General features: G+C 40.9%; 35 protein-coding genes. 13 read left to right on the top strand and 22 right to left on the bottom strand.

Translation table 11 applies throughout. The annotated features are described in order from the left end of the window. Positions 1-29: 29 nt before the first annotated feature. The 5 genes from VB654_RS15830 to VB654_RS15810 all read right to left on the bottom strand — a co-directional run bounded on the left by VB654_RS15830 (position 30) and on the right by VB654_RS15810 (position 4,580). Positions 30-1,226 (bottom strand): FtsW/RodA/SpoVE family cell cycle protein, encoded by a 1,197-nt coding sequence (locus tag VB654_RS15830; protein ID WP_323214732.1) that lies wholly within the window; start codon positions 1,224-1,226, stop codon positions 30-32. 25 nt (positions 1,227-1,251) lie between these two features. Then, positions 1,252-2,250, bottom strand: a complete 999-nt coding sequence (locus tag VB654_RS15825) for a glycosyltransferase (RefSeq protein WP_323214731.1) — start codon at positions 2,248-2,250, stop codon at positions 1,252-1,254. Between the two features lie 138 nt (positions 2,251-2,388). Next, positions 2,389-2,997, bottom strand: coding sequence for an FHA domain-containing protein (locus VB654_RS15820; RefSeq protein ID WP_323214730.1), 609 nt, complete (start codon positions 2,995-2,997; stop codon positions 2,389-2,391). A 3-nt stretch (positions 2,998-3,000) separates the two neighbouring features. Next, positions 3,001-3,672 carry a hypothetical protein gene (locus VB654_RS15815; protein WP_323214729.1) on the bottom strand — a complete coding sequence of 224 codons (672 nt, stop codon included), beginning with the start codon at positions 3,670-3,672 and terminating at the stop codon, positions 3,001-3,003. Next, the gene (locus VB654_RS15810) at positions 3,669-4,580 is read right to left on the bottom strand and encodes a hypothetical protein (RefSeq protein WP_323214728.1); all 912 of its coding nucleotides are present in this window, start codon (positions 4,578-4,580) and stop codon (positions 3,669-3,671) included. Before VB654_RS15810 ends, VB654_RS15815 begins: the two co-directional genes overlap by 4 nt. A 141-nt stretch (positions 4,581-4,721) precedes the next feature. On the opposite strand from VB654_RS15810, the gene VB654_RS15805 reads away from it, so the two are divergent. Next, positions 4,722-5,933, top strand: coding sequence for a glycosyltransferase family 4 protein (locus VB654_RS15805; protein WP_323214727.1), 1,212 nt, complete (start codon positions 4,722-4,724; stop codon positions 5,931-5,933). On the opposite strand, the gene VB654_RS15800 is transcribed toward VB654_RS15805, so the two are convergent. The 8 genes from VB654_RS15800 to nrdJ all read right to left on the bottom strand — a co-directional run bounded on the left by VB654_RS15800 (position 5,894) and on the right by nrdJ (position 18,102). Next, the gene (locus tag VB654_RS15800) at positions 5,894-7,054 is read right to left on the bottom strand and encodes a glycosyltransferase (RefSeq protein ID WP_323214726.1); all 1,161 of its coding nucleotides are present in this window, start codon (positions 7,052-7,054) and stop codon (positions 5,894-5,896) included. The two genes, VB654_RS15805 and VB654_RS15800, sit on opposite strands and share 40 nt — an antisense overlap. Then, positions 7,051-7,254: an ATP-binding protein gene (locus VB654_RS15795; RefSeq protein ID WP_323214725.1), complete on the bottom strand. Its 204-nt coding sequence runs from the start codon at positions 7,252-7,254 to the stop codon at positions 7,051-7,053. The genes VB654_RS15800 and VB654_RS15795 overlap by 4 nt, the downstream gene beginning before the upstream one ends. Before the next feature lie 336 nt (positions 7,255-7,590). Continuing rightward, positions 7,591-7,797 carry a phycobilisome linker polypeptide gene (locus VB654_RS15790; protein WP_323197260.1) on the bottom strand — a complete coding sequence of 69 codons (207 nt, stop codon included), beginning with the start codon at positions 7,795-7,797 and terminating at the stop codon, positions 7,591-7,593. 228 nt (positions 7,798-8,025) lie between these two features. Further along, positions 8,026-8,511 (bottom strand): allophycocyanin subunit beta, encoded by a 486-nt coding sequence (gene apcB, locus VB654_RS15785; RefSeq protein ID WP_193999007.1) that lies wholly within the window; start codon positions 8,509-8,511, stop codon positions 8,026-8,028. Between the two features lie 69 nt (positions 8,512-8,580). Next, a complete protein-coding gene (gene apcA, locus VB654_RS15780; RefSeq protein ID WP_323214724.1) occupies positions 8,581-9,066 on the bottom strand; it encodes an allophycocyanin subunit alpha in 486 nt (161 codons plus the stop codon). Positions 9,067-9,437: 371 nt separating this feature from the next. After that, positions 9,438-12,848 (bottom strand): phycobilisome rod-core linker polypeptide, encoded by a 3,411-nt coding sequence (locus VB654_RS15775; RefSeq protein ID WP_323214723.1) that lies wholly within the window; start codon positions 12,846-12,848, stop codon positions 9,438-9,440. Positions 12,849-13,368: 520 nt separating this feature from the next. Then, a complete protein-coding gene (locus tag VB654_RS15770) occupies positions 13,369-13,587 on the bottom strand; it encodes a hypothetical protein (RefSeq protein WP_323214722.1) in 219 nt (72 codons plus the stop codon). A gap of 138 nt (positions 13,588-13,725) precedes the next feature. Then, the gene (gene nrdJ, locus VB654_RS15765) at positions 13,726-18,102 is read right to left on the bottom strand and encodes a ribonucleoside-triphosphate reductase, adenosylcobalamin-dependent (protein ID WP_323214721.1); all 4,377 of its coding nucleotides are present in this window, start codon (positions 18,100-18,102) and stop codon (positions 13,726-13,728) included. A gap of 803 nt (positions 18,103-18,905) precedes the next feature. Here nrdJ and VB654_RS15760 point away from each other — a divergent pair. Next, complete coding sequence (locus VB654_RS15760) at positions 18,906-20,816, top strand: PAS domain S-box protein (RefSeq protein WP_323214720.1); 1,911 nt, start codon at positions 18,906-18,908, stop codon at positions 20,814-20,816. Positions 20,817-20,826: 10 nt separating this feature from the next. After that, positions 20,827-22,314 (top strand): ATP-binding protein, encoded by a 1,488-nt coding sequence (locus VB654_RS15755; protein ID WP_323214719.1) that lies wholly within the window; start codon positions 20,827-20,829, stop codon positions 22,312-22,314. Positions 22,315-22,427: 113 nt separating this feature from the next. On the opposite strand, the gene VB654_RS15750 is transcribed toward VB654_RS15755, so the two are convergent. From VB654_RS15750 to VB654_RS15735, 4 genes are all read right to left on the bottom strand, one after another. Then, a complete protein-coding gene (locus VB654_RS15750) occupies positions 22,428-24,929 on the bottom strand; it encodes a DUF3769 domain-containing protein (RefSeq protein ID WP_323214718.1) in 2,502 nt (833 codons plus the stop codon). A gap of 163 nt (positions 24,930-25,092) precedes the next feature. Beyond that, a complete protein-coding gene (locus VB654_RS15745; protein ID WP_280652617.1) occupies positions 25,093-25,209 on the bottom strand; it encodes a photosystem II reaction center protein I in 117 nt (38 codons plus the stop codon). 398 nt (positions 25,210-25,607) lie between these two features. Next, a complete protein-coding gene (locus VB654_RS15740; RefSeq protein ID WP_323214717.1) occupies positions 25,608-26,297 on the bottom strand; it encodes an acyltransferase in 690 nt (229 codons plus the stop codon). A gap of 642 nt (positions 26,298-26,939) precedes the next feature. Beyond that, positions 26,940-27,068 carry a hypothetical protein gene (locus VB654_RS15735; protein WP_017804434.1) on the bottom strand — a complete coding sequence of 43 codons (129 nt, stop codon included), beginning with the start codon at positions 27,066-27,068 and terminating at the stop codon, positions 26,940-26,942. A gap of 1,311 nt (positions 27,069-28,379) precedes the next feature. Here VB654_RS15735 and glgP point away from each other — a divergent pair. Then, the gene (gene glgP, locus VB654_RS15730) at positions 28,380-30,944 is read left to right on the top strand and encodes an alpha-glucan family phosphorylase (RefSeq protein ID WP_323214716.1); all 2,565 of its coding nucleotides are present in this window, start codon (positions 28,380-28,382) and stop codon (positions 30,942-30,944) included. Between the two features lie 65 nt (positions 30,945-31,009). Here glgP and VB654_RS15725 read toward each other — a convergent pair whose 3' ends face one another. Both VB654_RS15725 and VB654_RS15720 read right to left on the bottom strand, forming a co-directional pair. Next, the gene (locus tag VB654_RS15725; protein WP_323214715.1) at positions 31,010-31,762 is read right to left on the bottom strand and encodes a DUF429 domain-containing protein; all 753 of its coding nucleotides are present in this window, start codon (positions 31,760-31,762) and stop codon (positions 31,010-31,012) included. Between the two features lie 108 nt (positions 31,763-31,870). Next, on the bottom strand, positions 31,871-33,439 hold the full coding sequence (locus VB654_RS15720; protein WP_323214714.1) for a B12-binding domain-containing radical SAM protein: 1,569 nt from the start codon (positions 33,437-33,439) through the stop codon (positions 31,871-31,873). A 239-nt stretch (positions 33,440-33,678) separates the two neighbouring features. Here VB654_RS15720 and VB654_RS15715 point away from each other — a divergent pair, with 239 nt between their 5' ends. After that, positions 33,679-33,927, top strand: coding sequence for a helix-turn-helix domain-containing protein (locus tag VB654_RS15715; RefSeq protein ID WP_271918831.1), 249 nt, complete (start codon positions 33,679-33,681; stop codon positions 33,925-33,927). A 446-nt stretch (positions 33,928-34,373) separates the two neighbouring features. Further along, positions 34,374-34,652, top strand: coding sequence for a hypothetical protein (locus tag VB654_RS15710; protein WP_323214713.1), 279 nt, complete (start codon positions 34,374-34,376; stop codon positions 34,650-34,652). Here the strand turns inward: VB654_RS15710 and VB654_RS15705 are convergent. Then, a complete protein-coding gene (locus VB654_RS15705) occupies positions 34,633-35,814 on the bottom strand; it encodes a DNA cytosine methyltransferase (protein ID WP_323214712.1) in 1,182 nt (393 codons plus the stop codon). The two genes, VB654_RS15710 and VB654_RS15705, sit on opposite strands and share 20 nt — an antisense overlap. 246 nt (positions 35,815-36,060) lie before the next feature. Between VB654_RS15705 and trpS the strand changes: the two genes are divergently transcribed. From trpS to VB654_RS15685, 4 genes are all read left to right on the top strand, one after another. Continuing rightward, complete coding sequence (trpS, locus tag VB654_RS15700) at positions 36,061-37,071, top strand: tryptophan--tRNA ligase (RefSeq protein ID WP_323214711.1); 1,011 nt, start codon at positions 36,061-36,063, stop codon at positions 37,069-37,071. A 59-nt stretch (positions 37,072-37,130) separates the two neighbouring features. After that, the gene (locus VB654_RS15695; RefSeq protein WP_323214710.1) at positions 37,131-38,054 is read left to right on the top strand and encodes a methylenetetrahydrofolate reductase; all 924 of its coding nucleotides are present in this window, start codon (positions 37,131-37,133) and stop codon (positions 38,052-38,054) included. Positions 38,055-38,377: 323 nt separating this feature from the next. Further along, positions 38,378-40,006: a peptide chain release factor 3 gene (gene prfC, locus VB654_RS15690; protein WP_323214709.1), complete on the top strand. Its 1,629-nt coding sequence runs from the start codon at positions 38,378-38,380 to the stop codon at positions 40,004-40,006. Between the two features lie 205 nt (positions 40,007-40,211). Then, positions 40,212-42,494 (top strand): M48 family metallopeptidase, encoded by a 2,283-nt coding sequence (locus VB654_RS15685; protein WP_323214735.1) that lies wholly within the window; start codon positions 40,212-40,214, stop codon positions 42,492-42,494. Here the strand turns inward: VB654_RS15685 and VB654_RS15680 are convergent. Continuing rightward, positions 42,484-42,810 carry a hypothetical protein gene (locus VB654_RS15680; protein WP_323214708.1) on the bottom strand — a complete coding sequence of 109 codons (327 nt, stop codon included), beginning with the start codon at positions 42,808-42,810 and terminating at the stop codon, positions 42,484-42,486. The two genes, VB654_RS15685 and VB654_RS15680, sit on opposite strands and share 11 nt — an antisense overlap. A 562-nt stretch (positions 42,811-43,372) precedes the next feature. On the opposite strand from VB654_RS15680, the gene VB654_RS15675 reads away from it, so the two are divergent. Both VB654_RS15675 and VB654_RS15670 read left to right on the top strand, forming a co-directional pair. Then, a complete protein-coding gene (locus VB654_RS15675) occupies positions 43,373-43,867 on the top strand; it encodes an RNA-binding protein (protein WP_323214707.1) in 495 nt (164 codons plus the stop codon). A 631-nt stretch (positions 43,868-44,498) separates the two neighbouring features. Next, positions 44,499-46,226 (top strand): NFACT family protein, encoded by a 1,728-nt coding sequence (locus VB654_RS15670; RefSeq protein ID WP_323214706.1) that lies wholly within the window; start codon positions 44,499-44,501, stop codon positions 46,224-46,226. 426 nt (positions 46,227-46,652) lie between these two features. Here the strand turns inward: VB654_RS15670 and VB654_RS15665 are convergent, their stop codons facing one another. Then, positions 46,653-48,227 carry an iron uptake porin gene (locus VB654_RS15665; RefSeq protein ID WP_323214705.1) on the bottom strand — a complete coding sequence of 525 codons (1,575 nt, stop codon included), beginning with the start codon at positions 48,225-48,227 and terminating at the stop codon, positions 46,653-46,655. A gap of 353 nt (positions 48,228-48,580) precedes the next feature. Here VB654_RS15665 and VB654_RS15660 point away from each other — a divergent pair, with 353 nt between their 5' ends. Beyond that, positions 48,581-49,564, top strand: a complete 984-nt coding sequence (locus VB654_RS15660; RefSeq protein ID WP_323214734.1) for a metal ABC transporter solute-binding protein, Zn/Mn family — start codon at positions 48,581-48,583, stop codon at positions 49,562-49,564. Positions 49,565-49,652: the final 88 nt, after the last annotated feature.

Genomic DNA, 49,652 nt, shown 5'->3' with positions numbered 1-49,652 from the left:
TATAATTATGGGATTGCGAATTTAGATTTTTACTTTCTCTGTAAATTCCGGTGCTGACGCAAGTTCTGAGACTGAGGTTTTCTCAATGGGACTACCTCCGCTTCACTACTCTCGCGGGCTACCCGAATCAGCAAAGCTATACTCACTAGGCTGGAAATCATGGAATTACCACCATAGCTAAACATGGGTAGGGGTAAACCTGTGGTGGGTAATGCACCTGTGGACACGGCAATATGTAACAATGATTGTCCGATAATCACGGTTGTAATACCGATGGCTACTAGTCGATTGACTATATTCTTAGCCTTTAATGCCACGATGAATCCCATAGTGGTGAATAAACCTAAGATTGCCAACATAACAATACTGCCAACAAAGCCAAATTCTTCGGCGAATACAGCAAAAATAAAATCGGTGTCCTGAATTGGTAAATAAAACAGCTTTTGTTGAGAAAGCCCAAACCCAACCCCCCAAGTTTGACCAGAACCAACTGCTAACAAACTTTGTATTAGTTGGTAGCCATCACCTCTAGGGTCAGCCCAAGGATTGAGGAATGACATGACCCGCCTGCGCTGATACTCTTTGAGGGTAATACTAATTAATGCTAACATTAGCCCCCCAAACGCTGTTCCGCCTAAGTATTTGTAAGGTAATCCAGCTGCTAAGGCAATTAACCAAATAGTCATTCCGCAGAGTGCGGCTGTACTTAAGTTAGGTTGTGCCAAAATTCCTAAAATTACTAAACAAAAAACACCTAACCAAGTTAAGCGAATTGGCCAACTCAACCTTTCCCACTGTCCAAACAGTCGCGCACTTTGCAGCACCAAAAAGGGTTTAATTAATTCTGAAGGTTGTAGGGGAATGGGGCCAATGGCTATCCAACGGGCTGCATCGAAAGCCTTTCTACCCAATCCTGGTATCAATGTTGCGAAGATTAACAGCAAAAACAGTGCTATAAACCAATGAGTCTTGCCCAAAATTTTCCGTAAGGGAAGATTCACAATCATGTTGAAGCCAATGAGGGCGAAGAAGACCCAAACAATTTGGCGCTTAAAGTAGTACAGTCCATCTCCTTGTCGGGCTTCAGCTACAGGATATGATGCTGAAAACAGCATAATTAAGCCGACAAATAGCCAAATTAATGTTAACCAGCGCAGTAACCGTGCCTCTAAGGCCCAGGTGGAGACGGAATCATCAAGAAATGGAATCAGGTGGCGTAGATTCACGATTTAGTACAGTAAAACTCATAACTCACAACTTATAACTCATAATTTGATACATTGCTTGCACAGCACCATTAACATAAGCTGGCGCAGACTGGTTTTTTGCTGTTTTTACTGGGTTTAGCAATATTCTCACAGTAGCGATTGCTTGTTCAATATTCTGGATATAATAACTTTGACTAGCTCTTTTTGCTTGACGGTCGTACAATCGCTTGAGTGGTAATGCTACTAAAGGTACACCCACGGCGGCACATTCATAAACTGTGTTGTATCCCCCCCCACCGATGACTATATCAGCTGCTGCTAGGCATTCTATACCTGGATGGTGAGATATCCACAAGTTTTCAGGACAATTATTAGGACAATTAGCGGCTAAAATTCTGACAGCACATTCAGGAAATTCTTGATGGAGTCGCAGTGTGATTTGAGTAAAGATATCTAATTCTGATGCTTGACCTGCTGCACACACTAGGATGATTTTCACAGGTTTATCTACTTTTAGAATACGCGATGTTCGCGTGGCGTTTCTCTCTGGTAATTCTTCAGCATTACGAATCAACCAAGGTGCTGTATGCTGAACACCAGGCAAATCTGCTAAACCTAAATCTGTACCTTCTCCCGGTATAATCACCATGTTAAAATTTGCCGTTACAAAATCCCGTAAATTTTTAGCAATAATATATTTAGGGTTAATATCTCGATGAATTAAGATTCGTGGTATAGAGTGTAATTGAGGTAGAATATTTGCCAATTCACCACCCAAACCTCTGGGAAAGGTATCAACAATTAAGCAGTCATAATCAATATTGAGTAAAATTTCTTGGACTTTTAGACAAGTTGCCGAAAATCCAGCATCATCAGGAATCCAATGTACTAAACAACCTTCATGACTGATTTTCTGTGCATAAGGACTATTAGTAATAATTCTGACTTTTCTCTGTTTTGCAGCAATTCTACCCAAAGACAAAGCACGAGTTAAATGTCCCCAACCGCCACCAAGGGCGTAAATTAACCAAGTTTTATGCAATAGTGAAAAGTAATTAATTTTAAAAAGTTCTTAATTCAAACTCAGCACTCAGCACTCAGCACTCAGCACTTTCCCCACTCAGCACTCAGCACTCAGCACTCAGCACTCAGCACTTTCCCCACTCAGCACTTTCCCCACTCAACTAGCACCCATATCATATTCAAAATTACCATCACTTTCACGTTCTAAACTAATAGCATCAGCTTCTGTAAAGTTGACATTACCAGTAGAGGGGTCATAGAAATAGCCATCACGGTTATCATAATAGTTATCACCCCAGTAACCGGAGCGATAATTGCCATAACCGGAATAAAAAGCATAGTCTTCTTCATAGGACTGGTAACAGTAGGGACAGTCTGTTTGATCAGTGCGATCGCACCTTCGTTTAAACAGAAATCCTACCATGCGATCGCATAGGTTTGTTGCTGTCAAGTTTACCACAATTTCGCAGTTACCAACTTGCAAGCGATCGCCATCTTTTAAACTACCATTACTCTTGTGCAAACTATTAATTTTCATTCCCATATTTGAATCTTGGGAAATCGCAATTAACCGTTGATTTTCCTCAGTAATTAAAACATGATAACCTGCAACTAAATCATCTGCAATCACCACTCTAGAAACTAATTTATCATTAATTTCTGCTGGCATTTCTTCAAAGTTCTTGCCAATAGCCACTGGAGTAGTGAATAATGGTTCTCGGCGTTCTTCTGTATTAGGATCTATCCAACTCAATTGAATCTGCAACTTTTACTGCCCTCCTGTTGAATTTACAGCATAAGCTAAGGCCGCTTGTTGTTCACGAGTGAGAACATCCAAACCAAAACAAGCGAATGCAATGGGTGAAATCTCTGATTTTGTCGAAAAAACTGTGGTTGCTGATGTATCTCTCAAAGAAGTTTTACCATCTCGAATCCTGATATGGTAAATTAGGCTTTGGTTTGGTTGATTAATCTCCCAGCCTTGATTTTGCATCTTAATTTGATAAATTGCTTTATTAGCAGCATCCTCTAAAGTATAGTGTCCATCATTCTGGCGTTTAAGAATATACAACACTTGACTTTCTTCTGAATTTTCTAGCTTCCACTGACCTTTTTCCCTGATGACATAACCCAAAACTTGTTCTAAAGGGTTTTTAATTTTCAGTTTTCCTGGGGTATTTTCTCTGATTCTAGCTAATTCCTGGTCATTTTCATCAACTAATTTTATGCCATTAGTTTGCTGTTTTAAAGAAAATAATTCCCTGCCAAACTCTGTTTTAAATTTAATTTTTCCAATCTGATTATCAACATTAGTTGCTGTAACTGCTTCTGGCGGAGTATTCTGTTGCTCAGTTGTATTTGTTGTTGGGTTGCTACTACAGCTTAAAAGAGCAGTAATTAGAAATCCTAAAGCTAAAAATCTCACAATTTTATTATTCATACAGCTTCCTTGGAAAGCATTTTTGCTAAATTCAGAACTTGATAAAGACTTAAAAACATTGCTACAATTGTTTGATATATTTTTTCTTGATTTTCTGCAAACTGTGGGTCAATCCTCACAGTAAAATTTATAGTTCTATCTGTAATTTTCAACCCTCTCACAGCAGCTAATTGAGGAATTTTTATCGCCTCTCTAACATCATTTTGCAAGACTTTCACGGCTCCATAGCGGCGTTGAGGATATGTTAAAATCAGATTAATCTCTAACCCTCCTGATTTAATTTTAGATTTGTATTTACTTTTACCACTGCTGCTACGTTTCCAACCATATTGTTTTTTAGATAAACCAGTAATAGTTAACACAAAACGCGTTTTATCTAAAAAGCGTCCTTTAATGTTTAACCATTGATTTTCATAGATATCTATCTTCCATCCACTCTTGTAGGGATGCTCTATAGTATTTGTTTTATGCTCATTTGTCTCATTTTTCTTAAAAGACAATTTTAGATAAATTAAATTTGTCTCATCTAAATCTCTAGCCAGCATTTCCATGAGTCGAAGTATGAGATTATATCGATAATTAATTAAATTTAATCTCCCGAATTTAGACATCATGAATAACGTATAAATCCAAGCTATGATTAAACCAATTAAACCCAGATTGATTAAAAACGCTACTATACCTAAAAACCCAGATACTGCGGCAGCACCAGATAAACTAAAGCTAATAACCCCTAAAATTGCTGCCCCTACAAAATAATAAATGGCTTGTTTGCCAAATTTATTTTTCTTGATTTCCGCAAGTTGCGAAAGTGCTGCTATATCATCTAAATCCGTTTTAATACTATCCAAAATTGCTGTATCTTCATAGATTAAACTTTGGCGTAGCTTTTGTAATTCAATAGGCATTTGAATCTGTACTCCATTAATTTATTTTATTAAGTTTATTTAAATTATTTTTCAACTCCAAGTAGATGAGATATACAAGTATAAATCGCTGCTAGTATAACAAAGTAAAAAATGCAGTGTCAATCAGGTATATAAATGTTTATGAATAAACAACAGATAGCCTATATATCCTTTGATATTGTCCCAGCACCAAAGGGCGCAGCTATCCATATTGCCGCTTTTTCTCAGGCTTTAGCAGCAGCTTTTGGCGATATCGCATTAGTCACAGTTTCTCCTACCGCAGAAGCAATAGATAATGAGCAAATATTCTTACAAGTGCAGCAAACAATGTTACCTGCTGTTGGTAGGAATTTAATTTCTAGAGTTTTATATTTTCAAAATAATCTCCGGGTTTGGTTACAAAATCGCCAATTTACAGCCATTCATATTCGTTCAATTTATGAAGGATTTGTGATAGCATTTAATAAAAAGCAATATTGTGAGAAGTTAATTTTTGAAGTCAACGGTTTACCTTCCATAGAACTAAAATATCGTTATCCTGGAGTAGCTGAAGATAGAGAACTACTACACAAATTACACACCCAAGAACAAATTTGTTTAACAGTAGCCGACTTAATTATCACACTCAGCCATGTGACTGCTGCTTATTTGCAAAATCGGGATATACCAGCTAATAAAATTAAAGTGATTCCCAACGGTGTAGATTTCGATGTGTTTACCTATCATCATTCTGGTGGTATTTTACCAGCCACAATTAAGCGCCCAGCAGTTATCCAAATCATTTATTTTGGGACACTTGCACCCTGGCAAGGTGTGAATTTAGCCATAGAAGCTTTAGAATTAGTAAATAAAGATGTTCCTGCTGATTTAACAATAATTGGACAAGCCAGAGAGAATCAAATCAAAAAGTTAAAGCAGCTGGCGTTAAAGTTAGGAATGGCAGATAAGTTAACTATTTTAGAACCCACATCACAAACACAGCTAATTGAACATATCCACGCTGCTGATATTATTTTGGCACCATTAATGCCCAGCGATCGCAACTTAGTTCAAGGTTGTTGTCCCCTAAAGATTTTAGAAGGTATGGCCACGGGAGTCCCTATAATTGCTAGTGATTTGCCTGTAGTCCGTGAACTAGGCGAAAACAAAGTACATTTTTTATTAGTCAAACCAGGTTCAGCCAAAGCCATTAAAGATGCCGTTTTGCAGTTACACAATGACCCGAAATTAGCTACCAACCTGGCTAAAAATGCCCGCCAGCGCATTGAAGAGAAGTATAGTTGGAAACTTGCCGGTGCAACCTTAACCACTGCTTATACCCAATTGGGCATCAAACGATTAAGTAAAATTTGAAGTTGTTGTTGCTCTTGAGCGATAGAATATTCATTGAGAATGCGATCGCTTGCTGCTTGAACAATACCATTTTTCTGTTCTATCGGCATAGTTAAACATTCCAACACCGCCTCACCTAATTTATGTAACTGAGAACGAGGCAACATAAAACCATTTTCACCATGTAAAATCACCTCTGGAATTCCACCCGCATCACTAGCAATACAGCAACAACCACAAGCCATCGCTTCTAGTAGCGCATTTGGCATTCCCTCCCACAGCGAAGGCTGGAGATAAACATCGCACAACCGGAGATATTGCGCCACTAACTCAGAATTAGATAAATGTCCCGTAACGATAATTCGCTGGGCATTTTCTGGCTGTTGAGTTTTATAAACTTGTAGTATAGATTCCTGAGAAGCCCTTACCTCACCGATAATTAACAAACAAGCCGGACGCTGACTGCGAACTGTTGTCAAAGCATTTAACAAAAATTGCTGGCCTTTCTTTTCCCGCAACTCCCCACAAAAACCTAAAACAACCTCATCAGGTGCAATTCCTAACTTCTCCCGCGTAATTTCGCCTGATTTTAATAAAGAAAATATATTTGTATCCACCGCATTTTTCAGCACCAACACATCATCCCGTCCACTCAGTAACTGTATTTTGCGAGACATATCAGCACTGACAGCCGTAATCACCTTAGCCTGTTTTAGCGTCCATTGCAGACGAGCAAAATCACCAGGCGGAAACATTTCTCTGTCAATATCATTACCACGGGCGCTAACGGTACTGGGTATATTTTTTAGTCCGGCAAACCAAGTAGCCAAAAAACCACTGGGAAAAAGATAATGACCCCAGATAGCATCATACCCACGAGTTTGCTGCAACCAGTCCAAGACATTCAACGTATGAGGCATCGTCATATCCCAATGACGGTATAAGCCTATACGATAAATTCGATACTTAGCCTCTACCATTTCCGGTGGTAAAACTTCCCCAGGTTGTAAATAACGACTCCAAGTAACAACATCAACTTCTATACTCAATTGGCAAAGCGTAGTTACAAGGCGCGTAGCACTACTAGCCAAACCTCCTAAATCTGGTGCAAACCGTTCTGTAATCAATAAAAGACGCTTCATTCAACTTTTGGTTTGAAATTAATCTGATTTGATGGGCTATTCATCGATATAGGAATTTCAATCAAAAACTCAGTTCCCTGTCCTGGTTCTGAAATACAACTCAGATTGCCACCGTGTTTTTCTACTATAATTTCATAGCTAATTGATAACCCTAATCCTGTGCCTTTACCCATTATCTCCAAGGTAAAGTGTACTTCCATCAAACCTTAATTTTAAAGACTCTTTACAACAGGAAGACCAGGAAACCATAAAAATAACTACTAGTATTCAATACTACACCAATGCAATTGCATCAATATTTATACTAGTCATATTTAGTTGAGTTGATGAGCTAAGTATATTAGCTAAATATATATACTTATGGGTAACTTTAGATCACTTTTATGCCACGATTCAATGCAGGATTTTTGCTAGACTATACTTAAGGATGCAGCTTTGTAAAGATATTTGACTAGTGAACTGTAAAATTCCCAACAAAAAAGAGGTCTACCTCGACCTCTTGACAACTCCCTAGAATGATGTTCGTTATATATTAATTACATCAACCCAGCATTAGTACCTTGTTTACCAGTTGCTAGTTCTACTTTCACAATTTTGCCACCCATTTTTTGAATACGTTGCTGTTCACGGAACCAGTTTTCGTAAGGAACTAGCTTGGTAAAGTAAGTATTTTGCAACTCTCTTTGAGTACGAATGCGAGATTGGCTGGGGACACAAGCAGTAACTTTAAACAAACGAGCCATATCTTAAATCTCCTACGGTGATTGTGAAAAGTTTTTTATTACAAAAAAAAATGGGAGTGTATATTCTATGCAAATATTTAAATTAGTCACTCCAAGTCTGGAAGTCAACTATCAATACTAGACCGCTAACACTCATTGACGATATAAGCAATAGAACGTTCTAACACTCACAGTTGATTTCCAGACCGCAATCAAGTCGCACCTAATGTATTAAGTGCCAACTAACTCTTAGCTTAAGCCAGAGGAGATATAGTCTAAGTAAACGCCCATTTCTTTACCAGCGTCGGGACCGACTAAGCTAGCGGTTACTTCTTTGATAGCTTGGATAGCTTGTACAGTAGCACCTACGGGAACACCCAAGGAGTTGTAGGTTTCTTTCAAGCCATTCAATACGCGCTCGTCTAGGATCGAAGGATCACCAGCTAACATAGCGTAGGTCGAGTAACGTAGGTAGTAGTCCAAATCGCGGATGCAAGCAGCATAGCGACGGGTGGTGTACATATTTCCACCGGGACGAGTGATATCAGAGTATAACAAAGACTTAGCTACTGCTTCTTTAACGATCGCAGCTGCATTAGCACTGATGGCTGTAGCAGCGCGTACACGTAGTTCACCAGTTACAAAGTAGCCTTTGAGCTTTTCTAGAGCCGCAGTATCCAAGTATTTACCTTGAACGTCTGAAGCGTTAATGACAGAGGTAATTGCGTCTTGCATGTCGTTATTTCCTTATTTCCAACCTTTTTGCAATACTTATGTTTCAGCAGAAGTAAAAAGAGCTTCAGCTTACTGCATCGCACCGACTAGGTAATCGAAGTAAGCGCCAGCTTCACCAGAGTCTTCAGCAGACAACAAGGTAGCAGCAACATTCTTCATCGCGTTAACGCCACCAGCCACAGCGTCAATAGGAGTGCCGAGGGACTTGTACATTTCGCGCACACCCACAACACCGATTTCTTCGATGGGGGTAACATCACCGGAAACAATTCCGTAGGTGACGAGGCGGAGGTAGTAGTCTAGGTCACGCAGACAAGTAGCGGTCATTTCTTGTCCGTAAGCGTTTCCACCAGGAGAAACAACATCAGGGCGCTTTTGGAACAACTGATCACCAGCTTGCTTAACAATGCGCTCGCGGTTTTCGGTCAAAATTTGAGCGATGCGGAGGCGACGTTCACCACCGGCAACAAAACTTTTGATCCGATCCAGTTCGCCAGGGCTAAGATAGCGGGCTTCTGCATCAGCATTCACGATGGACTTCGTGACGATACTCATTAATGGATTCCTCCAGTACTAATGAAACCAGAATTTGAAAAAACTGGCGAGACTTTAAATTGGTTGAGCAGTAGCTTTCTGTTCTCGCTGCTTTAGAGAAAACAATTAAACAATTGCCATAGCTATCGCATGACGAGTATGAGAGAAAATTCAACTGCCTTCCGCAAAACATTTTCCGGCATTCTGTTGAGCATTTATGACTCTTCTTAATACTTTGTAATATTAATTTTCAGATTTAACAGCCATTTTTTGCCGGAAAGCGTTATTACACAAGGGGAGCAGGGAGCAGGGGGAAGAGGCAGGGGGGAAATTTTTCGAGTCCCCAGTTTCCAATCTCCAGTCCCCAGTCCCTAATCCCTAACTTCTAACTCCTAGCGATCGCTTGGGCGACCTGTCAGTACAGCAGGTGACAAACTAGACCAAGATTGCTTCACTAAGTCAGCAGCAGCTTGGACGCTACCGAGGTAGTTCCCAGCTGGTAGTGATGGGTAGCGAGGATAAGGTACGACATCTTCACCAAAGAAGCGGGCATACTCTTGACTATCCACAATTGCCTCTACAGCAGCCCTTAAACCGCTATCAGCCAGCAACTTGTTATATTGGCGGATTTCGCCTTGTGTGGCTGGTGCGCGTCCCAATATGTGACGGAATAGGAATTCAATCACCTTGGTGTTGGGATAAGGTGTATAGAAGCGTTTGCGGTAGATTTCGGAACTAGCCAACTCTCTAACAAACTCCCGGACAGAAATTTCCCCGTTCCGCAGTTTGCTATCTAAGTTAGAACGGCGGAAGTCTTGGGGAACTTGACCGCTAAATATATCCAAAATTTGGCAGTAAGCAGCATTAATGACCTGTTGCTTCTCTGCTTGATTTGTATTCATAGTCATGCGGTGAATCCGTGCTGGTTTGCGGCGGCTAGTACCTACACCCACTTCCACAGATTGACCACGACCATCATTGAAAGAACGACCCAACTCAATGAACAACGGCTTGGTTTTGTCCATAGCTTTGGCTTGGGCTGCCAAATCTGCGATCGCCTTCGCTAAAATAGGCATATTCGCTGAGTTCATGCGGGGCTTCACAGTCTCAAAGCTCGGCACAACCACATCTTTATTTTGCTTCGTCAGTTGGTTGTAAAGCTTTTGCGTATTGGGGAAGTTAGCCGCCGGCAGAGTGGGGAAGCGACGATAAGGAACTGTATCTTCACCGAAAGCTTGGCTATATTCCGCACTTTCCACCATCTCAGTAATAAAGGCACGAATCCCTTGAGTAGCTAAAATCTGGTTGTACTTACGGATTTCAGCTTGGTCTATCGGCGCACGTCCCAAGAAATGCTTTGTTCCCAACTCAATCACCTTGGTGTTGGGATAGGGTGTGTAGAACTCTTTCAAGTAGAGATTCGAGTAACCCAAACCAGCAATAAATTCCTTCACACTGATTTCGCCGTTACCCAGCTTGCTTTCTAAAGCTGAAAACTCATTCTTGATGATGTAAGGTGCAACATCACGCTCAAAAATCTGACGATAAGCAGCGCTAATTAAAGTATTGACAGCAACTTTATTGCTAGTATTTGCTATTAGCTTAAAGACTTTGCTTTGTTCGCGCTTCTTGGTAACACCTTGATTAATGCGGAATTGGATATCAGGTTCGGTGCGGTTTTCTGTGACTGTACCCAGTTCCACAAAGCGAGGTGTTTCGACTTTTTCAACCTTCCCAGTTCCGACATCTTCACGAATACTACCAACGCGCAACTGACGCAAGGACACACCAGCCGGAGTCAAATACCGTTCGTAAGGTACTGTATCCTCACCAAATGCCTCGCTATACTCTGGGGTATCAAGAATGGCATCAACCACAGCGTAGAAACCTTTCTTCGCCGCAATATCAAAATACTTGTTGTTTTCTTGACGACCGTAGGTAGGACGACCCAACAAGCGGCGGTGCATATACTCGATTGATTTACAAACATACAGCGATGTCCAGTACAGCTTGCGGAATAAATCCGACTTCGCCAAAATGCGGACAAACTCGCGGACAGTAATTTCGCCGTTTTCTAGCTTAATTTCTGCCACCTTCAGGCGTTGACCTTCGTAAACGTCACGACCAAAAACTTGGAGGTAAATAGCTCTAATTACCGCTTGGGTAGAACTTTCTGAGAACTTGACGCTGACACCTTGACCACCCTTTCTGCTGAGAGTAGAAGGAACTTGATCCAGCTTAAACACCTTCCGTCCCAGAGTACCAGGAGCCTCGCCCCGTGCTTGGGGATTACTTAATTGATTATTAATCCCAGGCCCTTGGTGAATCAAGATGCGGCGGGTATCCTTACCAAATGGAGCCGGACTGCTGCTGGGGTTGCGGGTTTCTTTCGGGAAAATTGCCCCAAATTGAATTTCTAAGGGGTCATTACCAGAACCGTAAGGATGTTGGTCTGGTAGTGGGCGATCGTAAGCCGCAAAAGTCGTAATAAACTGAGGTACTTTGCGGAAAGGCGCACTGTATTTAAACAGGTCTTGCTGTGGTCCCCAGTTACGACATTCTTGGGCTTCTTGACCCAAACCACGCAAGTACGGTACAGTCTCTTCGCCAAAGTAATCGCCGTATTCGTCAGAATCAACCAAAGCATCAACCAAAGCTGGTAGACCGCCGTTAGAAATAATCGCAAAGTATTTTTGCACTTCTTCTCGGCTACTTGGTCCCCGTCCTAAAATGTGACGGAAAGCGAGTTCAATAACTCGGCTATTAATAAATGGCTGATAAAACTGTTTTTGGTAAAGGGGAGATTTAGCGAGACGGCGGACAAACTCCTTCATGGAGATATCGCCATTTTTGACTTTAGATTCTAAGTCAGAAATCGACAAGCTATAAGCACGGGTAATATCGCGCTCAAAAATTTGCCGATAGGCTGCTTTCACAACCTCAATTTTTTCACTGGCTGATAAACCAGGCTTCATGGCAAACTTAGGACGACGTTCTGCTGCTACGGAGTAAATTTGTGGCAGTTGTAGCCCTTGTTGGTCGCCAGAGGGACGTTGACGAACTTGGTTAGAAGGTGTGGGTGCTTTGAACTCGTTGAGTAAAACATCCATGTACTGAGACACAATTTCTGTAGCCACAGCATCCTTACGGAAATAGGAAAGTGATGCAGCTTTAATTTCCTGCAAAGCTACCAATGTGGCTTCAGTAGAGCAAGCATTTTCAATGATTTCCCGCAAACCCCGTGTGTTTACACTGATAATATTGGGATCTCCAGCCACAATTGCATAAGTTGCATAACGCAAGAACCAGGATAAATCCCGTAAGCTCTTACCCATGTTGCTAGGGCCATAACGGGCGACGTTGATGGGTCTAAAACCTGGAGGTATGGGGCCGCTAGGAGAGGAATTAAATATGGAACGTAAATTTTCTAGGAAACCACCACGACTTTCAACGTAGGTGACTGTTCCTAGTTTCATCCCTTCTGCAACACTTGCTTCAGATGTAGCAACCGCCCCAGCCATAGCTAGTTCTCGTTCTTTAGGCTTTTCTAAGAAAGCCATGGGCGAACCACCGACAAAAATCCGGTTGGCAGCGCGAGAAACAATAATCTCGGAATTATCCGTTAAAGTTTGAGCAATTTCTAGACGCTTTGCACCAGAAGCAAAATAGCTTGCTAGTTCGCTGAGTTCACCGTTTCCCAAAAAGCGGTCTTGCTGCTCGGCTTGGGAAATCGTCGCCACCGGCAGAGTTTGATATAGTTGCGGACGTGCAACGGAGCTTCCACCACTTGCCTTAATGCTCATTAGATTTGTAAAACTCCTTTAATTTATTTATGTGTTAAATCTGGGTTGTTTTGAGGCTTGACACATCGGTGTGAGCATGGACTAAGAGTGCTACCTGCAAAACTGCCAGTTAATTAACCCAGTTAGCTTTAGATTAAAACGTTTTGCGTTGACGCTGGTGATTTATTAAGAAGTATGTACAATCTGTTATCCAAATGGGTTTGCCGGAATCAGTACATATTCTTTTTGGGCGAAAATTCACTATCGTTTTGTATCAACCCGTTACAAAATTACCAGCACATTTTGTTGTAAACGTATTATTTTTTAATATATTTTAATGTCTGACTAACTTAATTTATGATGTGCTGATTAAAAATTAACTAGATGCTACAGTTATAGGGCAGGCAAGATGCCTACCCCACAAAATTTTTTTTTAAACAGGACTGAGTAGAAATCTATCGCTTCTTTGCTGTTCTCTGTTCCCCAGTTCTACCCTCACCTGTAAATTCTGGGTTAGTCGATTTTGAGATCCGTGAAAATTTTAATCAATGGAAATTCTCTGAGGCCCGTTAGCTTTGCCATTATGAGCCTCATTGCTGGGGGTAGTATAACCAGTTGAGTTAATTTGTTTATCCAGCCAGCTTTTTACGGGGTCATCCTTGAGGTTGAGTCGCAGCACACCAGAAAAAAATCCCCCCATAAATGAAACTGGGTGCTTGGTCAATTGTTTAAATATTGGTGACAATTCATCAATGAACATATTTGAGCGTCTCCTATTATTTGAATTGATCGTAACCTGGAAAGTTAAACACGCGATGAATCGCTGCTCTACGAGGAAAGGTTGTTAAGCAGTTGGGAGTGTAAATTTACCAACTCCCCCCTGCATCTTTCCTGAAATCTAGGACATTGGCCCCTGGTCGGGAAACATACACTTATCAGAGTCACAGCCACTAGGGCCAGCTTCTGTTAACTCACCGGAATCATAGCGGCTGAGAACTGCACAAAAATCATCTGTGTTGCGTCGCTCTTTCACTTCTTGACTTAAACGCTCGTATGTGAGTTTGTCTATTGGCTCAAATGGTAGCCGGGGGAATGATTGTAAGTCATCAAACCGAGCTAAAAGTGCTGCGGAGATATAACCCTGATCATTTTGGATGGTTTCGTAAATCTTTTGTCCTAGTCCTTCAACTTCTTCAGACCGCAATTCTAAGGTAGCTGATGTGTTGTGAGTCACATACCAGCGCTGGACTTGGAGGACAAAATCAAATTGAGCTAGTACAGAGAATTGAGAAACATCAATTTGGTCTGCTCCTGGGACATCAGCCCAAGATACGGCTACGGGTATTTCTACTAGCCATTCACTAACGCGAGGATCAAAAGGATCATTTAACAAATTACCCTGTTCATCTTTGTCAGATTGGGAGGGGATTACACTGTAACCGTAGTCAATACAGGCTAGGGCTACGGGGTCATTTTTGCCAAAAGTGATGCGGCGAATAAATCTTTGGGCTTTGGGGGGATGCCAGCCAGAACTAGCGCCGGTGAGCAAGGATTTAGTGCCACTGGGTTGGACTGTAGTACAGCGATTGGGACGTTTTATTTGATGGCGATCGCAATATTCCCACACAACTCGATGCACCGTATCTTTCCAGAAGGTTAAATATTTCTTTTCTTCTTCCTTAAAGGCTAATCCTTGGGGAGTTTCCGGTCTTCCTTCTTCCCACCAATGCAGCCAATCAACACCAAAAGCATGAACAAAGAAATCAAATAAACCTGTGAAAGAAACCCCCACAATTGGATCTAACTCCCGGCTTTCTTGATAGCGGGGTTCTAAAAATTGATGATTTAAAAGTGCTGCTACAGATAAAGCCCCAGCCGTGAAAGCCTCCTCCTGTTCTTTATAGTTCTGTGGATCAATTTGATTTAAGTGTATCTCCGCAAGATTACAGTTTCCGGTGAGTGTATTACCAAAAACGCCCTTATGATACTCCGGCTCATTAAAGCAGTAAGTATTATGTAATCCTGGTAATTGTTCAACACCCTTGACAACTTGCCATTTACCTTTGCACTTGGCATTTGTACCTTTACTCACATCCAATCGCTGACAAGGAATCTCGCCACAATCAGTTATTTGCAAGTAGTATAAATCTTTGCTTCTAACACCATAGTTAGTCACAGCCCCTTGATGAGCGCAAAGATTCAAAGATGAACGAATACCACACTTAGTTAGTAGTAACTGAACTCGGTATGCTCGCTCATAGTCAGAGATATAAATTCTGATCCCATTGCTGTGAGTATTTGAGCCATCTGTATCAGCTAAACCAGCCAGAAAATGCAAAATTGCGGCACGATTCCAACTAGCAATGACATTTAAGGCTTCTGGATTTATTTTCAGGCTTTTGAGAAATTCCCCAGAAAAACCTAAGTTTGTAGCATCTGTAAAACTAGGTAAGTAGTCATACTCTCTGGTTGCAGATTTATTTCCTGCAACAGATAAAGCTGCTTTTTTGCCATATAACCTAATTTTGGCATTGTCATTTTGGTCTGTTGTGCCATCTCCTACAGCTGCGCCCAGAGTGTAAGCATAGCTGACATCAATACTCAATCCGTCATCGTACTGAATTGTAAACGGCTCAGTGTGAATACTATATTTGCTAGTATCCATCAAATCTTTTGTTTGTACTTCTTTGTAAGTCTTGCCAAACCTATCTTTAACAAAGAAGCGGTGATACTCAGTCACATCTAAATATGTACCGTCTCCAAACCGCACACGATACAGGGGAGAATCGCTACTTGTTTGAAATGGTTTGACTTGACTCCATTTTTCACCATTCCAAATTTCAACTTCACAGCCCACAACATCTTCAATTTTGTGGATTCCATCTCTAGTGATTAGTAAGGTATCACCACTGACACAATGGAAGTTAGAGCCGATAATTTCACCACAATTGTGTGCCACAATGCCGTTAGCATCAAATCGAGAAACTCCAGGCACAGTACAGTCATAAACTGCTTCTACACCATCTGGAACAATGTCTTTGATTTTAACTGAGAAACGCTCACGATTTAGCTGTCGTTTGTATTGACCGCATAATTCTTCTAAGCGTGCAGCTTTTTTCGGCTCCTGAAATCCCACGATTGTTTGGAAAGAAGAGATATTATCATTAGCAATCACCAGTTCATGCTGTGCCTGACAGAGATATAAAGCTGGTTCACGATTACTATCAGGAAGATGACGATAGCTTTCAGGACGACGTTCTTGATAAATTCTAGAAATAATCCCCAAGCGGGACAGCATTCTTTGAACTCTCTTCAAGGTTTCAAGATTGCTTTGTGCCAGTCTGACACTAACACCTTTTTGTTGATTACCTTGAACACTGCCATCAGCATCGAACAAGCCACGCAAAAAGCCACGATAAAACTCATAGCTGGCTTGCTCAATTTTATCTGTGGGTATTTTGTTCTCTAAGGTAACATCATAATCTGCTGCCAATCGAGCCAAGTTTGATGAATTGATGACTCGATGTTTTAGCTGTTGATGGTAGCACCCGGATTCTGTGGAACCTGAAAAATCAATCGCATTTTTGAGTAAAGTTACAGCATATCTGCCCATTTCGTCTTGGGTGTCTTCCCAATATCGGAGATAGGCTGTTTTACCCCATTGTGTTGCAGCAAGGCTACCATCGCCAATCAGACTACCCAGCAACCAACCCTGCTCAAAAGTACCAAAGCTTTCCCAAGGTTGAACTCCACGATGGTTATGAACCAAAATAGAATCGCCAGGGTGCAAATCTTGAGTTTCTACCCACTCGGTGTATTGCTTTTTCTGGGTTTGGGCTGTTACTTTCAGTAGCTGATGATTGCCTGTTAAACGCAATTCATAGCCTTCTTGAGTGATCACTTTAAATACAGGTTTGACTCCTGTCAACCAAAAGCCATCGGTTGTAGTGCTGAATAATTCGCCATTGACATATACACTCAATTGTTTGCCTATCAAGTCTTTGACTTGTCGCGCACCTAATTCAGTGTGAATCCAAGTGTCAGCAGTAATACAAGGATTTAAGCCGTAACGAGCTAAACGATGTTCTAGTTCTTTGGCATCCAAATCAGGATAGTGTGCTTGTAACCACTCTTTTGCTGTTCCTTGTTCATAGGATTTCAAGAAATCAACTTTTAACTCTTGTGTTGGTAGTAAATCACGGTTGGATCGAGCTACTGCTTCACCAGCCCATTGAATTGCACCTTCGCCACTGTAGTATTGTTTACGTACAGCATCAACACATTCTTCTAATGTGGGCTTACGGTGAAACACTCTTGTATGGTTGGCCATCCGTAAAGCGTCACGGTCAGGATCAATACGCCAGTTGCCATTTTCATCCTGTTGCCAGAGGTTATCTTTGGCAGTTGCGCCTTGTTCATCGTCAGAAATAAACTGACGAATCCCCGCGCTTCTACGTATATTTCCTGCAACAATTGTGACAGCAGCTTGATCGATTAACAAACAGCATTCCACTGAATTTAATTGTCGTCCTCTGGCTTTATTGAGGATGGATACACAACGCTGATAGAGTCCTGGCAACTTGACAGGATTAGCCACCCCTCCAAAGCCCTTGAGAGTTTCTCCCGACTGACGAATATCGCTCAGATCAACCACTACTTGCACTTCTGCTGTAAATCGTTCATCTGTGGAAAGTTCCAATAAGCTTTTATAGGATTCTACCCAACCTTCCCGGCTATCTCCCACATGGATGATAACGTTATTACCTTCTATCTGGGTTTGGGTGTATTCACGGCGTAATTCTGGAGATGTGCTACCAATTTCTCCATTTACCGTCACATTTAAGTAATTGCGGATGGGAGGTAATTGATTAATATATTGCGGTTCTATAACGGCTCCAGTCCCACAACCCATCATCGCTAAATCCATCATCAACCCGAAAGCGCTCCAGTCTTGCAGGTTGGTGGAGGTGCAGTTATAAGCCCCAGAAAAGTTTTTGGGTTTGCTGATCCATTCTGTACCACCTACCCATAACCAGCGTCCACTGGGTAAGGCTTTGAGGTTGCGTTGCATATTCTCTAGGATGGCAATTTCGGCTGGGTTGAGCTTCCCTAACTCAATGATGCCTTGGAGGGTGCGATCGCATACCTCATCCCATGTTTCCCTCAGCCCTGCCTTTGTGCGGCGGCTGTAGGTTCTAAAAAAGACAGGATTCGCAGCTGGGGCGGTTTCTGGAAATTCTGCACTCTGACGTTTTCTTTCTAACTCTCGAACCATAATCAAGTCTTATTGCTTGCGAACAGATTATGACTATACGCTAACTAGATTTTGGATTAAAGATTGCCAAATTTTCCACTTTGCGCTACCACTCATCCGGTACTAATTACAACTGAAATTGATCGTGTATAATGTCTTTTCGCTCTGGTGGCAAGTTTTGTACTGTGTTATAATTCAAACGTATATAATTTCATTCTTTGTTATGGTTTTTCAATAGTTAGTTAGCATCGAAAAATTGCTTGATTTTGCCTATATTGACATGATAAAAATGTGATTGTTCTGGTTACATATACTATTGCAAACTAGTGAAATTACTTAAAGAATAGGCAAACTAAAATCGTGATTAAGTAGTTATTATTGATAAGATTTGGATACATATAGGATTCCTATTTGAATTTTGATAGCTGGCGTGGCATAAGCCATACACAACGACCTATACCTTGATTCTTTCTTCCCTGTTTCCTGTTCCCTACCTCTACGAGTAAATATGGCTACGCCACACAAGCTACAGGAACCAAGCCGGATTCCTATATCGAATGAGACTATAAAACATCATGCGGCAAAACTTCCTAGTTTTTTAGCCAATGGTGAAATGAAAAATGGGGACTTGGGAATAATTCAAACTACGTCCCTGATAAAGCTGTTATGTCAACAATTCAATATTTATAGAATACCTTCGTTACAACTAAACTTGAATTTACCTTTAAACAAATACTTAAATAAATGAGTCTAAGTGGGAAAAAATATGAATTGGATGATGACATAATTTCCTAGATTGGGAAGAAATACTTAAAGAGGACTGTATGAATTTTAGTTCAATTTTCGCTAATTATCCTCACAGTGTATGGCTATATGACCAAATAAATGGTCAGTTTTTAGATGTAAATGAAGCTGCTATTATTCAATATGGTTACTCTCGTGAAGAGTTTTTGCAAATGCAAATAACTGATGTTTATCTTCTAGAAGAGATTGTCTGTTTACAAAAATACTTAGCAGAAAAAAATTCTGGCAATTTATCTGGTCAATGGAAACATCGTCACAAAAATGGCAATATCATTCATGTTGAGACTGTGACACACCCTATAAAATATGGTGAATATGATGCTCATCTTGTAGATATTCGAGATATAACAGCACGGAAAGAAATCGAGAAAAAACTTCAGGAAAATGAGGCTAGATTTCAAGCAATTTATCAAGCCATTCCTGTACCATTAATTATTTCTCGTTCATCTGATGGGTCAATTTTATATGCTAATCCAGAATTACTGCAAACATTTTGTTGTTCGGCAGAGGATTTAATCAATCGCCCAGCATCAGATTTATACTATGATCCGGCGGAGAGAACAGCGATTTTAGCAGCACTTACCCAAGATGAATCAGTGCAAAATTATGAATTGCGACTTAAGAAAGCAGACGGCAGTTATTTTTGGGCGATCGCTTCACTTCAGTATTTAACTTTTAATGGAGAATCGGCAATATTAGCTGTATTTTCGGACATTACAAAACGTAAGCAGGCTGAACGAGAACAATTGATGCGAACTGTAGCTCAACGAATTCGGCAATCTTTAAACCTGCAAGAAATTCTTAATACTACCGTTGAAGAAGTGCGGAATTTACTCAAGGTGGATCGAGTTATAGTCTATCAGTTTGCCCCAGATATGAGCGGCACAATTATGGCTGAATCGGTGGGAGCAGGATGGACAGTGGCTTTAGGGGTAAAAATTGAAGATACGTGTTTTCAAACAGGTGGAGGTGTGGAGTATCGCCAAGGACGCAAACGCGCGATCGCTAATATTTATGATGCTGGATTGAGTGCTTGTCATTTGCATTTGTTAGAACAGTTTGAAGTTCAAGCTAATTTAGTGGTACCGATTCTGCTCAAAATAGATGAAGAAAATACTGGATCATATTTGTGGGGTTTATTGGTGGCGCATCAATGCTCTAGTAGCCGCAATTGGGAAGATAATCAACTGGATCTGCTGGATCAACTGACAGTACAGATTGCGATCGCAATCCAACAATCGACCATATTCCAACAAGCTCAGAATGAATTGGCTGAGAGGCAAAAAGCTGAAATTAACTTAAGAACTGCATTACTAGAAAAAGAAGTTCTATTAAAAGAAATTCACCATCGAGTTAAAAATAACTTACAAATTGTATCGAGTCTCTTACAACTCCAGTCTCAAACACTCAAAGATCCGGAAATTATCAGAGTTTTTCAAGATAGCCAAAATCGCATCGATTCCATTTCGCTGATTCACAAAAACTTATACATTTCTCCTAATATCGGCAAACTAGATGTGGTTGACTATATAGAGAATCTAGTCACTAGCATTCTTATCTCTTATCAGATACAACCAGGCACAATTTCAATAGAAACTAATATAGATGAAATTGATTTAAATGTTGATCAAGCTATTGCCTGTGGGCTAGTGATTAATGAATTATTATCGAATTCCATCAAACACGCTTTCCCTCAACAAAAAACAGGTACAATTACTATTGATTTACATAACATTGGTGACAAAATTGAAATGGTAATTCAAGATAATGGCGTTGGTTTACCACACAATTTAGATTGGAGTAATACTGACTCTTTAGGACTTTCATTAGTTTATGACTTAGTGACAGAACAAATAGAAGGTAGCATGACAGTAGAAAATCATCATGGGACAGTATTCAAAATTCAGTTTCCCTATTTAAATTTGCATTAATAAATTTCCAATGGATCACGTGAAGATTTTAGTCGTTGAAGATGAAGTTATTGTAGCCAGAACCATTGCCAATCAACTGAATCAATTAGGGTATATAGTTACAGGCAAAGCCTCTTCAGGAGAAGTTGCGATCGCCAAGGCATTAGAGACTAAGCCACAACTGGTTTTAATGGATATTATTCTTAAAGGTAATATGGATGGGATTACAGCTGCTGCTAGTATTCGTGAGCAGTTAGATATTCCCGTGGTTTTCCTCACTGCTTATGGCGACGACAAAACTTTACAACGTGCTAAACTCACTCAACCCTTTGGATATGTAGTTAAACCATTTACTTCAAAAGATTTAAGAATAGCTGTTGAAATTGGGTTATTAAAACACCAACTCGAACAAGATTTACGGGAAAGTAGAGACAAATTAGCCACGCTGTTAAACTCAATGAGTGATGCTGTCATTGCTACCGACGAGCAGGCAAAAGTGACCTTTATGAATCCGGCGGCTGAGTTACTCACTGGTTGGAAGCAAGCAGATGTCCAAGGAAAAGATATATCAAAAATTTTTAATATTGTTGATGAAATTACAGATACTGCACTAGAAAACCCAGTATTAAAAGTGCTGCGAGAAAAAAAAGTCGTTTATTTAAGTGAATTTACCTCTCTAATTACCAGAAATGGCCAGAAAATTCCCATTGGAGATAGTGCTTCACCTATTATGCGACGACCCGATAATATCGATGGTGTAGTGATTGTTTTCTGGGATCTCAGTGAGCGTCGTCAAACAGAATTGCTAGAAAAAGCATTGAATCAAGAGCGTGAACTCAACAATCTTAAGTCCTTATTTATCTCTACAGTTTCTCATGATTTTCGTAACCCCCTAACTGTCATTCAAACAGCAGTAGAACTCATAGAAATCAAGGGAGATAGTTTAACACCAGCTAAAAGAAGCACCTACATACAACGAATTAAAGTTGCAGTAGAATCTATGAAACAATTAATGGAAGATTTACTATTCATGGGTAGGTCAGATGTGGGAAAACTGGAGTGCCATCCCCATTTAATCAACTTAGAGCAAGTATGTAAGGAATTTATTGCAGAATTTTCTCTGATTACTAATGATGAAAATAAAATTATATTTACCTGTCATAGCGAACGCACAGATGCTTTGATAGATGAAAAACTCTTACATTACATATTGATAAATTTAGTATCTAATGCAGTTAAGTATTCTCCTAAAGATAAAAATATTCAAGTTGATTTAACCTGTGATGTCATAAAAAAAGTAGCCATATTGCAGATTCAAGATCAAGGAATTGGCATTCCTGAAGCAGATCAAAAGCGACTATTTGAGTCATTTTATCGTGCTTCCAATGTCGAATCAATACAGGGTACAGGACTTGGTTTAGTAATCGTTAAAAGGTGCGTTGAAGCTCACCAGGGTGAAATCAGTGTCACCAGTCAAGTTGGTTTCGGTACAACATTCAGAGTAACTTTGCCTCTGTGAGTGGGGAAAGTGCTGAGTGCTGAGTGCTGAGTGGGGAAAGTTATGAGCGAAGAAAGTTATGAGTAGGTTTCTTTCCCTCTGCACCCTACCCCCTGCTTCTTAGCAGTTTCCAGTTAATTTTCTTGTCGTACACCATCTACAATAGGCTTCACTTCGCTACCAGAAAATGGATTTGTGCCACCAGTCCAATTAAAGTCGCTAATGCGGATGCTGAAACCGCCTAATTCCAGCACTGGATTATAACGCAAAGTAATTCCATAGGTACGACGGCTATATTCTAAAATATAGTCTGTGCTAGTTTCTCTACCAGTGTCCAGGTTAATTGCTGTTTGAAAGCCTAAACGAAATGGCCCATAAATTTGCTGTGATATTCCCGCATTTAGCACTTTGTTATCAACTGATCGGTCAAACAAAAAGGGTGATAATCCGCTATTGAAACCCTGAGAATAAGTTAAATTAAAAGCGGTATAGTCTAAATAAGGGCGAGAAAAGTTACCAAATTGTCCTATTAAACCAACTGCACCAGTTAGGGTACTTTGATTTTCGTTATTAGTGTAATAACTACTAGTTCCTGTGACACTGGCAACTGTTTGTAAATAAGGAACTACAGGGTTTGGTGTGTATTTTAATCCTTCACTGGCGGTTGGTGGTAATGGTTTACCCTGCCATAGTAAAAAGCCTTTACTGAGGCTGGCACTACCTTGTAAGCGACCGAGAGAAATTCGATCATTTGTTCGATCTGCTTCTAGTAAGTCTAGGCGATCCGTGTTGGCATTAATATATTGTACGCCTGCTTGATAGTTGAGATTAATACCACTATTACCTAAAGGAATCACCGGAGAGCTAATTAAAGCACCAATACTACTCTGAACAGTTTGAAAACCGAGAGTACCGTTATATAAGCGATCGCGGTAACTATATTCTAAATTTAATATGTGGGGATTAATATCGCCTAATTCTTGGCGCATTCTTACACTCGCCCGCAAATTGTCTTCGACTTGGTTTAAATCAAAACTAGTTAATTCACCAGTACCTTCAATTCTCGTCTGTGGGCTTAAAACGGTATTTAAACTCGTCTTGACACCAAATAACGCAGCTAAATCACCAGTGCCTTCTTCAAAAGCTTTTTGCACAAAAAATTGGGGCGTGATTCGCCAGCGTGTCTGCTCATTATCCACTGGGTTGAAGCCCCGTTCCACAAACAAACCACCACGCCTAGTCCCATCAAAGCCGGGGGAAACTATAAATGGGGAAGCATCTCGTTCAAAACGGTCAATGGTTTGTCTATCTACGGGAATTGGTAAAGAAACTTTTTGGTCAAAGACTAAACGCTGTCCGCTAGTCGTGATAGTTTCTACTAAAGGGGACTCTTGTATCGAAGTAACTTGAGATGCCCGCAACTCTAATTCTGGGGGAGAAAATGGGTCGTTAGTAATCCGCACATCCTCTGCTTGCCAACCGCGTGGATAAAACTCAATGCGTTTAGCTTGAAACCGCAGTCGTCTGACTCTACCCCCGGCTGCTGGCGCGGGGAGATTAGTTGCTTGTGTACCACCTAATGTAAAGTCAATACCGCCTGGGCTACTGATACCAGAAAGAGGCTGATTTCTTCTGACGCGATCGCTTAGAGGACGCTGGAGTTCTCCTGTTGTGTCATCAGTGGATGAAACCGCCAAATCTTGTTGGGCTGAAGGTACGAAGATTTCCCCAATACCGTTTTCTATTTCTCCATTATCTTGAATGAAATTATAGCTAAAGCGTTCTCCCCGTAATACTTGCTCACCTCGTGTTAAGGCCACATTACCTGACCCCACAGCGATTAAATTATCTAAATTTACTTGCAAGCGATCGGCATCCACCACAGCCCCATCAAATCGCACTACTACATTACCTTCGGCGGTGATAATTCGCCGTTGTTCATCATATTCTTGTCGATCTGAGATCACCTCTACAGTTCTCTGTCTCCCTGGCGGCGTAGATGTAGGCTGTTGCTCTGGGGGAGTTGGTGACTTAAATTCTACAGTTGACGGCGTGGAGCTTTCGTTGCTAGGGTTTCGAGACTTAAACTCTAAAGTATTTTGTATTGATTGAGAACTCGGTACATCATTGGGTTCGTCAACAGCAATATTTACACTATCGGGAAATTGTTGTACAGGAATACTACTTTCCTGCTGTTGTGGAGTTGCTATTTCCGCTATGACTTGTACCTTTGGTCTAGTGCTGGGCGCACCAAACTGCTGTTTTGAATAACCAACTGTCTGGGGTTTACCCAAATTGGCAGCACTTTTAGAAGCCGTTAAAGGAGAAAGGGTAGAGGGAGAAAATTCTGGCGGGAAATTTTCTCGTGTATTGGGTGTAGCTAGAGTTTTAGCAGATAAATTATTTTTATTGGCATTGAGAAGATTTGGCCAAAGCAAAGCTGCTTCAGAATCTCCCTCATCGGCGATTTGGGAAATTTTCTGTGGCGTTGGGGATTCTTCTTTGTGTTCTGGGGTAGCAGTCTGATTGGTGACAATCGATGGAAACTGAGTATCACTAGCATAGGAAATAGAATTTGCTAATGGTACTGGTTCAACAATGGGAAGGGTTGCAGATGGCGGAACTGAATGGAGCATATCTGGGCAAATCAAGCTAACAAATAGCCAATTAATAGCCGGAAGGGTAAATTACACCTTTTTCCTTCCGACTTTTGCTTTTTGCCTAAATATAGCAAGCTGCCAAGAGAAGGAGAGTTAGTATTTTCCGTCTTCCGGCAGTTGTGGATAATTTGTGGTAATCCTACTCTGAATCCCGCCGTCCGGGGTTACGAGCTGGATCGTTCGACAAAAATCCAAAGACAAAAATAGCCACAAAGAAGGCAACAACAATATAAACAGCGATTTTTAAAGTCACCATACAAATATCTCCAAAGGGTGTGAGAAAAAAGTTTCTCTCTCAGTATCTGTTGTACAGAAAAGATAACTACCTTATATTACCGAAATCTCGTCCCTTTTTGAGATGACTCTGGTTAATGCCCCTCAGCTATTTTTCGCTCGTTACTCTGAAGACGTTTACTGATAGTAGAGGTTTCCAGGTGTGGCGATAAAGTTGGCTATTTTTTGTTCTCTACAGTCTGCCATCTCTGTTTGCAAAACCGCAACCCATTTCATTCCTCGCTCCTCTGGATTTTCGGTCATTTTCCGGTAAGGGTTTCAAATGTGGTGTCATAGTCAATCTTACTCGGTGCTTACCAGAAATTTGGGTTTAAAGCGTTTTTAGCCTAAGAATTTTCACACTTCTAAGGTGGCGAGTAATCAAGAAGCCACTAAATCTTTGCTGACTCGGCTTTTAATTACTCGTACAGGCGTACCTACTGCCACAGAATAGGGGGGAATATCTTTATTCACAACTGTTCCAGCGCCAATAACGCTGCCTTTACCGATAGTAACGCCATCTAACACCGTTACCCCATGCCCTAGCCAACAGTCATCTTCAATCACGATTCCCTTACGAGTTACGCCTTGGTATCTCATGGGTGTTGTTGGGTCTGCAAATTTGTGGCTATTGGCGTATATTCCCGAATGGGATGCTATCATGCAATGCTTACCAATTTTGATGTTTCCAGGCCCAGCAATACAAACATCAGGAGCGATAAAAGTTTCATCATCAATGGATATGCAAGTGTTATCTAAACACCCAATATCAACGTAGCGCTCAAGTGCCACGCCATTGCCTAAATAAATTTTATTATTTGGGTGTCCTTTTGCATCTATGCGTACACCTTTAAAAATATAGACCTCATCACCCATCTCAATAAAGGAAGTTCCCAGAAATTCCACGCCGTTTTGAATATAAACTGGTTTACCTATCCGAGAAAAAATTTGACGATAGACCAAATTTCGTAATTTTGGCCCAAGAGCAATAGTAGGAATATCTCCCAATAAAGTAGTAATTAATAATTCTTGTAATCGTTGCCATTTTGAGGAGTATCGCTGGTTATTCATGATTAAATATCTTTGATATTGAGTGTTATTCAAACTATTGAAGGCTGACAGAGAAGTTATCCTGTCTTCTGGCAGTAGCACTTATACTGATATATGAAATTCATGAACTTAATTTCTATGTATCCCAAAAAAAATCAATTATTTCTTGAGTTTTCTGTTTAAACAAAAAACTAATTCCTTCATTTGACTCATTCCTAAATGAGCTAATTTTAATGTGGATGAGTTAAAGGACATGGATAACAGTGATGGAATTGTACATACAGCAGATAAATTGCGATGACTAATTCCAATTTTTGGCAGGTTTTTTAGATCAGTTTCAGCAAAATAACCTATTTGCTGGGCTGATGCTTACAAGTGTTACTCAATGCTTTATAGCGCTAAATATCAGAGTAATCAATTAGGTAATTGAGTGTGATTAAATATGCCAATTCTACTTTTTTGGCGGATTTGAATAAATAGACATACTACTGTTATGTAGTTTTTGCCTTCAAGGGTGTTTCTGTCAGCGACGAGGTTCAAAAAGCTTTTGGCGAAAAATTACATTTTGAGGTTTACTGGGTTATCTTAAAATTTACAGATAATTTTCTCCACACAGTAAAATGTAATTCGCATCATTAGTGTTGTTATACGAGGAAATCAAACTTAGGGTGGAGTATCACCAACTTCAGCCATCACATTAAAATTCAGCATCGGTGCAAACAAATAAGCGCTTCCACGATTGCGATGACGACTTTCTTGCAACGAATTTCTAGAGTATGCAGCGCTAATCATGTTACACACCGATGAGTTATAGGCAAACCAAATCACAACGCTAATTACATTAATATTTTTTTGTGATAGTTATTTTCAACGTTAGCACATTTTCTAAAATTGAATCTCTTTTTAAAAAAAAGTTTTAATCACTTTGAGTAATGCAGGTTAATTGAAAATTAAAACAACATTATTGTTTACGTATTCATCACCAATAAGTATTTTATACTTAGGCAAAAAAATACATCTTTTAAGCTTTATCTGTTGCATTTAATCAGGTGAACTATATATATTACAAAGGAATTACTACACATCAAAAAAATTATACCTTTAAGAGAATGTGCATAAATTATAACTGGAGTTAGCTATTTTACCGAAAGCATAATTAAGGTAGTAAATTTGCTTAAAGATTGAGATTTTAATTGACTATGCCAGGAAAGATAGCGCTTGTGTAAAATTTTCAGTGTCGAAATTGCCTCTGTTTCTGGGAAAATCATCAAATAACTAAAAATTGCCTCTTATCTGTTAATTGAAAACAGCTATAATTTTTGATATTTAGATACATTGATTATCTGTTTGCAATTTGTTACAACTGTTAATTTTATACTAGTAAAACTGATTTCTCTTCTCATAGATAGAAGATTTGAGGTAGCACCAAATTTTTCTGTTTGTGCGTTTGGAGATAGTCCATAAAGGAACTTCTAAGTAAAAACAATCACATGAATGTTAAATATGGAATGAATGTGCCGTATTTATAGCTAAAAACTCCTTAAATGTGAGTATATCTCCAAAATATTTTAAATATAGATACGATTGATACTGATTGATTTAATTTTTTTATCCCGCGATCGCCTCTTGCAAACTCACTTCTTTCCTTGTACTTTTTATTCGAGAGCCTAGTGCCGGAGGACGAAAATCAAAAGTCAAAGAGCTTATTCTATAAGTTTTTCATTGATTTGGAATAGTCTGTTTATTTACGCTGTGCTGTACTAGAAGGGGATAAACACTGCGATTATCTACATACTTACTTGAATACTGTAGCAAAAATTACTGGTAATCGGAAATAATTTAAAAAAAGTTAAAATTTGCCGGAAGTATTCGCTGACATAGAATAATTAATTTTTAATATACTAAGTACATGGTTAAGGGCAATCCATAGACTTAAAAATGCCCTTAGTGTAAACTTTATCAGCGACGGAAAGAATAACTCTCAATGCTGAACAAAGTCATTGCAATTTTACAAACACAGTAAAAAGAATTGGCCACATTGGGTAGAGACAGTAATACATACGTAAACAATAGCCAAAATATAACTTGGAGTTTTACCAACCTATGCAGCCAATTCGCACATTTAACGTTTCCCCTTCCTTACCCTCGCGACTCGAACCTCTGCGAAAACTAGCATATAACTTGCACTGGGATTGGAACGTTGAGAGTAAGGATTTATTTCGTCGTTTAGACACAGATTTATGGGAATCTAGTCGCCACAACCCCGTATTGATGCTGGGTACAATCAGTCAAGGGCGACTCTTGGAAGTTGTTGAGGATGAAGGCTTCCTAGCACAAATGGATCGGGCGGCTCGCCAGTTAGAAGACTATTTACACGAGCGTACTTGGTATCAGAAACAACGCAGTCAAAAGCCAAAAGAATGCTACGCCTATTTTTCGGCTGAATTCGGACTTGTAGATTGTTTACCAGTTTATTCTGGTGGTTTGGGTGTTTTAGCGGGGGATCACCTCAAATCTGCTAGTGACTTGGGTTTACCTCTGGTTGGTGTGGGCTTATTGTATCAGCAAGGGTACTTTGCTCAATACCTGAATGCAGATGGCTGGCAGCAAGAACGCTACCCCATGAACGATTTCTATAATATGCCCTTGCATCTGGAGCGTAATCCTGATGGTTCTGAATTGCGGATTGCGGTAGATTATCCAGGACGCAAGGTTTATGCCAGAGTTTGGCGCGTACAAGTGGGAATGGTGCCACTGTATATGCTAGACACCAATATTGAACCCAATAACCCTTACGACCACGACATCACAGATCAGCTGTATGGTGGCGACATCGATATGCGGATTCACCAGGAAATTATGCTGGGGATCGGTGGTGTGCAGATGTTGAAAGCATTGGGTTATGATGTGACTGCGTACCACATGAATGAAGGTCATGCTGCATTCTCGGCTTTAGAGCGTATCCGCATCTTGATTCAAGAAGCTGGATTGAGTTATGACCAAGCTAGACAGGTGGTAGCTTCTAGCAATATCTTTACTACTCATACACCAGTACCAGCAGGAATTGACTTGTTCTCTCCTGACAAGGTTTTGTATTACCTGGGGTACTATGCGGAAATCTTTGGCTTGCCTAAAGAGCAATTTTTAGGGCTGGGGCGCGAAAATACAGGTGATTTATCTGCACCTTTTAGTATGGCGGTGTTGGCGTTGAAGATGGCAACATTTTCTAACGGTGTGGCACAGTTACACGGTGTGGTATCACGCCAGATGTTTCAGGGTTTGTGGAAAAAGGTACCAGTGGAAGAAGTACCGATTGCCGCAATTACCAATGGTGTTCATGCTCGCAGTTGTGTGGCTAAATCAACTCAAGAGTTGTACGATCGCTACTTAGGGCCAAACTGGTCATCAGCAGCACCAGATAGTCCGTTATGGGATCGGATTGATACGATCCCCGATGAAGAATTGTGGCGCAATCACGAACGCTGTCGTTTAGACATGATTGTATATGTTAGAGAACACTTGGTCAAGCATTTACGCGATCGCGGTGCTTCAGCTTCGGAAATTGACCAAGCCCAAGAAGTTCTCGATCCCAACGTTTTAACCATCGGCTTTGCTCGACGTTTTGCTACCTACAAACGCGCTACTCTCTGGATGCGTGATTTGAATAGGATTAAGCAGATTTTGTTGAGCAACAAAAACCGCAAGGTGCAGTTTGTGATCGCTGGTAAGGCTCACCCCAAAGATATCCCAGGAAAAGAACTGATCCGCGACATCAATCACTTTATCCGTGAACAAAACTTGGAAAAACAAGTAGTGTTTGTGCCTAATTACGACATTCACATTGCTCGGTTGATGGTAGCTGGTTGTGATGTCTGGTTAAACACACCCCGTCGTCCACGGGAAGCTTCCGGTACTAGCGGGATGAAAGCCGCAATGAATGGATTGCTGAATTTAAGTGTTCTGGATGGCTGGTGGGATGAAGCTGATTATGTCCGCACTGGTTGGTCAATTGGACATGGTGAAAATTACGATGATCCTAATTACCAAGATGAGGTAGAAGCCAACGCTCTCTACGAATTGTTAGAGAAGGAAGTTGTACCTCTGTTTTATGAGCATCAGGATGTTGATGGCTTACCCCGGTCGTGGATTGAGAAAATGAAAGATGCAATTCGCTTGAATTGTCCTTTCTTTAATACAGCCCGCATGGTGGGAGAATATGCTCAACGGGCTTATTTTCCGGCCAGCGATCGCTATCATATTCTCACGGCTGATAATTACGCTCCAGCTAAGGAATTAGCTAGTTGGAAAGCCAAACTCAGCGAACAGTGGTTTAACATCAAAATCAAAGATATTGATGTATCCACAGGTACGGATATTGAGGTGAACCAAACCGTCGCTGTCAAAGCCAAGGTTGATTTAGCCACTTTGACTAATGATGATGTCCGAGTGGAGTTATACCAAGGTACTATTGATGCCAATGGTGATATTGCCAATGCTGTGCCTGTAGTCATGGATTACCAAGGACAAGATTCACAAAACTTGAGTGTTTACACTGGTAATATTACCTATACTGCCTCTGGTTTACAAGGATTGTCTTTGCGTGTTTTACCCCACCACCAACACTTAGCTAGTCCTTATGAGCCAAGATTGATTGCTTGGGCGGAATAGAAAGTGCTGAGTGCTGAGTGCTGAGTGCTGAGTGGGGGGAGTAGGAAAGGAATTTCTCTACTTCCCTAGCTTCTAATTTCTAGCCCTATTTTTTCGGGGATGACGATGTAGCCTGTGGTGCGATCGCCTAGCACTAGGTTACGTTGTTCTCCCCAATACCACCAGTTGGCTGCTACATACGCACAAATTAAGCTATCTAGTTTGTCTTCGGCTGCTTTGAGTCCTGCGCCTGTGGTGGGGATTTCGGAATTAAAGGAACCACAGAGGCGCAGAGTACACAGAGAAGGAGTCAGGGTGGGAAGAATATCAAGAATATAATTTTTTAGTTTAATTAATTCTAAGCGACGCTCATTGATGCGTCCTTTTTTATATTTCAGGATGCGTTCTAAGTTGAATAAATTAACTATTGCTGGATGGGGAAACACTTCGATTTGATATCTGCCAAGTTTTTGGGGATCAATGGTGGGTGCATGATCAAATCCACGGGATTCTAGTGCTAAACCAAAGTTAATGGTGCGTTCTGCAAAGGGTAATTTTTGATTAGCTGGATAGCAGCCAGCGTGATATTTGCCAAAGTATTTGTGTGTCAGTTTATCGGGGAGACGACTACCAATAGCGTTGGGGATCAAGGTGGGCGCATCTACTCCAATTATGGCTGCTTCTTTTGGTTCTACAGTTTTATCTATCCAAGCAAGAATATCTACAATTAATTCTATGCGGTCTAAATCTATTATTTGCAGTTCCCCTGCTATTAATTCTAAACAGCATAAGCCGCTTGGTTGCGATTTCCAGCCTAAATCAACGCCGATAAATTTCATTTTTTTTAGGGTAATTCTACCATCATACTAGGTAATGAAGAACCCCAAAACTTGGCAAAAACACTCGCACCTAAATTCAGGACTGATACTGTTCAGAATGGGAAAATATCACTGTACAGACTCTAGCTCATAAACCATATCTTTTTGTGGTTTCACTGGCTGTAATACGGCAAGTTGTGATTCTAGCAGCGCCTTTACCTCATAACGATACTTGAAGAAGTGTTCACCCACACCCAAGGCTGTCAAGTAATCGTACAATAAACGGGGTTTAGTTAGAGCGATCGCCACTAATTGCCACCAGAAACGCAACCGAGTTGAACGCACCACACCCTGTCGCCAGCAAATCGTCACAAATAAACGCATCTCAGTCCCAGTTAGATGACGCTGAGTTTTACCCCGCCAACCATTCATCATGCGAAAATGGCGGAAGGTACGCTTTAAATAAGACATCGGTTCATAGATGTGCCAAAATGCTGCGATGTATTCTTGGGTAATTTCTGCTATTGGCCGCATCGGAACAAAGTTCATAATTGCACCCTGGTGAACTGTTCCTAAATTATCCAGTAATCTGCCTTCCTGCTGGAGACGATTCCACATCGCTGTATTTTGCAACGCTTGCAGCAAGCTCAACATTGCTTGAGGAATACCAGTCTCTTCAATAAATTGTTCAATCCGTTGACCAGCACCAGGACGTTCATTATCAAAGCCCATAATAAAACCTGACATAATCTGTAGTCCTGCCCGTGTAATTTTGTGGCAAGATTCAATTAAGTCATGACGTGTATTTTGAACTTTATGAATACCCACAAGACTATCTGTATCAGGGGTTTCGATTCCCATAAATACCATCGTAAATCCTGCTTTCACCATCAACTCAATTAATTCGTCATCCTCTGCCAAATTGAGCGAAGCTTCGGTGATTAAAATAAACGGGTAATCATGTTCTTCCATCCAGGGAATCAGGGCTTTTAGAAATACCTTGGCATTACGTTTATTACCGATAAAATTGTCATCCACTACAAACACATATCGTCGCCAGCCTAAATCGTAAAGAACTTGAAATTCCTGGAGCATTTGTTCTGGTGTCTTGGTGCGAGGTTTGCGTCCATATAAGTTGATAATGTCGCAAAACTCACATTGAAACGGACAACCACGGGAAAATTGGACTGTGATTGCTAAGTAAGCATCCAGATCCAGCAAGTCAAACCGAGCAATTGGTGTTTGGGTAACATCAGGTTTTTCTGGGGATCGGAAAATTCCCTGTTGCTCACCCTTTGCCAGAGCATCTAAAAACATGGGAATAGTACATTCACCTTCATCTAAGATTAAATAATCTGCTCCCGCTTCCAAAGCAAATTCTGGTACGGATGTTGGAAAAGGTCCACCTACAGCTACCTTTTTACCCAAGGCTACCCCTTTTTGAATTAGTTTCTGGAAATCCTGTTTCTGGATAATCATTGCAGAGATGATCACCAAATCACACCAATGCCAATCTGTATCTGTCTCTAGAGAGATATTGCGATCTACAAATCTGATTTCCCAATCACTCGGCAGCATTGCGGCTATTGTAATCAAACCCAATGAGGGATTTGTAGAACGTAAACCAGCCAAATCAAGGGTTTCCTGGTAAGACCAGAAAGAGTTAGGCATAATTGGCCATAGTAATAAGGCTTTCATAAAGCACACACCCCGGCATAGGAATTTATTACTTCCCAGGTTACTGTTAGTTTTTCTAGCAAATATTAAGTTTTATGAAAATTACTTGTAAAAATTACACATATATAAATTGAAGTCAAAGAACAGAAAGAAATTAGCAATTAGCGTATATCTCTAACTTGACTTTGGAGAAAAGCAATAAACTCTAATGTGACACATAGTCCGTAGACTGATAGTCCATAGACATTCACAATCGGCACATGAATGAGTCGAAACAAAAGATTCTTTGTGCTTTGGGTTCTCTAGTAAGGAAATACAGAACAGAACAGGGGATTTCACAAGAAGAGTTAGGACTACGTGCTAACTTAGATCGCACATACATATCCGGTGTAGAACGTGGAGTCAGAAACCCTTCCCTCACTGCTTTGGTAAGTCTTGCTAATGGCTTAGGCATTAGTGTTTCTATTCTTCTCAAAAACCTAGAAATAGAAGCAGATAAAATACAGTGAACAACCAACAAGATTTAGGAGAAACAATTCGGCATCAGTTGAATAAAGCCCCAACCCAATTGAAAGTCTTTAATTTGTTGTCAGATCAAAAATAGCATTGCCGTGGACATGAAACAAAAGAAATTGGATCTGATCAGTATGCAGGTGGGGGTGGTATTCAAGGATTACAACGTGGTAATAAACAACGACCTGGACTTGTTATTGAAACTGAAATTAGATATTGTGAAATTTGTGGCAAAAAAACAACGTGGGATCATTGGACAGGTGAGATAAAATTATCTAATTCGGCTGCTAATATACCAGCTTCGTTAGTTAAAAGAATTCTCACAGTTTATTCATATATAGATATCATAGAACAGAGAGAACGAGCTGCTCATGAGTTAGTAATTGATCACAGGTTTCCGATGGAGCGTTGGGGAGCCAGTGAGCCTCCACACTTAAGCTCTATGAGTGAGCATGAAATCAGGCAAAAGTTTCAATTACTGAAGAAAGATACATCTGGTAATCATAATCTTTTGAAATCTAGAAGTTGCGAGCGTTGTATTAAAACTGGTAAACGAGGTACACCTTTTGGTATTCAGTTTTGGTACGAAAAAGGTGAAGATTGGCCTTCTATACATCAGCGTGGTGTTGAGGCTGAAGAAGGCTGTGTTGGATGCGGTTGGTATGATTTTGCTGCGTGGCGTAATGCCCTAAATGAAAAATTCAATCAATCTGCTCAATAATAGTAGCTTTAACTAAATTTTTGTGATTAATTGCAATATCATTTAAATAAGGAATAAGTGCATAACCAATACACTCGGACAAACGTGGTGGGACGGCATTACCAATTTGCCACATAGCTTTTTTCATAGTTCCTTCAAAAATAAATGAATCAGGAAAGGTTTGCAATCTTGCCATTTCTCGTGCTGAAATTACCCGATTTAAATATGGGTGAATATGAGTACCACCATGATTTTCTTTTACAGTCATACTTGGTTTACCAACATATTGTCGTTTGAACGCATCTACAAATTTTTCATATAACGAACCACCAGGAGGAACTTGAGCCAGACGTTCCATATATTCCGGTGAATGTTTAGTCCAATCATGGTTAATCTCTGCGATGGGAGTGTATTCTGGTAAGTCAGAAATGGCTGACTCAATAGGTTTATATTCTTCAATGCTTAATTGAGATTTAGGATAAGGGTTTGGCATTCCAAATCTATTAGCTATAAAAATAGCTCTTGGTCGAATTTGTGGTACTCCATAAGCAGCAGATTCGAGAATTGCCACAGAAATGTGAGGATAACCAATAGACTTAAAAGCTTCAATAATTGCTGTTTTCACACTGCCTTTTTGAATTGTCAAAATACCTGGTACATTTTCCATCACTACATACCAAGGGCGTATTTCTGAAACTACACGTACAAATTCATAAAATAATCTATTGCGCGGATCTTTCGGGTCACGCTTTCCTGCTACTGAAAATCCCTGACATGGTGGACCACCAACAACAACATTTACTTCATGTGAGCCAATTTGTTGCAGCCAATCTTGGGCAGAAAATTGTTCAATATCTCCACAAAAGTGATGACATTGGGGGAAATTTTTGTTGTGAGTAGCAGAAGCAATTGGGCTAATTTCTACACTAGCTAATGGTATGAATCCAGCTTGTGATAACCCTTGTGTGATTCCCCCCGCACCACAAAATAGATCCACAAATGTATATTTAGATAATAGATTTGGTGGATAACTGATATCAACAAATGTCTTATATTGATCAGAATTATCTCTATCTAGTTCGCGCTGAATACGCTCATAACGTCCTAACTTTGGCTGCTTTTGCTTTTTGATAGGATTACGCTCATCCTTATGAGGAAAAAGGTCAAGTTGTGTTCCTTGCATTGGATGCTTGATATTAACTTCTGGCTAAGTGTGACATATTGTCTACAATAGATCAAGCATACCTCGTCGTCAAAACCAGGGGCTAGAACACTGAACAACATCTATTTTTGTCAGCGTACTGTCCAGAATCCTTGAGATAAAAATCATCACTTAACAGCCAGTTGTCCGGGAAAGTGTCAAAATTGAATGAGTTTTGTAATCGCCACTTTATAGAGGGCGGATTTGAGATAAATTAAGTTGAAATTTATGGGCAAGCAGCGTATTCTTTCTGGAGTTCAACCAACGGGTAATTACCATCTGGGTAACTACTTGGGAGCTATTCGCAACTGGGTAGAAGGTCAGAGCGAATACGATAATTACCTGTTCGTGGCTGATTTGCACGCGATTACAGTCCCACACGACCCCAAACTGTTAGCTTCTGATACTTATACCCTGGTGGCGCTTTATCTGGCTTGTGGTCTGGATTTAAATCACTCTACTATTTTTGTGCAATCTCACGTTTCTGCCCACAGTGAACTTACCTGGTTGTTTAATTGCATTACACCTTTAAACTGGTTGCAAGACATGATTCAGTTTAAGGAAAAGGCGATTAAGCAAGGTGAAAATGTGAATGTCGGCTTGCTGGATTATCCTGTGCTGATGGCTGCTGATATTTTGCTATATCAAGCTGATAAAGTGCCAGTAGGTGAAGACCAAAAGCAACACTTGGAATTGACAAGAGATATTGTTAACAGATTTAATCACCAATTTGGTAAACCTAACAAGCCAGTCATCAAGTTACCAGAGCCTTTAATTCGTAAGGAAGGCGCAAGGGTGATGAGTTTGGGGGATGGTACGCGCAAAATGTCCAAGTCTGATCCTTCGGATTTAAGCCGGATTAATTTACTAGACCCACCAGAGCAGATTCAATATAAGATTAAGCGTTGTAAAACTGATCAGGTTCGGGGTCTAACTTTCGATGATCCAGAACGTCCAGAGTGTAACAATTTGTTAAGTTTGTATATGCTGCTGTCTGGAAAGAAGAAGGAAGAGGTAGCCGCAGAATGTCAAGATATGGGTTGGGGACAATTTAAGCCTTTGTTGATAGAAACCACAATTAATGCTTTAACGCCTATACAGGAAAAATATCAGGCGGTGATGGCAGATAAAGCTTATCTAGACTCGGTTTTGCGGGAAGGACGACAAAAAGCTGAGGCGATCGCTAATCAAACTTTGGCACAGGTAAAAACGGCTTTGGGCTATACTCTACCTCTGTAAAGGTTTCACTTTTGGGCGTAATTCGTTATAGCCTTTAAGGAAACCGAAACATTAATGTTATGCAGGATACCCAAAATCCCACAGTTTTAAATTCCTTTCGTCGCGCCGCGCAAGCAGGCGAATTTTTAGTTACCGCCGAGGTAGCACCCCCTAAAGGGGTAGATGTCACACACATGATTTCAATGTCGGCGACCCTTAAGGGGAGGGTTCATGCCGTCAATATTACCGATGGTAGCCGCGCCGTATTGCGGATGTCTTCTTTAGTCGCGTCAGTGATTTTGTTACAAAATGGCATTGAGCCGATTTGTCAGATGGCTTGCCGCGATCGCAATAGAATTGGTTTACAAGCTGATTTAATGGGCGCTCATGCTTTGGGTATCCGCAACATTTTAGCTTTGACTGGTGATCCGGTGAAAGTTGGCGATCACCCCAATGCTAAAGCCGTGTTTGATTTGGAATCTGTGCGTCTACTGCAATTGATTCGGAAGCTGAATCAGGGTGTTGATTTGAATGAAAAGCCTTTCCCTGATGGAGCGACTGACTTATTTGCTGGTGCGGCTGTAGATCCGCAGTCTGCCAGTTGGTCAGGTTTACAAAAGCGATTTGAACGCAAAATTGAAGCAGGGGCGCAATTTTTTCAAAGTCAGATGATTACAGATTTTGAACGGCTAGAAAAATTTATGGAAACTGTAGCAGTTAATTATAATAAACCAATTTTGGCAGGAATTTTTCTGTTGAAATCGGCAAAAAATGCCCAGTTTATTAATCGCTGTGTTCCCGGTGTAAATATTCCTCAGCAAACTATTGATAGATTGGCAAAAGCACAAGACCCCCTGGAAGAAGGAATGAAAATTGCAGCTGAACAAGTGCAGCTTGCCCGCCAATTATGTCAAGGTATCCATATCATGGCTGTGAAGCGGGAAGATTTGATCGCGCCAATTTTAGATTTAGCCGGAGTTACACCAGTAACGAATGTTAACTAAATAACCTACATCAAACTCTCCCCTATCCTTACCAACTATCGTGTACACATCAGTTCTGCCTGTCTGCGTTTGAGCCTGTTTTGCCCCCTAAATCCTCCAAGTTTGGGGGACTTTGAAAATTCTTGTTCCCCTATAATTGGGGGTTTGGGGGTGATTCGATCACTTGTTTGTACACGATAGTCCAAGGAGAGGGGCTGGGGTTCTTTTCCGCACTGTTTCACCCATTGGTGGCTTTGACAACTCATCCAGATAGTACAAACTCCCAATCTTTTTGATGATAAAAAATTAAAATAAATTAAACAAGAAGGAAAACAATACAGTTTATGTCAACTGAAATTCAGACAGAACTAGATAAAGCAGTAGAACTGCGACGCAATTTTGCGATTATTTCTCACCCTGACGCGGGTAAAACTACCCTCACAGAAAAACTCCTGTTATACGGGGGTGCTATTCACGAAGCTGGTGCAGTTAAAGCCCGGAGAGCGCAGCGTAAGGCGACTTCAGATTGGATGGCTATGGAACAACAACGGGGAATTTCTATTACCTCGACGGTGTTACAATTCGCCTATCAAAATTGTCAAATAAATTTACTCGATACACCAGGACACCAAGATTTTAGTGAAGATACTTATCGGACTTTAGCAGCTGCTGATAATGCGGTGATGCTGATTGATGTGGCAAAAGGTTTGGAACCCCAAACACGGAAGTTATTTGAAGTATGTAAATTAAAGGGTCTGCCTATTTTTACATTTGTAAATAAACTCGACCGTCCGGGACGAGAAGCCCTGGAACTGTTAGATGAAATTGAGCAGGAATTAGGTTTGCAAACCTATGCAGTTAACTGGCCAATTGGCATGGGCGATCGCTTTAAAGGTGTATTTGACCGCCACGAGCAAAAAATTCACTTATTTGAACGCAGCGCCCACGGTAGCCGGGAAGCCCGCGATACTACTGTCGATTTAGGTGATGCCCAACTTGCGGCACTGCTAGAAGATGACCTTTACCAGCAACTGAAAAATGATTTAGAACTTTTAGACGGAGTTGGCCCAGAACTGGATTTAGATTTGGTGCATCAAGGTAAGATGACTCCAGTGTTTTTTGGCAGTGCCATGACTAACTTTGGGGTAGAGTTATTCTTGAATTACTTCTTGAAGTATGCCCTAAAGCCAGGCGCACATAATAGCAGTATGGGTGAAATTCCCCCCACTTATCCCGACTTTTCAGGGTTTGTTTTCAAACTGCAAGCGAATATGGACCCCAAACACCGCGACCGTGTGGCATTTATCCGGGTTTGCACAGGAAAGTTTGAAAAAGATATGACAGTGAATCATGCGCGGACTGGCAAAGTCGTGCGATTGTCTCGCCCGCAAAAGCTTTTTGCCCAGGAAAGAGAATCGATTGAGACAGCTTATCCTGGGGATGTCATTGGTTTAAACAATCCGGGTGTTTTTGCAATTGGTGACACTATTTACACAGGTCAAAAGCTCGAATATGAAGGAATCCCCTATTTTTCACCAGAACTGTTTGCAACTCTGAGAAACCCTAACCCCTCTAAATTTAAGCAATTTCAAAAAGGTATTTCGGAATTGCGCGAAGAGGGTGCAGTCCAAATTATGTATTCATCTGATGAAGCCAAACGTGACCCGATTATGGCCGCAGTAGGTCAGTTGCAATTTGAAGTGGTGCAGTTTCGCTTGCAAAACGAGTATGGTGTAGAAACCATATTAGAGTTACTCCCCTACAGCGTCGCCCGTTGGGTTGAAGGTGGTTGGGAAGCTTTGAATAAAGTGGGACGGATTTTCAATACCACTACTGTCAAAGATAATATGGGACGGCCAGTTTTGCTCTTCCGTAATGAATGGAATTGCCAACAGTTACAGGGAGATCATCCAGAGTTAAAATTAAGTGCGATCGCCCCGGTGTATTCTGTTCAACAACCAGTGGAGGAATAATTCACTTGATGGGACTAACCGGGCGCAATTGATATTCACTCACGATGGTATTCAAGATTTGCGCTTTTGTATAGCAACCGCTAAGGCGGTTAAGGCAATGTTGATTGCTGGAAGCCCTGGAAGAAACTGGGTTGATACTCAGCACTCAGCACTTTGCCATACCCACTGTGGATCAGTTAGTAGACATTGGAGTGCCAAAATTTCTATGCATTCAGATGCCGAACTGTCTTTGGAGGTCGGTTTAGTCGCCCTCAAACAAGAAAATTACCAACTTGCGATCGCTAAACTCACGCCTGTTGCCAGTAGTCAAGAAAATTCTACCGCTAACTTACAGGCACGGGTTGGTTTAGTGATGGCTTACGCACGCATTGGACAAATCCGCAAGGCCACCGTCCTGTGCCAAACTCTCACTGAAAGCCAAAACCAGCAAGTTAAAGAATGGGCTGAACTTGCTCTCACGTACTTGACAAAAAGCAAAAAAAGTAGTAAAAAAACCTCGGCTACTGGATTTGTGGCTGCGGATAATTCTCAAAACTCTGCTGCATCAAAACACAAACCCCAAAATACAGTAGCAGAAACTACCAGAGATGGCAATTCATCGCCTGTGAAGTCAGGTAACTTGCGGAATACGGCCATACCACCATCAGTTGAGTACCAAAACACAATCATCACAGAAACACCTGCGAGTATCTCAGGCAGTTTTTTCGGTTCTACCAGCTATACACAAACTTCTGGGGCTGAACATATTCACAGCCCATCATCCAGTATTTACTGGCGACAAGCAAAACGTGCCAAGGTATGGCAACCACTGCGTAAACCTAAGCTAATTCCCTTGCGGTTACTAGCAGTTGGGACATTTGTGAGTTTGTTTTGGCTACTGCGAGAGATAGTCAATTTAGTTACGGGTTTTATTAATACTGCTTTAATCAAGCTACCATACCTACAACCATTACAGTTCCTCTACCGCAACCCCACCTCATTTTTATTGATAGTTTTATTCATCTTAATTGGACTATCACCCTGGTTGCTAGATTGGCTATTAGCAGGTTTTTATGGACAGCGAGAATTGAGCAAAGATGTATTACATAACCACAGTCGAGAAACAGCTAGAGTAATACAACGTTACTGCCAACAGCGTCGCTGGCAGTCGCCGAAATTGCGAATTCTGCCCATAGCTGCACCAATGGCACTCACTTATGGTAATCTCGCCCGCAACGCCCGAATTGTAGTCAGTCAGGGGTTATTAGAGCAACTGGCAGATGATGAAATTGCTACTATTTATGCAACACAGCTAGGGCATATTGCTCACTGGGATTTTGTGGTGATGTCTTTAGTATTGCTGCTATCACTACCAATTTATGGGCTATATCAGCAAATATCAATTTGGGGAAACAAGAAATCAGAAGGGATTTGGTATAAACCAATAATCATTTTGGCTAGTACTGTTTATGGACTTTGGTGTTTATTGACTGGAATTAGTTTATGGTTGTCGCGGTTGCGGCTGTACTATAGCGATCGCCTCGCCTCCGAAATTACTGGTAATCCCAATGCTTTGACTCGCGCCTTACTGAAAATTGCTATCGGAATTGCTGTTGATATCCAAAAAGCAGAACAAACTAGTTGGCATTTGGAAAGTTTAAATTTATTTATTCCAGTTGGTTATCAGCAAAGTCTTTCTTTAGGTAGTCTTGCAGGTCAAATGCCCTTTGAAACTCTCTTGATGTGGGATGCTGTTCATCCTTATAGCCGTTGGTTTACGATTAATAATAGCCATCCCTTAATAGGCGATCGCATCCAACGCCTGAGTCAAATTGCCCGCCATTGGCATATAGACCCTGAACTACATCTAAGTAGTCAGCGAAGTTTTCAGGTGAAGCGCCAATCTTTCTTATTACAAATCGCGCCCTTTTTGGGCATTCCCCTGGGTTTTGTCTTTGCGGGTTTGATTTGGCTGACGTGGCAAACTGCATTCACTTTCAGGTTGTTAAATTTAAAGTGGATATACGACGATTGGACTTTTGTGATCGGCTGCTTGCTGATTAGTTTTAGTGTTGGGATGGTGTTTCGGATAAATTCGTTTTTTCCAGATATCAAAACTGTTAGTGTGCAGAATGATCACAGTCTGCCCAATCTCTTAGTTAATCCATCTACAATTCCTATTGATAGCATTAAAGTCCAACTGGTCGGAAAGCTATTAGGTCGTAGAGGTACTGCCAATTGCTTAGGACAAGATTTAATTTTGCAATCTAGTAAAGGGCTAGTGAAATTACACCACATTGCCTTGGGACAATCAGTGAATCCCCAAGATTTAATGGGTCGGCAAATTATAGTCACAGGCTGGTTCCGCCGAGGAGCAACACCCTGGATTGATATTCACACAGTGCAAACTCAAAGTGGTAAAACCATTCATAGCCCTCATCCAATTTGGTCTATTGTTGTGGCACTGGCTGCACTGCTTTGGGGTGCATACATCTTTCTTACAGGCTGAGTGTTGAGTGCTGAGTGCTGAGTGCTGAGTGTTGAGTGCTGAGTGCTGAGTGCTGAGTTCGGAGTGCTGAGTTCGGAGTGCTGAGTGCTGAGTGCTGAGTGCTGAGTGCTGAGTGCTGAGTGCTGAGTGCTGAGTGCTGAGTGCTGAGTTCGGAGTCCTGAGTTCGGAGTCCTGAGTTCGGAGTCCTGAGTTCGGAGTGTTGAGTTCGGAGTCCTGAGTTCGGAGTCCTGAGTAAGTTTTCCCCCCTGCTCCCTGCACCCCTGCCTCTTCTCCCCTGCACCCCTGCCTCTTCTGGGAATGTAAATAAAAGTTGCAAATTTTATGAATGAGCGTTACATTTATTTACAAACTACCATAAAGCTGAATTAGCTTGCCAATATAGCGTAGTTGTCAAAAATTAGCTAATTTGTGCAAATCTATCCTGATTTCCCTTTCTATACAGCAGTTCATTTACCAGCCAATGGCTGGTTTTTGCTTCTGATAACCTTCCTTGAGAAAAAAAATGTATTTTATGCTACGATATATTAATGCTATGGTGGAAAATGTATGCTCTGAACTAGCTACGTAGATAATACCGTGGTAATGTAAGGAATGGTATTTAATTCTGCGGGCAAGGTCATCAAAGAAGATATTTACTTTAACAAGCCAAGGCTTATAAATTTACGATTCTTAGAATTAAGGTGGTATTAGCCGAGCGTTGTATGCGCTTTTGTATTAAACAAGCTTCATCCCAACGAAAAACTGTATTGTATAGGTTGACAGTTTGGAGTAAAAAATTTGGTTTACGGCAGTCTTGGTCAATAGCATCTATTTACAGCCAAAGCCAAGTGATTGTTTTCTTGCCTTGCCATGTTCGTTCAACTCTGGAGGTATAGTTCATGTCCGTTCGCCTATATATAGGCAATTTGCCAAAAGAAGAAATAGATCGTCAGGATCTACAAGCAGTTTTTGCCGAAGAAGGCGAAGCTGTAACAACAAAACTCATTAAAGACCGTAAAACAGGTAAATGCCGTGGTTTCGGTTTTCTCACAGTCAACAATGATGAACAAGCTGATCAAATTATTGAAAAGTATAATGGTCAATTGTTCAAAGAGACTCCCATAAAACTAGAGAAAGCATTACCTCGCACAAAAGGTGAGGAGGGTGAAGACCAAGCTCCTAAACCAGCGAGTAGTGCTACCAGTCATCCTGCTCCTACTATCCAAAAAGAAGGTAGCCGTCGGGAGAAAGGCGCTAAGAAGTCACGGCGTGGTGGCGGTGGTGTTAGGGAAACCAGCACAAGTGCTGACTCAGATACTATTCGCCCAGATCCACGTTGGGCTTCTGAATTAGAAAAGCTCAAGGAGATGTTAGCGGCACAAACTACAAATTGAGCCTATGGGGATGGGAATTAAAACTTAAAAATTGTGGTTTTGAGGTTTTAATTCCCCATAATGCTCTTTTTTCTTGGTGAATGAATTAAATGGTAATTTAGCAACTGTTGTCATTGCAATCACAACTTTTGGTCAAATCCGCTTCTATTCACGCATACACCAGACATATTAACAGGATTTTGTCTAAGGATGTTGGGCGCATTTTACCAAAACAAGTGATGAGTTGATCCAAGTTATGATCGCCATATCTTAATTCCCACCTCTGAGCTAGTTTTGGAGGTGGGTTGCTTTATCGAAGTTTATCTATCAAAAGCATTAGATATAAATATAGTTTTTTACGTATAAATAAATTCCGGTGAATTACTATGTAAATCACTATAGACCAGTTACTTAACATATTAAATTGTTGGACATAATTAAATTAAAATAAAGATTAATCAAAGTGCCTAAATAGTTTAGTTAAGTTTGCGCGGCGAAACTTTGACGACACATTCCGAGAATTAGCAATATACAAACGATGAACGCTAGTATGGTGTAGCCATTCAGCTAGATGAACTTTACACCCAAATTTTGCAGCAAACGGTGAAAGAACCCGCATTGGTTCAGTAAGTAATTAGTAATCATAACTCTTGTGCAACCAGTTGACTATACTACTCTCACAGCTTCTTGTAGCGAATTACGCGCACACTGGCTGCCATCTCGATTAGAACAAGTTTATCAGCGCGATCGCTATACTATTGCTGTCGCATTACGCACCCTAAAACAGAGGGATTGGCTAGAAATTTCTTGGCATCCCCAAGCAGCGCGGATTTGTATTGGCGAACCACCACCACGATTACCCGATACCTTTACTTTTAGCCAACAATTAGTACATCAATTGGGTGGTTTGGCGCTGGTGGACATTCAAGCGATCGCGCCTTGGGAGCGTGTTGTGGATTTGCAATTTGCCCGTCGTCCTGGAGAAGACGCACTATATCATATATATGTGGAAGTAATGGGCAAATACAGCAATGCTATCCTCACCGATGCCAGCAAAATGATTATCACAGCTGCTCATCAAGTTGGGCAGCATCAGTCTAGCGTTCGTCCCATCCAAACCGGACAGCCTTATGAAACCCCACCAAAACTAACTGGCCCTGTTCCCAGTTTGAACGAATCCCCAGAACGCTGGCAAGAACGGGTCAGCTTAGTCCCAGGAGCAATCAAGCGTCAGTTATTAAAAAGTTATAGCGGCTTGAGTTCGGCACTGGTCGAATCCATGTTACTTGCTGCCGATTTATCCCCAGAAACTACAACCGATAACCTCACACCTGAAGACTGGCAAAGACTGTTTGCGCGATGGCAAGAATGGCTACAAGCTTTGGATGTAAGTAAATTTCACCCAGCTTGGACAGCAAATGGTTATACCGTCATGGATTGGGGCGCAGTTGCATCAGAAAAAAACATCCAAACTTTACTGAATAGCTACTACACTGATGAGTTAAATCAGCAGGTGTTTGCTCAGTTGCGGCATCAATTAAACCAGAAATTACATAATATTCTCATAAAATTACGTAACAAAGCCCAAACCTTTTCCGAACGCTTGCAGCAATCAGATCAAGCGGATGAATACCGGGCAAAAGCTGATTTGTTGATGTCCAATCTGCAACAATGGCAACCAGGGATGAAAGAAATTATCCTATCTGATTTTGAGACAAATCAACCCATAGCGATCGCCTTGCAACCAGATAAAAACGCTGTCCAAAATGCCCAACGCCTTTATAAACAGCACCAAAAACTCAAACGCGCTCGTGTGGCTGTGGAACCGTTACTTTTTGATGTAGAATCAGAAATTAGCTATTTAGAACAAGTAGAAGCGGCGATAGCTCAGATAGAAAACTACCAAGCAGCAGCAGATTTACAGGCTTTAGAAGAAATCCGCGACGAGTTAATTGGACAGAAATATTTAGAAGATCCAGGATACCGCAGCCGCAGTGCCAGCGCAACAGCCGCTACAAACTTTCATCGTTACCGCACCCCTAACAACTTTGAAGTTTTAATTGGTCGTAACAATCGCCAAAATGACCAATTAAGTTTTCGGGTAGCTGGGGATTATGATTTGTGGTTTCATGCTCAAGAAATTCCTGGAAGTCATCTGTTACTGCGTTTAGAACCTGGTGCAGTTCCAGAAGCAGCTGATTTACAATTTGTAGCTAATCTTGCCGCATACTACAGTCGTGCGCGTCAGAGTGAGCAAGTACCAGTAGTTTATACTCAGCCCAAGCACGTTTACAAACCCAAAGGAGCCAAACCAGGTATTGCCATTTACAAGCAAGAGCGTATCCTCTGGGGACAACCGCAGTTAATTCGTAATTTGTAATTCGTAATTCGGCTTCTCTCCTCTCCTTGCTTTAGCGTAGCGTCTCCCTTTGGAGAAGGTGAGGGGCTGGGGTGAGGTTGGTTATTTTATGAAATCCGCATTCATTGTTAAAATCTTATCCCCCCCTGCGCCCCGGCCTCTTCCTCACGGTATCTGAGATTTATTCTTAAAGATAGAGGTTAGTTTTTTCAGATATATCTTTTTTTTATATTTTTTTATAAAAAAACTGTGTAGACTGTTACAATATTGTTAAGAAAAGTTGCCCGTTGGTTTTGGGAACGCGCAATTTGGTTTTTACTCTACTGAGAAGACAACGCGGAAAAAATATTTGAGGCCAGCTGTGCAATGCTGGTCTTTTTTTGTTACGTGTAAAATAGGGAAGACGCAAAAATCATTTTTACGCCTTCTGCGGAAATTTTGTGCTATCTAGAAACTAAATCTAGTTCTGAGCGCACCAATCACAACATCATCGTTGTCATTGTTATGATTTGGAGATGTTAACCAAATTATACCAGGGGTAATAGTAATATTTTCAGTTAGCTGATATTGGTAGAAAGCCTCAAGGTGATAGGAAGTATCCCGATCTCTGCCCACTCCTGGAATGCTGGAACTTGTGACTCTAGGTTCTACACCAGCGATAATTCCGGCTAAGTTACCTCTTTTACCCAAGTCAGGAAAGCCCAAGGTAACGGCATAATTCCAAATGTCAGCTTCTCCTCGATCGCCTGTCAAGGCACGGCTGTTAGTGTATCCAGCCCAACCACCTAATACCAATTTTTCACTGATACCGAGAGATGCTTGGATACCATAGGAATCACTGGCAAAAGCTGCATCGTTTGCTAATAAAGTTTGGAAGGTTGCGGCATTACTACCTGTAGCTAATGGCTGTCTGTAAGAATTGATATAAGTTAAACCTACCGCAATGCGATCGCTTGGTCTGATCGTCAGCTGTGCCAAAGCACCGTAAGCACCGTTAAACAAACCATTTCTGGGTGAGGGATCATTCGCTGCACCACTTAAATACCCTAAACTGAGTGCTAATTGATTACTGAACTGGTGGGTTATTCCTAAACCCGCACCATCCATCTGGTTATAAATTGGGTTACGTGTACCAAAAGTACTTAAAGCCCCAGTACTACCATCACCGTCAAAGATATTAACTGTATCAGTGATGTCATCTGCTGCACCGGCATTAGCGATCGCAATTACTTGTGTTTTTGCACCAAGGGGAAATTCGTAAAACAGTGCATCTATTTCCGCATTTGTAGTACCATCCTCACCAGCAAAGGCTAAGTTACCTTCTTGTGTACCAATGTCAGGGCCTAAAATATTGTTAGCTTGGATTCTAGTAACTAGGGTATCTCTCCCTGTAAAACTGGTAACAAATTCAATGCGCGATCGCACTCCCAGAGTTGTATTATTATCCGTGATATTTTCATTACCGCCCAAAACATCACTAATAACTGCGACTACTTCCCCTTCCAGTTTGGTTGTAGTGGAAAACTGATTGGCTTCTAATTCAGATGTGCGGGCTTCTAGTGAATCCACCCGACCCCTTAATGTTGCCAGTTCTGCGGCAAATTCTTCCTGTAGTCTTTGTAATGTGCCTAAATCTTGTTGTGTCACCATATCGCTAGTAGCAGTAGCAATTAGCTCATTCACTCGATCCAAACAAGCATTTAAACCAGCAGCGAATTCATATCGAGTTAACGCCCGATTACCGCGATAAGTGCTATTGGGATAACCTGCAATACAACCGTAACGTTCTACCAACGATTGCAATGCTTGAAAAGCCCAATCAGTAGGTTGCACATCCGATAACTGAGAAACTGAGGTAATTTGCGCCATTACCTGATTTTTTGTGAGATTCTCAGCTTTAACCTCTGAATTATTTATTTCTGCCCTCGTGGGTATTTCCCCTGCATACACGGCAGTACAAAAAACCAGTATAGTACCGCCAAATACAGGACTAACCAGTAAATATTTCCAGAACTCTCGCATTTCCTTCCTCACACTTGTTGATTGTAGATTGCACTCAGGGCGAATGTTTTCGAGAATACCTTTTTTAAAAAAGTATTTTCCAAATGTTAACAGTAGTTTAAGAATATTCTCAATAAGCTAAAAACTGGTCTTTACCTACTGGTGAGATATTAAACAGTTATTTTTGTGGTCTATTATACATTTTTTGCAGGATTGTGTGAGAATGATACTTATTCTATAATAGTAAACGAATTTCATTCTCAATGAAGAAGTCTGACAAAAGTAGAGTAATCATTAGTTTAGAGGGGAAAAGTGTGATTTGGAATCCTTTAGGAATTAAAACAGGCAAAAAAAACAGACTTGTCCTGTCATTAATGGCTTTACTCACCTTATCGGTGGCTGTGGGCTGTAACCAATCAAACACAGATATAGGAGTAACTTCAGAACAAACACCCAAAGCAGAGGAAGCAGCAGCTATTCCAGCAACGGCAGAAAAAACTCAAGTTGTGGCCACAATTTTGCCCATGTATTTGTTTACTAAAGCAGTAGCTGGAGATGCCGCAGATGTATCAATTCTCGTGCCACCGACCACGGGGGTGCATGATTACCAATCAACACCGGATGATGTTAAAGCGATTTCTACAGCCAGTATTTTAGTCAAAAATGGTTTGGGATTAGAGGAATTTTTGGACGACACTGTAAAAAATGCCGAAAATCCTAATTTAGTTAAAATTGATGCTAGTAAAGGGATTCAAATTTTAGATGAAATTTCCCCGGTTGATAAAACGGTAACAGGAGACGGACATAGCCACGGACATAGCCACGGACATAGCCATGACCATGCTGAGGGAAATCCTCACGTTTGGTTAGATCCAGTTTTAGCAAAACAGCAGGTAACAAATATTCGGGATGGATTAATTGCAGCTGATCCTGCGAATAAAGCTACTTATGAGGCGAATGCTGCGGCTTATATTCAAGAATTAGACAACTTAGATCAAGAATTTCAACAAACTTTGCAGAAAACTCCTAATTGCACTTTTATTACATTTCATGATGCCTTTCCATATTTAGCTCAACGCTATAATCTCAAACAAGTGGCTGTGGTGCAAATTCCTGAAGACCAACTTTCACCCGCAGATGTGCAGAAAGCTGTCAAGGCTGTAAAAAACTATAACGCTAAAGCTTTATTCAGCGAAGCAGGGGTAGATAATAAATTATTAACCAGTCTTGCCCAAGATTTGAGTATAACTGTGCGTAATTTGGATTCTCTAGAAACTGTTGGTGGCGATATCAATCCCCAGCATTACCTCCAAGCAATGAGAAATAACTTGCAAACTCTAGAGGCTGGGTGCAAATAATTAGATGGACAAGACAGCGACACCTGATAATCATTTGTTTTGATGTCATTATCAATGAATAATTAATTAGGGCTGACTGAAGAAATCT

The organism is Nodularia sp. UHCC 0506 (assembly GCF_034931045.1).
Taxonomy (GTDB): Bacteria; Cyanobacteriota; Cyanobacteriia; order Cyanobacteriales; family Nostocaceae; genus Nodularia.
The sequence above is the reverse complement of the archived record's forward strand: the minus strand, read 5'-3'. Positions and strand labels throughout refer to the sequence as shown.

Bases quoted from the DNA above. Each gene is read 5' to 3' on its own strand.
- VB654_RS15770 (WP_323214722.1), bottom strand. From the start codon at position 13,587: ATGTTCATTGATGAATTGTCACCAATATTTAAACAATTGACCAAGCAC.
- VB654_RS15805 (WP_323214727.1), top strand. From the start codon at position 4,722: ATGAATAAACAACAGATAGCCTATATATCCTTTGATATTGTCCCAGCA.
- VB654_RS15815 (WP_323214729.1), bottom strand. From the start codon at position 3,672: ATGAATAATAAAATTGTGAGATTTTTAGCTTTAGGATTTCTAATTACT.
- VB654_RS15715 (WP_271918831.1), top strand. From the start codon at position 33,679: ATGAATGAGTCGAAACAAAAGATTCTTTGTGCTTTGGGTTCTCTAGTA.
- VB654_RS15800 (WP_323214726.1), bottom strand. From the start codon at position 7,054: ATGAAGCGTCTTTTATTGATTACAGAACGGTTTGCACCAGATTTAGGA.
- VB654_RS15665 (WP_323214705.1), bottom strand. From the start codon at position 48,227: ATGCGAGAGTTCTGGAAATATTTACTGGTTAGTCCTGTATTTGGCGGT.
- prfC (WP_323214709.1), top strand. From the start codon at position 38,378: ATGTCAACTGAAATTCAGACAGAACTAGATAAAGCAGTAGAACTGCGA.
- VB654_RS15810 (WP_323214728.1), bottom strand. From the start codon at position 4,580: ATGCCTATTGAATTACAAAAGCTACGCCAAAGTTTAATCTATGAAGAT.
- VB654_RS15735 (WP_017804434.1), bottom strand. From the start codon at position 27,068: ATGATTAGCGCTGCATACTCTAGAAATTCGTTGCAAGAAAGTCGTCAT.
- VB654_RS15725 (WP_323214715.1), bottom strand. From the start codon at position 31,762: ATGAAATTTATCGGCGTTGATTTAGGCTGGAAATCGCAACCAAGCGGC.
- apcA (WP_323214724.1), bottom strand. From the start codon at position 9,066: ATGAGTATCGTCACGAAGTCCATCGTGAATGCTGATGCAGAAGCCCGC.
- VB654_RS15760 (WP_323214720.1), top strand. From the start codon at position 18,906: ATGAATTTTAGTTCAATTTTCGCTAATTATCCTCACAGTGTATGGCTA.
- VB654_RS15710 (WP_323214713.1), top strand. From the start codon at position 34,374: ATGAGTGAGCATGAAATCAGGCAAAAGTTTCAATTACTGAAGAAAGAT.
- VB654_RS15750 (WP_323214718.1), bottom strand. From the start codon at position 24,929: ATGCTCCATTCAGTTCCGCCATCTGCAACCCTTCCCATTGTTGAACCA.
- VB654_RS15795 (WP_323214725.1), bottom strand. From the start codon at position 7,254: ATGGAAGTACACTTTACCTTGGAGATAATGGGTAAAGGCACAGGATTA.
- nrdJ (WP_323214721.1), bottom strand. From the start codon at position 18,102: ATGGTTCGAGAGTTAGAAAGAAAACGTCAGAGTGCAGAATTTCCAGAA.
- VB654_RS15695 (WP_323214710.1), top strand. From the start codon at position 37,131: ATGCAGGATACCCAAAATCCCACAGTTTTAAATTCCTTTCGTCGCGCC.
- VB654_RS15755 (WP_323214719.1), top strand. From the start codon at position 20,827: ATGGATCACGTGAAGATTTTAGTCGTTGAAGATGAAGTTATTGTAGCC.
- VB654_RS15745 (WP_280652617.1), bottom strand. From the start codon at position 25,209: ATGGTGACTTTAAAAATCGCTGTTTATATTGTTGTTGCCTTCTTTGTG.
- VB654_RS15675 (WP_323214707.1), top strand. From the start codon at position 43,373: ATGTCCGTTCGCCTATATATAGGCAATTTGCCAAAAGAAGAAATAGAT.
- glgP (WP_323214716.1), top strand. From the start codon at position 28,380: ATGCAGCCAATTCGCACATTTAACGTTTCCCCTTCCTTACCCTCGCGA.
- VB654_RS15720 (WP_323214714.1), bottom strand. From the start codon at position 33,439: ATGAAAGCCTTATTACTATGGCCAATTATGCCTAACTCTTTCTGGTCT.
- VB654_RS15790 (WP_323197260.1), bottom strand. From the start codon at position 7,797: ATGGCTCGTTTGTTTAAAGTTACTGCTTGTGTCCCCAGCCAATCTCGC.
- VB654_RS15740 (WP_323214717.1), bottom strand. From the start codon at position 26,297: ATGAATAACCAGCGATACTCCTCAAAATGGCAACGATTACAAGAATTA.
- VB654_RS15685 (WP_323214735.1), top strand. From the start codon at position 40,212: ATGCATTCAGATGCCGAACTGTCTTTGGAGGTCGGTTTAGTCGCCCTC.
- VB654_RS15705 (WP_323214712.1), bottom strand. From the start codon at position 35,814: ATGCAAGGAACACAACTTGACCTTTTTCCTCATAAGGATGAGCGTAAT.
- VB654_RS15775 (WP_323214723.1), bottom strand. From the start codon at position 12,848: ATGAGCATTAAGGCAAGTGGTGGAAGCTCCGTTGCACGTCCGCAACTA.
- VB654_RS15660 (WP_323214734.1), top strand. From the start codon at position 48,581: ATGGCTTTACTCACCTTATCGGTGGCTGTGGGCTGTAACCAATCAAAC.
- apcB (WP_193999007.1), bottom strand. From the start codon at position 8,511: ATGCAAGACGCAATTACCTCTGTCATTAACGCTTCAGACGTTCAAGGT.
- trpS (WP_323214711.1), top strand. From the start codon at position 36,061: ATGGGCAAGCAGCGTATTCTTTCTGGAGTTCAACCAACGGGTAATTAC.